This is a genomic window from Providencia sp. 6390 (assembly GCF_058148425.1).
Window position 1 is genome coordinate 400,339 of the sequence record NZ_JBYVYL010000002.1, and the last position, 57,671, is coordinate 458,009.

General features: G+C 41.9%; 49 protein-coding genes and 7 tRNA genes (2 of these 56 only partly in view). 45 read left to right on the forward strand and 11 right to left on the reverse strand.

The window, feature by feature from the left end; genetic code table 11:
- From kdpB to AC3Z9T_RS07085, 5 genes are all read left to right on the forward strand, one after another.
- Nucleotides 1-1,637 carry the 3' portion of a potassium-transporting ATPase subunit KdpB gene (gene kdpB, locus AC3Z9T_RS07065; protein WP_490125491.1) on the forward strand. 421 nt of this gene lie to the left of the window's left edge, so only the last 1,637 of its 2,058 coding nucleotides appear in the window; its start codon lies off the left edge, out of view; it ends in the stop codon at nucleotides 1,635-1,637.
- 10 nt (nucleotides 1,638-1,647) lie between these two features.
- Nucleotides 1,648-2,241, forward strand: coding sequence for a potassium-transporting ATPase subunit KdpC (gene kdpC, locus AC3Z9T_RS07070; protein WP_490125492.1), 594 nt, complete (start codon nucleotides 1,648-1,650; stop codon nucleotides 2,239-2,241).
- An 8-nt stretch (nucleotides 2,242-2,249) separates the two neighbouring features.
- Nucleotides 2,250-4,970 (forward strand): two-component system sensor histidine kinase KdpD, encoded by a 2,721-nt coding sequence (kdpD, locus tag AC3Z9T_RS07075; RefSeq protein WP_490125493.1) that lies wholly within the window; start codon nucleotides 2,250-2,252, stop codon nucleotides 4,968-4,970.
- Nucleotides 4,942-5,625, forward strand: coding sequence for a two-component system response regulator KdpE (kdpE, locus tag AC3Z9T_RS07080; RefSeq protein WP_490125494.1), 684 nt, complete (start codon nucleotides 4,942-4,944; stop codon nucleotides 5,623-5,625). The genes kdpD and kdpE overlap by 29 nt, the downstream gene beginning before the upstream one ends.
- A gap of 83 nt (nucleotides 5,626-5,708) precedes the next feature.
- Nucleotides 5,709-6,104: a DUF5329 family protein gene (locus AC3Z9T_RS07085; protein ID WP_490125495.1), complete on the forward strand. Its 396-nt coding sequence runs from the start codon at nucleotides 5,709-5,711 to the stop codon at nucleotides 6,102-6,104.
- Between the two features lie 187 nt (nucleotides 6,105-6,291).
- Here AC3Z9T_RS07085 and glnS read toward each other — a convergent pair whose 3' ends face one another.
- Nucleotides 6,292-7,959 (reverse strand): glutamine--tRNA ligase, encoded by a 1,668-nt coding sequence (gene glnS / locus AC3Z9T_RS07090; protein WP_490125496.1) that lies wholly within the window; start codon nucleotides 7,957-7,959, stop codon nucleotides 6,292-6,294.
- A gap of 287 nt (nucleotides 7,960-8,246) precedes the next feature.
- On the reverse strand, nucleotides 8,247-9,062 hold the full coding sequence (locus tag AC3Z9T_RS07095) for a sulfite exporter TauE/SafE family protein (protein WP_490125497.1): 816 nt from the start codon (nucleotides 9,060-9,062) through the stop codon (nucleotides 8,247-8,249).
- Between the two features lie 601 nt (nucleotides 9,063-9,663).
- On the opposite strand from AC3Z9T_RS07095, the gene AC3Z9T_RS07100 reads away from it, so the two are divergent.
- Nucleotides 9,664-10,833 carry an acetyltransferase domain-containing protein gene (locus AC3Z9T_RS07100; RefSeq protein WP_490125498.1) on the forward strand — a complete coding sequence of 390 codons (1,170 nt, stop codon included), beginning with the start codon at nucleotides 9,664-9,666 and terminating at the stop codon, nucleotides 10,831-10,833.
- Nucleotides 10,834-11,344: 511 nt separating this feature from the next.
- Nucleotides 11,345-12,469, forward strand: a complete 1,125-nt coding sequence (locus AC3Z9T_RS07105) for a porin (protein ID WP_490125499.1) — start codon at nucleotides 11,345-11,347, stop codon at nucleotides 12,467-12,469.
- A gap of 553 nt (nucleotides 12,470-13,022) precedes the next feature.
- Here the strand turns inward: AC3Z9T_RS07105 and nagE are convergent.
- Nucleotides 13,023-15,050, reverse strand: a complete 2,028-nt coding sequence (gene nagE / locus AC3Z9T_RS07110) for an N-acetylglucosamine-specific PTS transporter subunit IIBC (RefSeq protein ID WP_490125500.1) — start codon at nucleotides 15,048-15,050, stop codon at nucleotides 13,023-13,025.
- A gap of 452 nt (nucleotides 15,051-15,502) precedes the next feature.
- Here nagE and nagB point away from each other — a divergent pair, with 452 nt between their 5' ends.
- The 11 genes from nagB (at nucleotide 15,503) to AC3Z9T_RS07165 (ending at nucleotide 21,639) form a co-directional block, all read left to right on the forward strand.
- Nucleotides 15,503-16,309, forward strand: coding sequence for a glucosamine-6-phosphate deaminase (gene nagB / locus AC3Z9T_RS07115; RefSeq protein WP_490125501.1), 807 nt, complete (start codon nucleotides 15,503-15,505; stop codon nucleotides 16,307-16,309).
- 77 nt (nucleotides 16,310-16,386) lie between these two features.
- A complete protein-coding gene (gene nagA / locus AC3Z9T_RS07120) occupies nucleotides 16,387-17,550 on the forward strand; it encodes an N-acetylglucosamine-6-phosphate deacetylase (protein WP_490125502.1) in 1,164 nt (387 codons plus the stop codon).
- Between the two features lie 11 nt (nucleotides 17,551-17,561).
- Nucleotides 17,562-18,785 (forward strand): DNA-binding transcriptional regulator NagC, encoded by a 1,224-nt coding sequence (gene nagC, locus AC3Z9T_RS07125; protein WP_490125503.1) that lies wholly within the window; start codon nucleotides 17,562-17,564, stop codon nucleotides 18,783-18,785.
- A 271-nt stretch (nucleotides 18,786-19,056) separates the two neighbouring features.
- Nucleotides 19,057-19,133, forward strand: a tRNA-Met gene (locus AC3Z9T_RS07130).
- A gap of 5 nt (nucleotides 19,134-19,138) precedes the next feature.
- Nucleotides 19,139-19,223: transfer RNA gene (locus tag AC3Z9T_RS07135), tRNA-Leu, on the forward strand.
- A gap of 28 nt (nucleotides 19,224-19,251) precedes the next feature.
- Nucleotides 19,252-19,326, forward strand: a tRNA-Gln gene (locus AC3Z9T_RS07140).
- A gap of 34 nt (nucleotides 19,327-19,360) precedes the next feature.
- Nucleotides 19,361-19,435, forward strand: a tRNA-Gln gene (locus AC3Z9T_RS07145).
- Between the two features lie 69 nt (nucleotides 19,436-19,504).
- Nucleotides 19,505-19,581: transfer RNA gene (locus AC3Z9T_RS07150), tRNA-Met, on the forward strand.
- Between the two features lie 6 nt (nucleotides 19,582-19,587).
- A tRNA-Leu gene (locus tag AC3Z9T_RS07155) sits at nucleotides 19,588-19,672 on the forward strand.
- Nucleotides 19,673-19,703: 31 nt separating this feature from the next.
- Nucleotides 19,704-19,778 (forward strand) — tRNA-Gln (locus AC3Z9T_RS07160).
- 520 nt (nucleotides 19,779-20,298) lie between these two features.
- Nucleotides 20,299-21,639 (forward strand): dicarboxylate/amino acid:cation symporter, encoded by a 1,341-nt coding sequence (locus AC3Z9T_RS07165; RefSeq protein WP_490125558.1) that lies wholly within the window; start codon nucleotides 20,299-20,301, stop codon nucleotides 21,637-21,639.
- A gap of 99 nt (nucleotides 21,640-21,738) precedes the next feature.
- Here AC3Z9T_RS07165 and ubiF read toward each other — a convergent pair whose 3' ends face one another.
- Complete coding sequence (gene ubiF / locus AC3Z9T_RS07170) at nucleotides 21,739-22,926, reverse strand: 3-demethoxyubiquinol 3-hydroxylase (RefSeq protein WP_490125504.1); 1,188 nt, start codon at nucleotides 22,924-22,926, stop codon at nucleotides 21,739-21,741.
- Nucleotides 22,927-23,320: 394 nt separating this feature from the next.
- On the opposite strand from ubiF, the gene miaB reads away from it, so the two are divergent.
- The 5 genes from miaB (at nucleotide 23,321) to lnt (ending at nucleotide 28,881) form a co-directional block, all read left to right on the forward strand.
- On the forward strand, nucleotides 23,321-24,751 hold the full coding sequence (miaB, locus tag AC3Z9T_RS07175) for a tRNA (N6-isopentenyl adenosine(37)-C2)-methylthiotransferase MiaB (protein WP_490125505.1): 1,431 nt from the start codon (nucleotides 23,321-23,323) through the stop codon (nucleotides 24,749-24,751).
- Nucleotides 24,752-24,837: 86 nt separating this feature from the next.
- A complete protein-coding gene (locus tag AC3Z9T_RS07180) occupies nucleotides 24,838-25,836 on the forward strand; it encodes a PhoH family protein (RefSeq protein ID WP_490125559.1) in 999 nt (332 codons plus the stop codon).
- A complete protein-coding gene (gene ybeY / locus AC3Z9T_RS07185) occupies nucleotides 25,837-26,304 on the forward strand; it encodes an rRNA maturation RNase YbeY (RefSeq protein ID WP_490125506.1) in 468 nt (155 codons plus the stop codon).
- A gap of 157 nt (nucleotides 26,305-26,461) precedes the next feature.
- A complete protein-coding gene (gene corC / locus AC3Z9T_RS07190) occupies nucleotides 26,462-27,346 on the forward strand; it encodes a CNNM family magnesium/cobalt transport protein CorC (protein WP_490125507.1) in 885 nt (294 codons plus the stop codon).
- The gene (gene lnt / locus AC3Z9T_RS07195; RefSeq protein ID WP_490125508.1) at nucleotides 27,346-28,881 is read left to right on the forward strand and encodes an apolipoprotein N-acyltransferase; all 1,536 of its coding nucleotides are present in this window, start codon (nucleotides 27,346-27,348) and stop codon (nucleotides 28,879-28,881) included. Before corC ends, lnt begins: the two co-directional genes overlap by 1 nt.
- Nucleotides 28,882-29,209: 328 nt before the next feature.
- Here lnt and AC3Z9T_RS07200 read toward each other — a convergent pair whose 3' ends face one another.
- The 4 genes from AC3Z9T_RS07200 to AC3Z9T_RS07215 are packed head-to-tail and all read right to left on the reverse strand — an operon-like array spanning nucleotide 29,210 to nucleotide 32,940.
- Nucleotides 29,210-29,710 carry a protein disulfide oxidoreductase gene (locus AC3Z9T_RS07200; RefSeq protein ID WP_490125509.1) on the reverse strand — a complete coding sequence of 167 codons (501 nt, stop codon included), beginning with the start codon at nucleotides 29,708-29,710 and terminating at the stop codon, nucleotides 29,210-29,212.
- A gap of 7 nt (nucleotides 29,711-29,717) precedes the next feature.
- A complete protein-coding gene (locus AC3Z9T_RS07205; protein WP_490125510.1) occupies nucleotides 29,718-30,446 on the reverse strand; it encodes a DsbA family protein in 729 nt (242 codons plus the stop codon).
- A complete protein-coding gene (locus AC3Z9T_RS07210) occupies nucleotides 30,443-32,497 on the reverse strand; it encodes a protein-disulfide reductase DsbD family protein (RefSeq protein ID WP_490125511.1) in 2,055 nt (684 codons plus the stop codon). The genes AC3Z9T_RS07205 and AC3Z9T_RS07210 overlap by 4 nt, the downstream gene beginning before the upstream one ends.
- Nucleotides 32,498-32,544: 47 nt before the next feature.
- Nucleotides 32,545-32,940: a metal resistance protein gene (locus AC3Z9T_RS07215; protein WP_490125512.1), complete on the reverse strand. Its 396-nt coding sequence runs from the start codon at nucleotides 32,938-32,940 to the stop codon at nucleotides 32,545-32,547.
- A 610-nt stretch (nucleotides 32,941-33,550) separates the two neighbouring features.
- Between AC3Z9T_RS07215 and AC3Z9T_RS07220 the strand changes: the two genes are divergently transcribed.
- From AC3Z9T_RS07220 to nadD, 8 genes are all read left to right on the forward strand, one after another.
- Nucleotides 33,551-34,444, forward strand: coding sequence for an amino acid ABC transporter substrate-binding protein (locus tag AC3Z9T_RS07220; protein WP_490125513.1), 894 nt, complete (start codon nucleotides 33,551-33,553; stop codon nucleotides 34,442-34,444).
- A 117-nt stretch (nucleotides 34,445-34,561) separates the two neighbouring features.
- Nucleotides 34,562-35,302 (forward strand): amino acid ABC transporter permease, encoded by a 741-nt coding sequence (locus AC3Z9T_RS07225; protein ID WP_490125514.1) that lies wholly within the window; start codon nucleotides 34,562-34,564, stop codon nucleotides 35,300-35,302.
- Nucleotide 35,303: 1 nt separating this feature from the next.
- Nucleotides 35,304-35,984, forward strand: a complete 681-nt coding sequence (gene gltK / locus AC3Z9T_RS07230) for a glutamate/aspartate ABC transporter permease GltK (RefSeq protein WP_490125515.1) — start codon at nucleotides 35,304-35,306, stop codon at nucleotides 35,982-35,984.
- Entirely contained in the window at nucleotides 35,981-36,706 is a 726-nt protein-coding gene (locus AC3Z9T_RS07235; protein WP_490125516.1) for an amino acid ABC transporter ATP-binding protein, read from the forward strand. Before gltK ends, AC3Z9T_RS07235 begins: the two co-directional genes overlap by 4 nt.
- A gap of 343 nt (nucleotides 36,707-37,049) precedes the next feature.
- A complete protein-coding gene (gene leuS / locus AC3Z9T_RS07240; protein ID WP_490125517.1) occupies nucleotides 37,050-39,632 on the forward strand; it encodes a leucine--tRNA ligase in 2,583 nt (860 codons plus the stop codon).
- Between the two features lie 12 nt (nucleotides 39,633-39,644).
- Nucleotides 39,645-40,184, forward strand: coding sequence for an LPS assembly lipoprotein LptE (gene lptE / locus AC3Z9T_RS07245; RefSeq protein ID WP_490125518.1), 540 nt, complete (start codon nucleotides 39,645-39,647; stop codon nucleotides 40,182-40,184).
- The gene (gene holA, locus AC3Z9T_RS07250) at nucleotides 40,184-41,218 is read left to right on the forward strand and encodes a DNA polymerase III subunit delta (RefSeq protein ID WP_490125519.1); all 1,035 of its coding nucleotides are present in this window, start codon (nucleotides 40,184-40,186) and stop codon (nucleotides 41,216-41,218) included. Before lptE ends, holA begins: the two co-directional genes overlap by 1 nt.
- On the forward strand, nucleotides 41,208-41,864 hold the full coding sequence (gene nadD, locus AC3Z9T_RS07255) for a nicotinate-nucleotide adenylyltransferase (protein ID WP_490125520.1): 657 nt from the start codon (nucleotides 41,208-41,210) through the stop codon (nucleotides 41,862-41,864). Before holA ends, nadD begins: the two co-directional genes overlap by 11 nt.
- On the opposite strand, the gene AC3Z9T_RS07260 is transcribed toward nadD, so the two are convergent.
- A complete protein-coding gene (locus tag AC3Z9T_RS07260; protein ID WP_490125521.1) occupies nucleotides 41,855-42,577 on the reverse strand; it encodes a DUF1722 domain-containing protein in 723 nt (240 codons plus the stop codon). The two genes, nadD and AC3Z9T_RS07260, sit on opposite strands and share 10 nt — an antisense overlap.
- A gap of 397 nt (nucleotides 42,578-42,974) precedes the next feature.
- Between AC3Z9T_RS07260 and rsfS the strand changes: the two genes are divergently transcribed.
- From rsfS to lipA, 9 genes are all read left to right on the forward strand, one after another.
- On the forward strand, nucleotides 42,975-43,301 hold the full coding sequence (rsfS, locus tag AC3Z9T_RS07265) for a ribosome silencing factor (protein WP_490125522.1): 327 nt from the start codon (nucleotides 42,975-42,977) through the stop codon (nucleotides 43,299-43,301).
- Between the two features lie 2 nt (nucleotides 43,302-43,303).
- Nucleotides 43,304-43,774, forward strand: a complete 471-nt coding sequence (gene rlmH / locus AC3Z9T_RS07270; protein ID WP_490125523.1) for a 23S rRNA (pseudouridine(1915)-N(3))-methyltransferase RlmH — start codon at nucleotides 43,304-43,306, stop codon at nucleotides 43,772-43,774.
- Nucleotides 43,775-43,806: 32 nt separating this feature from the next.
- Nucleotides 43,807-45,696 carry a peptidoglycan DD-transpeptidase MrdA gene (mrdA, locus tag AC3Z9T_RS07275; RefSeq protein ID WP_490125524.1) on the forward strand — a complete coding sequence of 630 codons (1,890 nt, stop codon included), beginning with the start codon at nucleotides 43,807-43,809 and terminating at the stop codon, nucleotides 45,694-45,696.
- Between the two features lie 4 nt (nucleotides 45,697-45,700).
- Complete coding sequence (mrdB, locus tag AC3Z9T_RS07280) at nucleotides 45,701-46,813, forward strand: peptidoglycan glycosyltransferase MrdB (RefSeq protein ID WP_490125525.1); 1,113 nt, start codon at nucleotides 45,701-45,703, stop codon at nucleotides 46,811-46,813.
- 12 nt (nucleotides 46,814-46,825) lie between these two features.
- A complete protein-coding gene (gene rlpA, locus AC3Z9T_RS07285; RefSeq protein WP_490125526.1) occupies nucleotides 46,826-47,800 on the forward strand; it encodes an endolytic peptidoglycan transglycosylase RlpA in 975 nt (324 codons plus the stop codon).
- A gap of 171 nt (nucleotides 47,801-47,971) precedes the next feature.
- Nucleotides 47,972-49,183, forward strand: coding sequence for a D-alanyl-D-alanine carboxypeptidase DacA (dacA, locus tag AC3Z9T_RS07290; protein ID WP_490125527.1), 1,212 nt, complete (start codon nucleotides 47,972-47,974; stop codon nucleotides 49,181-49,183).
- A gap of 101 nt (nucleotides 49,184-49,284) precedes the next feature.
- Nucleotides 49,285-49,548 (forward strand): DUF493 family protein YbeD, encoded by a 264-nt coding sequence (ybeD, locus tag AC3Z9T_RS07295; protein WP_070925076.1) that lies wholly within the window; start codon nucleotides 49,285-49,287, stop codon nucleotides 49,546-49,548.
- Nucleotides 49,549-49,720: 172 nt separating this feature from the next.
- Nucleotides 49,721-50,350, forward strand: a complete 630-nt coding sequence (gene lipB / locus AC3Z9T_RS07300) for a lipoyl(octanoyl) transferase LipB (protein WP_490125528.1) — start codon at nucleotides 49,721-49,723, stop codon at nucleotides 50,348-50,350.
- A 114-nt stretch (nucleotides 50,351-50,464) separates the two neighbouring features.
- A complete protein-coding gene (gene lipA / locus AC3Z9T_RS07305; protein WP_490125529.1) occupies nucleotides 50,465-51,430 on the forward strand; it encodes a lipoyl synthase in 966 nt (321 codons plus the stop codon).
- A 164-nt stretch (nucleotides 51,431-51,594) separates the two neighbouring features.
- Here lipA and cspE read toward each other — a convergent pair whose 3' ends face one another.
- Nucleotides 51,595-51,804, reverse strand: a complete 210-nt coding sequence (gene cspE / locus AC3Z9T_RS07310; RefSeq protein WP_014657708.1) for a transcription antiterminator/RNA stability regulator CspE — start codon at nucleotides 51,802-51,804, stop codon at nucleotides 51,595-51,597.
- Between the two features lie 207 nt (nucleotides 51,805-52,011).
- A complete protein-coding gene (locus tag AC3Z9T_RS07315) occupies nucleotides 52,012-52,482 on the reverse strand; it encodes a methylated-DNA--[protein]-cysteine S-methyltransferase (RefSeq protein ID WP_490125530.1) in 471 nt (156 codons plus the stop codon).
- Between the two features lie 290 nt (nucleotides 52,483-52,772).
- On the opposite strand from AC3Z9T_RS07315, the gene nrdH reads away from it, so the two are divergent.
- From nrdH to proV, 5 genes are all read left to right on the forward strand, one after another.
- Complete coding sequence (gene nrdH, locus AC3Z9T_RS07320) at nucleotides 52,773-53,000, forward strand: glutaredoxin-like protein NrdH (RefSeq protein ID WP_490125531.1); 228 nt, start codon at nucleotides 52,773-52,775, stop codon at nucleotides 52,998-53,000.
- 9 nt (nucleotides 53,001-53,009) lie between these two features.
- Nucleotides 53,010-53,423, forward strand: a complete 414-nt coding sequence (gene nrdI / locus AC3Z9T_RS07325; RefSeq protein WP_490125532.1) for a class Ib ribonucleoside-diphosphate reductase assembly flavoprotein NrdI — start codon at nucleotides 53,010-53,012, stop codon at nucleotides 53,421-53,423.
- A 10-nt stretch (nucleotides 53,424-53,433) separates the two neighbouring features.
- Nucleotides 53,434-55,566 carry a class 1b ribonucleoside-diphosphate reductase subunit alpha gene (gene nrdE / locus AC3Z9T_RS07330; RefSeq protein ID WP_490125533.1) on the forward strand — a complete coding sequence of 711 codons (2,133 nt, stop codon included), beginning with the start codon at nucleotides 53,434-53,436 and terminating at the stop codon, nucleotides 55,564-55,566.
- A gap of 13 nt (nucleotides 55,567-55,579) precedes the next feature.
- The gene (gene nrdF, locus AC3Z9T_RS07335; RefSeq protein WP_490125534.1) at nucleotides 55,580-56,545 is read left to right on the forward strand and encodes a class 1b ribonucleoside-diphosphate reductase subunit beta; all 966 of its coding nucleotides are present in this window, start codon (nucleotides 55,580-55,582) and stop codon (nucleotides 56,543-56,545) included.
- A gap of 698 nt (nucleotides 56,546-57,243) precedes the next feature.
- A protein-coding gene (proV, locus tag AC3Z9T_RS07340) for a glycine betaine/L-proline ABC transporter ATP-binding protein ProV (protein ID WP_490125535.1) crosses the window boundary here: on the forward strand, nucleotides 57,244-57,671 show its 5' end (the start). It continues 775 nt past the right edge of the window; only the first 428 of its 1,203 coding nucleotides appear in the window; the start codon lies at nucleotides 57,244-57,246; its stop codon lies off the right edge, out of view.

Here is a 57,671-nt window from a genome sequence, read left to right on the forward strand (position 1 = left end):
ATGGTGAAGTCATCGAGGGCGGTGCTTCAGTTGATGAAAGTGCTATTACGGGTGAATCAGCTCCAGTGATCCGTGAGTCAGGTGGTGACTTTTCATCCGTTACTGGCGGTACGCGGGTACTTTCAGATTGGTTAATTGTCGAGTGCACTGTCAACCCCGGTGAAACATTCCTTGATCGTATGATTTCAATGGTTGAAGGTGCGCAACGTCGTAAAACCCCCAATGAAATTGCACTCACGATTTTATTAACCGCACTGACTATTATTTTCTTATTAGCTTGTGCAACATTGTACCCATTCACCCTGTTCTCTGCGGAATATGCAGGTGCAGGTAGTGCTGTTTCGATTTTAGTTTTAATTGCATTGCTGATTTGTTTAATTCCAACCACTATTGGTGGCCTGCTTTCCTCAATCGGTGTTGCAGGTATGAGCCGTATGTTAGGCGCTAATGTGATTGCCACTAGCGGTCGCGCAGTAGAGGCAGCGGGTGACGTTGATGTGTTATTACTGGATAAAACAGGCACCATTACCTTGGGTAACCGTCAAGCTTCTGCATTTTTACCACTTGCAGGGGTAACAGAACAACAACTTGCGGATGCAGCACAGCTTTCCTCTCTAGCTGATGAAACACCTGAAGGCCGTAGCATTGTTGTACTTGCTAAACAAAAATTTAATTTACGCGAAAGAGATATACATGCGCTGAATGCCACTTTTGTACCATTCTCAGCGATGACTCGTATGAGTGGCGTCAATGTTGGCGAACGTATGATCCGTAAGGGCTCAGCCGATGCAATACGTCGTTATGTTGAAGCGAACCACAGTAAATTCCCTCTCGAAGCTGACAAATTAGTAGAACAAGTCGCCCATCAAGGGGGCACACCATTAGTGGTAGTCGATAACCAAACTGTACTTGGTGTCGTCGCACTAAAAGACATTGTTAAAGGTGGAATTAAAGAACGTTTCGCACAAATGCGCAGTATGGGGATCAAAACGGTGATGATCACTGGTGATAACCACCTTACTGCTGCTGCGATTGCTGCTGAAGCGGGAGTTGATGATTTTTTAGCTGAAGCAACCCCAGAAGCGAAGTTAGCACTGATCCGCCAATACCAATCCGAAGGTCGTTTAGTCGCCATGACGGGGGATGGAACTAACGATGCTCCCGCTCTTGCACAAGCCGATGTTGCTGTTGCCATGAACTCAGGTACTCAAGCGGCAAAAGAAGCTGGCAACATGGTTGATTTAGATTCAAACCCAACCAAATTGATTGAAGTGGTTCACATTGGTAAACAGATGCTAATGACACGTGGCTCACTGACCACTTTTAGTATCGCTAATGATATTGCCAAATACTTTGCCATCATTCCTGCCGCATTTGCGGTGACTTGGCCACAATTGAATGCGCTTAACGTGATGCATCTACATTCACCGGCATCAGCTTTGTTATCCGCAGTGATCTTTAATGCACTGATCATCGTGTTCTTGATCCCTCTGGCCTTAAAAGGGGTCGATTATCGCCCAATGAGTTCACAGTCACTGCTACAAAGAAACTTAGGAATTTATGGTTTAGGCGGCCTGATCGTGCCATTTGTCGGTATCAAACTGATTGACATGGTTATCAGCCTATTTGGCCTATAAGGAATCAATTATGAATATGCTTCGTTCATCCATAGTGGTCTTAGTTTTACTCGCAATCATTACTGGGGTTGCTTATCCTTTACTTGTTACGGGGATCGCCAATGTGTTATTCCCTTGGCAAGCAAAAGGTTCTTTAGTCGAGCAAAATAACCGTGTGGTTGGCTCAGCGCTAATTGGTCAAAACTACCAATCGGAAAATTATTTTTTAGGTCGCCCTTCCGCAACAGCGGAGCATCCTTATAATGCTATGGCTTCTGGCGCTAGTAACCTAGCGGTAAGTAACCCTGCTTTAAATGAAGCGTTCGCCGTACGCAGCCAACAATTGAGAGCACAAAACCCTGATGCGTCACAGGCTATCCCTGTGGATTTATTAACTAGCTCAGCAAGTGGTTTAGACCCTGACATTTCAGTCGCAGCGGCATTCTACCAAGCGCCACGCATTGCGAAAAACAGACAGCTTCCACTAAAAGACGTAGAATCATTGATCACAACATACACCCAAAAACCTTTGCTTGGGTTTATGGGTGAGCCTATCGTCAATGTATTGCAGCTTAATATGGCTTTGGATGAGCTAAAACAACAGCTTAACCTACCGAATCACTGAGGCTAATTATGGATAATCAAGACCCGGTTCGCCCAAATCCAGACGAACTACTGGTAAAAGCGAATGAAAGTGGACGTGGCAAACTTAAAATATTTTTCGGCGCCTGTGCGGGCGTCGGGAAAACTTATTCAATGCTACAAGAAGCACAACGACTACGTTCACAAGGACTAGATGTACTCGTTGGGGTCGTAGAGACACATGAAAGGGAAGAAACTGCCGCGCTACTTGATGGATTACCTCTACTACCACCGCGTCGTTTAAATCATCGTGGGCGTCGTATGAACGCCTTTGACATTGACGCAGCAATTGCAAGACATCCAGCTATTATTTTGATGGATGAACTCGCTTTCAGTAATCCAACAGGGAGCCGCCACCCTAAGCGGTGGCAAGATGTTGAAGAACTACTCGATGCAGGTATCGATGTTCTCACCACCATTAATGTTCAACATATTGAAAGTCTGAATGATGTTGTAGGAAGCATCACAGGGATCCGTGTTCGTGAAACCGTTCCCGACCATATTTTCGATGCAGCCGATGAAATTGTCTTAGTCGATCTACCGCCTGATGATCTACGTCAGCGCTTAAAAGAAGGCAAAGTTTATATACCTGGGCAAGCAGAACGAGCCATTGAGCATTTTTTCCGCAAAGGTAATTTGATTGCGCTTCGAGAGCTCGCTTTACGACGAACTGCCGATCGTGTTGATGGGCAAATGCGTGAATTTCGTGATGGTAAAGGGCAGGCCCCTGTTTGGCATACCCGCGATGGCTTACTGCTCTGCATTGGTCACAACAGTGGTAATGAGAAGCTAGTTCGTGCAGCAGCAAGGCTGGCGGCCAAATTGGGATCGGTTTGGCATGCTGTTTATGTAGAAACGCCAACCTTACATCAACTCCCCGAAGGTCATCGCAGAGCCATTCTTAAAGCATTACGCTTAGCACAAGATCTCGGTGCTGAAACCGCAACCTTATCTGATCCGTCCGAAGAAAAAGCCATTTTACGTTATGCGCGCGAACACAACCTCGGCAAAATTTTAATTGGCCGACGTGTTAAACGCCGTAAATGGTTTGGTTTCACCACCCGTAATAGCTTTGCTGAGCGATTAGGCACATTAGGACCCGATATTGATTTAGTGATAGTCGCGCTCGAAGAAAAAAACGATTGGGTAAAAGATCCTGAGCGTAAGCCTTTTTCAGAAAAGTGGCGTACTGATGTTAACGGTTTTTTTATGGCGATTGCGATGTGTGCCGCAATTACCATCTTCTCTCGAACTTTTCTACTCGCTCTTGATAAAGCTAACTTAGTCACACTTTACTTACTTGGTGTCGTTTTAGTCGCACTATTTTATGGCCGCCGCCCGTCCGTTTTTGCGGCCCTAATTAACGTTATTAGCTTCGATTTATTTTTTGTCCAACCCCATTTTTCTCTTGCAATCATGGATATGCAGTATTTGGTGACATTTACTGTTATGTTAATTGTTGGTGTTGTAGTTGGTAATTTAACCGCAGGGATGCGCTATCAAGCACGGATCGCACGCTACCGAGAACAACGTACGCGTCATTTATATGAAATGACCAAGGAATTGAGCCAAGCCCTTACGGAGCAAGATATTGGTAAGACAGGTTACCATTTTATTAATAATGCTTTCCAAGCAAAAACCTGCCTATTATTGCCAGATGAAAACAATCACTTAGTACCTTTGTCTTGTGAAGGGCATAGCCCAATGCAAATCGACCAAGCAATTGCTAAGTGGAGCTTCGAGAAACGTCAACCTGCTGGTGCAGGTACCGATACACTGCCTAGCGTTCCGTATCAGTTGCAGCCGATTACCACTGCTGATCAGACACTTGCTGTGCTGGCAATTGAGCCAAATAATTTACGTCAATTGCTGATCCCAGAGCAACAGCGTATGTTACAAACCTTCACTGGGTTGATCGCAAACGCACTTGCGCGTTTGAAACTGGCGAAACAAGCTGAATTAGCCAAACTAGATATCGAGCGTGAACAACTACGCAACTCATTGTTAGCCGCACTTTCCCATGATTTAAAAACGCCACTCACCGTGTTGTTTGGTCAAGCAGAAATTTTGACGTTAAACCTTAGTGCTGAAAACTCACCTTATACTGAGCAAGTTAACCAAATGCGTCAGCAAGTGCTCAGTACCTCACGTTTAGTTAATAATTTATTGGATATGGCACGCCTTCAATCAGGTGGTATTCAACCTAATTTTGAATGGCAATCATTGCAAGAAATCACTGGTAGTGCAGTAAGAACCCTAGATTACACACTGCATAGCCACCCTTTATCTATTGATATCCCTGCGGATTTATTACTTTACTGCGACGCTAATCTAATCGAACGAGTATTGATTAATTTATTAGAGAATGCCATCAAATACAGTGACACGGATACTCCAATGGGTATTTGTGCTAAAATAGAAGATAATCAAGTACATATTGAAGTCTGGGATGCAAGCAACGCGATCCCTGATGGGCAAGAAAAAACTATCTTTGATAAATTTTCACGCGCACAAAAAGAATCAGCCATCCCTGGTGTTGGCCTTGGCCTAGCCATTTGTCGTGCCATCATTCAATTACATGATGGACATATTTGGGCAGAAAATAATAAAAAAGGTGGAGCCAGTTTCCACTTTGTTTTACCTTTTAAACCATTACCTGATATTGAAGAGATAACTGACTATTGTGAATCCCCATCAAATACTGATCATTGAAGATGAAAAAGAAATTCGTCGTTTTGTCCGATTAGCTTTGGAGGGAGAAGGCTGGAAAGTTTTTGAGGCTGAAAATTGCCATCGGGGCTTAATTGAAGCAGGAACTCGCCAGCCTGATTTGTTAATACTGGATCTTGGTTTGCCTGATGGTGACGGTTTAGATCTGATCCGCGATTTACGTCAATGGAGCAGCATCCCTATTATCGTGTTATCCGCTCGCGAAGAAGAATCACAAAAAGTTGCCGCATTAGATGCGGGAGCAGATGATTATCTCACCAAACCTTTTGGCATTAGTGAACTATTGGCTCGAGTCCGCGTAGCCTTACGCCGTTTTGGCAAAATAGCCCAAGAGAGCTCAGTATTTCAGTTTGGTGATGTTAGTATTGATTTTATCAACCGTATCGTTAGCAAACAAAATGAAGAGCTGCATCTAACCCCAATCGAGTTTCGCTTACTCAGTGAACTCGTCGCTAATAGTGGTAAAGTTCTCACTCAACGCCACCTACTGTTACAGGTTTGGGGGCCTAATTATGTTGAGCACAACCATTATCTGCGTATCTATATGGGGCATTTACGCCAAAAACTGGAAAATGACCCAGCACGTCCTATTCACCTACTCACCGAAACTGGCATTGGCTATCGCTTTATGCCCTAGTGATGTAATATCAGATTACTTCCACTATTTTTAGACATAGTAGGCTTTATACTTACTTAACTTCGATTTGAGGAGAGAAAGCCTTGCAAACCCGTTTATCTCAATTAGTTAAGCACATTACAGCTACTGTCATATTATTGTTAGGTTTATTTATTAGCGCTCAAACATTTGCTCTCAGCTCCGAAGAGCAAACCCGTACAGAAGCTTTACTCACTGAGCTCGGTAAACAGCAAAATCTCACGTTTATTCGTAACGGTTCTGAATACAGCGCTGCCGACGCAGAATCACATTTGCGCTTAAAACTGAGTAAAACACAAAAACGTTTAAAAACCGCTGAGCAGTTTATCGATAATGTCGCTTCAAAATCATCGATTACTGGTGAAGAGTATCAAGTCAGAGATGGGCAAGGCAAAGTCACTTCTGCCAACAATTATCTACATGATTTGTTAAACGAAAAGGTTGATCCACAAGCACCTTAATTTATGTGGCTACCATAAAAAAATCTTAGACTCAGTTAAGGGCCTAAGATTTTTTCGACAAGCTATTTTACTTATAACTCTACAATTAGGTAGTCACCGCCGAATTTCCTCTAAATAATTCGTGCTACATCTAGGCGGCTAGCTGAGCGCAGCCAACAACGATGTGGTGCGAAGTATGACGAGGAAATTACTGAGCTTCTATTTTAGCCCACGTATCGCGCAACCCTACGGTACGGTTAAACACCAACTTATCTGCGCTGCTTAAACGATTATCAGCACAGAAATAGCCTTCACGCTCAAACTGATATGGCTTATCCGTTGCAGCATCACGTAAACTTGGTTCCACAAAACCATGGCGAATAACAAGCGACTCAGGGTTGATCACTGAGACAAAATCATCCTCCGCGGCTGGATTTGCTACCGTAAACAGGCGATCGTATAAGCGGATTTCAGCAGGTAGTGCATGAGCTGCGCTTACCCAATGAATAACCCCTTTCACTTTGCGCCCATCAGCTGGGTCTTTATTCAATGTTTGCGGATCATAGGTGCAATAAATGGTCGTAATGTTACCTTCTGCATCTTTTTCCACACGCTCTGCTTTAATAATGTATGCATTACGCAGGCGAACTTCTTTACCTAATACCAAACGCTTATATTGACGGTTAGCTTCCTCACGGAAATCAGCACGATCAATGTATAACTCGTTGCTAAATGGGACTTTACGTGTGCCCATTTCTGGTTTGTTCGGATGATTAGGCGCGGTTAAGATCTCTTCACCCGCAGGCATGTTTTCAATCACTAGACGAACAGGATCAATAACGGCCATCGCACGAGGTGCATTTTCATTCAGATCATCACGAATACAAGACTCTAACGATGCCATTTCAACATTGTTATCTTGTTTAGTCACACCAATGCGCTGACAGAATTCACGAATGGATGCCGCGGTATAACCACGACGACGCAAGCCTGAAATAGTTGGCATACGTGGATCATCCCAACCTTCCACCAGTTTATCAGTCACCAGTTGGTTCAGCTTACGCTTTGACATCACAGTGTATTCAAGGTTTAAGCGTGAAAATTCGTACTGACGCGGATGGCAATCAATCGTAATGTTATCAAGTACCCAGTCATATAAGCGACGGTTATCTTGGAACTCTAATGTACATAATGAGTGTGTAATACCTTCTAGCGCATCGGAAATGCAATGCGTGAAGTCATACATTGGGTAAATACACCATTTATTGCCAGACTGGTGATGCTCTGCAAATTTAATACGATATAGAACCGGATCACGCATAACAATAAAAGGTGATGCCATATCAATTTTTGCACGTAGGCAAGCTTTACCTTCTTCAAAGCCTCCAGCACGCATTTTCTCAAACAGCGTTAAGTTTTCTTCAACACTGCGATCACGATATGGGCTGTTTTTACCCGGCTCTTTTAAGGTACCACGGTATTCACGGATCTGTTCTGCGCTCAGTTCATCAACATAAGCTAAACCTTTGTTGATCAGCTCAATGGCGTATTGATACAAAGTATCGAAATAGTCAGAAGAGTAATGAACTTTACCGCTCCATTGGAAACCGAGCCACTGCACGTCTTCTTGAATGGAATTTACATACTCAACGTCTTCTTTAACTGGGTTAGTGTCATCAAAACGTAAGTTACACTGACCTTGATAGTCCTGTGCGATCCCAAAGTTCAAGCAAATCGATTTCGCATGGCCAATATGTAAATAGCCATTCGGTTCAGGTGGGAAACGAGTTTGCACCGAAGTGTGTTTCCCACTCGCCAGATCTTCATCGATGATCTGACGGATAAAATTTGTTGGGCGAGTTTCTGCCTCATTCATTGTCATTATTCCTCAATGCCAAAAGCGCGTAATAGCAAGTTATATTCTACCATAATCTGTCAAGAAACAACCGTTTGATCGTATATACTCGTCATACTTCAAGTTGCAGTGTTGTTGACTTCGCTCACTCGCACTAGTCACATACCACATACTTGTGTATGCTCCCTAGCAACTCATTCGCTTATCGCCTAACTGCACCTTGAATTATTTAGAGTATATATTTGGTTATAAGCTAAAAGACGAAGTTTTACGATAATAGCATTTTACATTGAGATACAATCGCTATATTACACCGCTAACATGACACATAGCACCACTAACAGTAAGATTGGATAGCTTTGCGCATGGCGTTTATCACTTAAATAAGGCATTAATAAACCTGCAAAGCGGATCCCTAACCATGATGTCGCAATTAAGATTAATGCACCTTTAATATAGATCATGCCAATAAAGCCACTTCCTAGCTCAATATGCTTAGTTAGCGCAAAATAAAAGTACGTTAAAGTTCCCGTAATCGCCATTGGTAAGGTTAACGGATTGGCAAATGCCGCTGCTTGGATCATACTCGCACCACGTCTGCGCATTAAGGGAACCGTCATCACACTACCACCAACACCAAGAAATGCGGCGACGGCACCAATCACCACACCAATGGGAGTATCAGCAAATAAACCACCTCTCGAAGGTTGGATACCATTCGAATCAGTTTTCATAAAACCGGGACGAATAAAGCAATCCAAAATAGTGATAATAAGGTAAGTAATAAATACCCAGCGTATCCATCCACTGTCTACCGACAGTGCAACAAACGCACCGAGGATCCCGCCCAATGAAATTGGAATAATAAAAGGGCGAATAATTGACCAATTTAAGTTTCCTTTGAGGTAGTGCGCTCGGCTAGATACTGATGCTGAAAAAATCATCACACACGTTGATGTCGCCACGGCAATTTGCATTGCCACATCATTTGCTTCACTTTGTGGCCCCCATACCAAACTAATTAATGCATACAGCAAAGGAACCGTAATAAAGCCACCACCAAACCCAAATAGCGCCGTTGTGATCCCAGACATGAAGCCGAAAAGACACAGTAATAAAGTCATAGGTATATCTCCATTTGTTATTGTGATGTTATCTTACCGAGGAGAACAGCCACTGACTTACGCATTCCTGACAACCTACTTTGAGATTTCGCCAACTTTTTTATAGCTTCCCATCTTCAGTTAATTGAATCCTTTTTCCTTCGATCATGCGTAATCTAGGTAATTTCTCTTTGCCCTTTTACTCGCCACTCTTTTAATTCAAAATAATTAGTTTTATCTTTTTTATTAAATATTTTTAAAGTCATTTTTTAAATATCTTTCCACTAAAATTGTTATCTGCGGACGTAACAAGCATTTTGATAAAGGGATCTATTTATCTTTAAAAGTCAGATGCCAATATGAAATACTTCCGGCCACAAAAATATGTTCTAAAGGAAGCTGCTAATTTAATGCTTGAACATAATTACGCTTTTGGCATGAGTATCTCAACATAATCGTTCTATTTATAGGTAACTTATAATCTTCATCATGTCCATCTGCTCTCGCTTTTTCAATCATAATTGGTTCTTATTTAATTAGCTTTTACGCTGCTGGTTTAGCCGGTATTTAACATTCATCGTTTAGAAATAAAAAAAGACCACAACTTTGATGAGTAAAACGAATGAAGGTTATCCCTAACACTGAACAGAAAATAAACCAGAGACTCTATTCTATAGATGCAATGCGTGGGATCGTCATGATGATTATGCTGATCGATCACGTCAGAGAGACATTCTATTTACATCAACAGGTCCCCGATCCCATGGTGATTACCGAAACGCCGCCAGATCTTTTTTTCAGCCGCCTGCTGGCACACTTTTGCGCCCCTATCTTCGTATTTCTCACTGGGCTTTCCGCCTGGCTTTATGGTAATAAGCAGCAAAATAGCAGAATTGAGACAAGCAAGTTTCTACTAACCCGCGGGTTGTTTCTGATTTTGCTCGAGCTCACTGTGATTAACTTTGCTTGGACCTTTACCTTTCCACCAGAACGTCAATTTTTACAAGTGATCTGGGTTATCGGCTTATCAATGATCTTTTTATCGCTAGCGCTGTGGCTACCGCGCAAAGTCTTGTTTGCTCTTGGTGTCATACTGATTGCTGGGCACAACCTACTGGATAACCTACATTTGGCACCAGAGCACCCGTTTTATGCGCTGTGGACAATACTGCACGATCGTGGCTGGATTGAGATTAGTGAGACGCTGCGCGCTAGAGTCTCTTACCCGTTATTGCCATGGCTTGGTGTGATAGTCCTGGGATACTTGGCCGGCCACTGGTTTAGCCCACAGGTTTCACCAACTAAGCGTATCAACACATTGCAAACTTGGGGGCTGGGTATGCTTGCTGGGTTCATGGCACTACGCTTGCTCAACGTCTATGGCGATAAGCCATGGTCATCGCACGATACACCTCTACAGACACTAATGAGTTTTCTCAATATCACGAAATATCCGCCGTCTCTATTATTCATTCTGCTAACGCTAGGAGTTGGTCTACTACTACTGAACTTATTGGAAAAAAAGCAGCACAATCGCGCTATTCAGCCACTCGTCACCTTCGGTAGTGCGCCAATGTTTTATTACATCTTGCACCTGTATGTCTTGAAGCTACTCTATCTGATCGCCGTGCATATCTGGGGGCTTAACCAGGGTGACTACTACGGCTTTAACCATTTTTCTTCCGTTTGGGTAATGACACTGCTACTGCTGGTTTTACTCTATCCGATCGTTAAACGATTCAGCTCTTTCAAAGCCAGACGTAAAGATTTGCGCTGGCTGAAGTATTTTTAAGCAATGAGGCTACTATGCAAAATTATGTCCCGCATCTGTGCCAAAAGCTCTTAATCACTCTCTCCGTCACAGCGCAAAGTGACCGTTCTCTACTGACGAGCCAACGCCTGAATAAATCAAAATCAACCGTCAGCCAGTGGAACAAAGAGCTGGAAATCCAGCTCAGCTACAACTTATCCCATAATATTCCGAACAGATCAGTGCCGCGGAACAATCAAAGAAGTCGACGCGCGTTATCCAAAAATCAAAGCACTGATGGTTTCCCCACATAGAGACTGAAGAAATATTCTTTCTCACTTGTCCGGTTCTACGAGCCTGATACTCTGCGGTTGGCATTTAATGCACTGAATTCCACTAGCGCGATTGCCTCTATATTGCAGAAGTTCAAAACCGAATTTCCGAATACCGATCTATATAACGTAGAAGAGGTATTAAAAAGGTTTGTGACAAATAAAAAATCATAGGCTCAATAAGTTTTAAAAAGAAAATCTTTGGTATAAATGAGGTTTTAATGATGATACGCAATATTTTGACATTAATAATTTCTGCTTTATTCGCAGGAGGTACAGCCAATGCCACTGAAGTATATAATAGAGACGGTAATAAATTAGATATTTACGGTAAGGTTGATGTTCGTCACCACTTTGCACCTACTGATAAAGGCAAAAATAGTGAAGATGGTGATGATTCTCGCGTTCGTTTAGGTCTTAGAGGTGACACACAAATTACTGAGCAAGTGACTGGCTTTGGTCGTTTTGAATGGGAAACTAAGACAAATAAGTCTGAGAATTCTCCTGAAAATAAAAACCGTTTAGCATATGCGGGTTTGAAACTTGCTAATTTGGGGTCAATTGATTATGGCCGTAATTACGGCGTGCTCTATGATACTAACGCATGGACAGACGTATTCCCTCTATGGGGGGCAGACACCATGGCTCAAGCTGACAATTTCATGACTAGCCGTAATCGTAATTTACTAACTTACCGTAATAGCAACGCATTTGGTTATATTGATGGTTTGAAGTTTGCTCTACAATATCAAGGTAAAAATGGCGATAATAACAAATCTAGTGCAAGCATGGCTAAAGACAATGGTGACGGCTATGGTTTTTCTGCTGCTTATGATTTAGGTTGGGGTGTTACATTAGGTGGGGCTTATTCTAACTCTTCCCGTACCCCAAACCAAAAAGATTACTCTATTATACGTAATGGAGATGTGTACCGTAGTGCAACAGGTAAACGGGCCCAATCGTGGAACGTGGGTGGTAAATTTAATAATAATAACATTTATTTAGCTGTAATGTATGGCCAAACACTGAATACATCTCGCTACGGTGATCTAGGCTTGGTTGCTAACAAAACTGAAAACATTGAATTAGTTGCTCAGTACTTGTTTGACTTTGATCTGAAACCCTCTATCGGTTATAGCCAATCTAAAGGTAAAAACTTAGGTAACGGTTACAATAACCAAGATCTAGTTAAATATATTTCGGTAGGTTCCTTTTACTACTTTAATAAAAATATATCAGCGGTTGTTGACTATAAAATCAACTTACTAAAAAATAATGACTTTACTAAAAAATACGGCATTAATACCGACAATGTAATAGGCTTAGGTCTGATTTACCATTTCTAACTTAATTTAAAATGGGCAAAAAGGAGGGATAAATATCCCACTTTTTTACAGTTCTGTTTGCTTAATGATAGAAAAGAAGAACCAATGAGGTCATATAGTTATATATTAAACGGGCTTCTTGCAAAGAATAAATAATATTATTTTTCTTTCAATAATGACGGATGAAATATCTTCATCAATAACAATCACGTTGACGAATGGTAGATACTCGCCTGTGGCACCTGCCCCATGGGCGTTCGCCGTTATTGCTGCCTCTCATTCGATTGCCCCCATTTTCGTTTCTTATGCCAAAGCTGTATAGTGTTTGAGGCCTCACACTACTGAGTAATAACACCCTATTTTGCCTGATTGTAAATGGCAATCCCCCCCTCTCCATACCCTATCTTATCTACTCTGACCTTTTTCAACCATAATCGTCTCTTACTCAACTATATGCGGCTTGAGGTATAGGCTTAAATAAAGAAAACTACGCTTTTATCGTGCTTTATTAATAGTTAAAGGGAGGCACAATGGCCTCCCTCTGTTTTCTCAATAATTTAATCAGTTTGTTTGATTATTTCAGCACATTATAAATGACTGTTTCACCACCAATCACATTACCTTTCGCTAAAATTTCAACGCCTGCAAAATCATCAATATTGCTGATAATGACTGGACTGATCATAGATTTTGCATTAGCTTCTAAGAAAGCCAGATCCAGTTTCAGAATAGGTGTCCCCGCTTTCACTTCGCTACCTTCTTCCACTAAACGTGCGCAACCTTCACCTTTCAATGCAACAGTGTCGATGCCCATATGGACAATTAACTCAACGCCATTATCCGTTTCTAAGCAGAATGCATGGTTAGTTTCGAAAATTTTCACCACCGTACCTGATGCAGGTGCTAACACCTCATCACTGGTTGGTTTGATAGCAATACCATCGCCAACAATACGACTTGAGAATGCCTCATCAGGAACATCATCAAGAGAGAAAACTTCACCGCTCACTGGTGCCACTAAAGACAAAACAGTTTCACCTTTGGCTTTTGCGGGTTCACTCGCTTTTGCCGTTTCAGGTGCAGCCGTTGGTGCAGTGCCTGCAATTGGGCCTTTAGCAATAACATCTTTCATAGCCGATGCCACTAATTCAGCACGTGTACCGACAATAACTTGCACGCTTTGTTTATTCAGGCGGATAACCCCTGATGCACCAAGACGTTTAGCCATCGCATCGTTAACAATCGCTGCATCTTTAACGCTTAAACGTAGACGAGTGATACAAGCATCAATACCTGTAATATTATCGCTACCACCTACCGCAGAAACATATTGACGAGCTTCTTTTTGAATTTCACTATCAGTGCTATCTGCTGGGCTCAAGTTTTCATCGTAGCCATCGATAGTTTCATCACCTGCGCTCACTTCACGACCTGGGGTCAACAGATTGAATTTGCGGATCATGAAACGGAAAATTACATAGTAGATACAGAAGAACACCAGACCTTGAACAATCAGCATCCACCAATGTAACGCCAGTGGATTACGTGATTGCAGTAACATATCGACTAAACCAGCACTGAAGCCAAAACCTGAAATCCACTCCATTGACGCTGCAATAAATACTGAAATACCCGTTAACAACGCATGGATAACATACAGTACCGGTGCCACAAACATGAATGAGAATTCAAGCGGTTCAGTGATACCAGTAAAGAATGCAGCAAAAGCACCAGCAAGCATAATACCAGCAACTTTAGCTTTATTTTCAGGACGTGCACAATGGTAGATAGCTAACGCAGCACCCGGTAAACCAAACATCATGATAGGGAAGAAACCTGCTTGGTAACGACCAGTGATACCTGGAATTGCCAAGCCTTCTTCGATTGATTTGGCGCCGCCAAGGAAGTTAGGAATATCGTTAATACCTGCAACGTCAAACCAGAACACAGAGTTCAGAGCATGGTGTAGGCCAACAGGGATCAATAAACGGTTAAAGAAGGCGTAGATACCCGCTCCGACTGAACCTAAATCTTTGATACTTTCACCGAATGAAACTAATCCATTATAAACTAATGGCCACACATACATCAGAATGAATGCAAGGAAAATCATTAGGAAAGAGGTCAGGATCGGCACAAGGCGACGACCACTGAAGAAGGATAATGCTTTAGGTAATTCAACACCGCTATAACGGTTATATAGTTCAGCAGAGAGTACACCGACAAGGATACCCACAAACTGGTTATTGATTTTGTTAAATGCCGCAGGAACACTTTCAAGCGGAACATTCATAATCATCGAATAAGATGCTGGCGAACACAGTGTTGTCACAACAAGGAAACCAACAAAACCGGTTAATGCCGCAGCACCATCTTTATCTTTCGACATCCCATAGGCAACACCGATAGCAAACAGCACAGACATATTATCAATAATTGCTGCGCCTGATTTGATCAGTAAAGCCGCGATTGCACTATTGGCGCCCCAACCATCTGGGTCAATCCAATAACCAATCCCCATAAGGATTGCGGCGGCAGGCAATACTGCCACAGGCACCATCAGTGCCCTACCGATCCGCTGTAAGTAGCTAAGAATATTCACAAACTCCCCCTTTATAGCCCAGTTATTGCCCCATTTACGGGATCTTATAGTTCATACACCTAGATAATAGTTTAGGTGATTGAGCGTAGCAATTTCATAGTCTAGATTAATTTTTTCGCGATACAAAATAAATAGGTGTGATTTGTGATAAATGTCAATGATAACTTTAGTAGGGAGGCTAAATTAGTGGCTATTATTGAAAACTTATTTTATGATTAAAAATAACTTATCTACTGGATTTCAATGTACCACTAATAGAGAATCGGTACGCCCTAAAATAACCTATAGTTAATGAAAAAATATCAGGAAAAAAGAGGGTACCACTCTCCAAATAGTAAAGTCACAGGCTGAGATCGCTTGCTTACCATAACGCCATGTCACTTAAACTAGCTGAGTGGAGAGAGATTTTAAATTTCACAGAATTAACAGACTTTCACTAGAGGTAAAGTATCATGAGGCTTCTCCCGCTAAAAAATGCTCAAGACGTTGGGATTTGGTCTGCTCAATACATCGCAGACAAAATCAATGCGTTCAAACCTACAGCTGAACGCCCTTTCGTTTTAGGCTTACCAACGGGCGGTACCCCGCTTGCAACCTACAAAGCACTGATTGCATTGTATCAGGCTGGCAAAGTTAGCTTTAAACACGTGGTGACTTTCAATATGGATGAATATGTAGGCATCCCAGAAGATCATCCTCAAAGCTACCACACCTTTATGCATGACAATTTCTTCAATCATGTCGATATTCAAAAAGAAAATATCAACCTACTGAATGGTAATGCACCTGATGTGGATGCTGAATGTCAGCGTTACGAAGACAAAATCAAATCTTACGGTAAAATTAACCTGTTCATGGGTGGCGTTGGCAATGATGGCCATATCGCCTTTAACGAGCCAGGGTCATCACTTAGTTCCCGCACTCGCATTAAAACCTTAACACCAGAAACACGTATCGCTAACTCACGCTTCTTTAACAACGATGTTAACCAAGTGCCTAAATTTGCACTAACAGTTGGCGTTGCAACTTTAATGGACGCTGAAGAGTTAATGGTATTAGCAACAGGCGCAAATAAATCCAATGCAGTTCAAGCTGCTGTTGAAGGTTCTGTTAACCATTTATGGACAGTGAGCTGTGTGCAAATGCATCAAAAAGCTTTAATCGTCTGTGATGAACCTGCAACACTTGAGTTGAAAGTAAAAACACTTAAATATTTCAGCCAGTTAGAATCTGACATTATCGAAAAGTTTAACCAGTAATCATTCGATCACCCGACTTGTGAAAGCAAGTCGGTGACCCTATGTTTTATTTCTCCAGAAGTCAGGAGCCAAAGACTATGTACGCATTAACCAATTGTATTATTTATACAGGCCATGAAAGATTAGATAACCATGCGGTTATTATTGACGGCGAGCTAATTAAAGATATCTGCCCATTAGCAGACCTCCCTGCTAGTATCAAACAGCATGATTTACAAGGTGCTATTCTTTCTCCCGGCTTTATTGATCTGCAAGTCAATGGCTGTGGTGGTGTCCAATTCAATGACAATAAAGAAAATGTAACATTGGAACATCTGGAGATAATGCAAAAAGCCAACGAGCGTACTGGCTGCACGAGTTACCTTCCAACATTGATTACCTGCTCAGACGAATTAATGAAACATGGCGTTGAAGTAATGGGTGAGTATCTGAAAACTCACCGCAACCAAGCGCTTGGACTGCATTTAGAAGGCCCTTATATCAATATCATTAAGAAAGGGACTCATAACCCTGAATTTATCCGTAAGCCATCTGCTGAAATGATGGATTACTTAGCCGCACATGCCGATGCGATCACTAAAGTGACATTAGCCCCTGAAATGGTCGATGAATCCTATATCCATCAATTGACTAATGCAGGTATTGTGGTTTCTGCAGGCCACTCAAATTCCACTTATGAAGAAGCACGCCTTGGCTTTAAAGCAGGTATTCGCTTTTCTACGCATTTATTTAATGCGATGCCTTATATCTCAGGTAGAGGGCCGGGGTTAGTCGGTGCTATTTACGATACTCCAGAAGTGTATGCAGGTATCATTGCAGATGGACTTCATGTCCAATGGGCAAATATTCGTAACAGCAAACACTTGAAAGGTGATAAATTAGTTTTAGTTACGGACGCTACAGCACCGGCTGGAATTGATCCTCAAACTGGTGAAATGGATCATTTTATCTTTGCAGGCAAAACCATATACTACCGTGATGGATTGTGTGTTGATGAGAACGGAACACTCAGCGGATCATCACTAACAATGATTGAAGCAGTTAAAAATACAGTAGAGCATGTCGGTATTGCTCTAGATGAAACATTAAGAATGGCGACGTTGTATCCGGCAAGAGCAATCGGCGTTGAATCTCAATTGGGTTCAATCGCACCGGGTAAAGTTGCAAACTTGACTGCGTTTAACCACGACTTCCAGATCCTCTCAACTTATGTCAACGGGGAGGAAGTCTACAAAAAATGAGTATATAGCTGATGAACCATAGTCACTCGCTAAAACAAATTGGTAATATTGATCTGGTGAAACAACTCAACGGTGCAGTGGTATATAGCCTAATCGATCAACAAGGCCCAATATCACGCATTCAGATAGCGGAACAAAGCCAACTTGCCCCCGCAAGTGTGACTAAAATTACTCGTCAGCTACTCGAACGCGGCTTAATCAAAGAAGTTGACCAACAGGCCTCCACTGGGGGCCGACGTGCGATATCGATAGTTTCAGAATACAAAAACTTTCACACTATAGGCGTTCGTTTAGGTCGTTATGATGCCACTGTTGCGCTTTATGATCTCAGTGGCAAACAGCTCATTGACGCCCATTACCCTATCTCAGAACCGTCTCAGCAAGCGGTTGAGAAAAAGCTGATCGAAGCCATCGAAGACTTCATAGCCCTAAATCAGCGACGGATAAAAGAACTGATTGCCATTTCAGTGATCTTACCGGGTCTCGTAAACCCACATAATGGTATCGTTCACTATATGCCACATATCAAAGTGGATAATTGGCACCTGATCGATAACTTACAAGCCCATTTTAAAATTACCTGTTATGTAGGCCATGATATTCGCAGCTTAGCCCTCGCCGAAAACTACTTTGGCGCGACAAGAGATTGTGAAGATTCGCTATTAGTGCGCATTCATCGAGGTGCAGGAGCTGGTTTAGTGATCAATAATGAAATCCTATTAAATCACCGAGGCAACCTTGGTGAAATTGGTCATATTCAAGTCGATCCACTCGGCGATTTGTGCCATTGCGGTAACTTCGGTTGCTTAGAAACTATCGCCTCAAATCAAGCCATTGAAAACCGTGTTAAACAACGCTTAGAACAAGGATTTAGTAGCTCACTAACTCCTGAACAGTGTTCTATCCAACATATTTGCCAAGCAGCCAATAAAAATGACCCACTCGCCACCGAAGTGATCCAACATGTTGGCCGCCAAATTGGTAAAGCTATCGCGATTTCTATCAACTTATTTAACCCTGAAAAAGTGGTGATTGCAGGTGATATCACAGAAGCAGAACAAATACTCCTACCGGCCATTCAAAGCTGCATTGATACTCAGGCCTTAAAAGGTTTTCGTGAGAACCTCCCCGTTGTCACATCACAACTGGTGCATAATTCAGCTATTGGTGCTTTTGCGCTAACAAAACGCGCCATGCTCAACGGTGAACTATTACAAAAATTGCTTGATAATTGATCTCGTTTTTACTCAAAAAAACCGAGTTGATTAGCTCGGTTTTTTGCTTTTATTTCCCAACCCTAAATAGTAATAAAAACAATCAATGTACTGTGATAGCTCACAGTTTTTTGGATTAGCGACTTGTTTTTTGCTGACTTTATCGACAAAATGATTATTCATCAAACAAACGGACGCATTTTCACAAAAATAGTGAAAAAAGCTGTTGACTGTCTCAGCTGTAATTAGCATAATGCGCCCCGCAACGCCGATGAAGGTAATGCAAAAAGATGGCTATGTAGCTCAGCTGGTTAGAGCACAACACTCATAATGTTGGGGTCACAGGTTCGAATCCCGTCATAGCCACCATGTTTGCGGGAGTGGCGAAATTGGTAGACGCACCAGATTTAGGTTCTGGCGCCGCAAGGTGTGCAAGTTCAAGTCTTGTCTCCCGCACCATTTTCCTTCTCGGTAAAAAATTTAAGATTGGGGTATCGCCAAGCGGTAAGGCACCAGGTTTTGATCCTGGCATCCCCAGGTTCGAATCCTGGTACCCCAGCCATCTTAAATTTAACAAATTTAGAGACACCCTCGGATGGGGTATCGCCAAGCGGTAAGGCACCAGGTTTTGATCCTGGCATTCCCAGGTTCGAATCCTGGTACCCCAGCCATTTCTCCTCTCTAGGGTTGTCAAAAAATCCCATACAGTGATTTTCAAATAAGCAGTTTTACTGTATAAAGGCTATGTAGCTCAGCTGGTTAGAGCACAACACTCATAATGTTGGGGTCACAGGTTCGAATCCCGTCATAGCCACCATTATTTGCGGGAGTGGCGAAATTGGTAGACGCACCAGATTTAGGTTCTGGCGCCGCAAGGTGTGCAAGTTCAAGTCTTGTCTCCCGCACCATTTATCCTTTTGGATAGAAAAATTTTTAAATTGGGGTATCGCCAAGCGGTAAGGCACCAGGTTTTGATCCTGGCATCCCCAGGTTCGAATCCTGGTACCCCAGCCATATTTTTATATAGTTGTTTCAATAACAGCTATAAATCAAAAGCCATCCTTTAATGAAGGGTGGTTTTTTTGCTTATGAATCAATGAAAAATAAGTAAAAACAGTACTTTTCTTTATTTCACTTCAATAATTAAGTTCTATTGAGATTTTTCTCAATTAACTCGCAAATAACCCCTAATTCACTATCGCTTTTCCCTATCATTGTAATAGCCTAAAGAGCGATTAATCAGGCTTTAAATGATATTTGAGTATTAAAAACCAACAAGTCGCACAATATTTTTACTTTTAATTATTTTCTATATCAATTATGTGACTTTAATCATTTTTTAATAACGACTAATAGTGATAATCTGCGCCTAGATTTTGGTTATATCCGATAATGGCATTCAGGAACTATCTGCCTTCCGCCATGAGTCAAACATAATCCAACCCATCATCTCTAATAAAAAAGTTCTCAAAACCTAATAATTATAAATTGCAGTGATGCAATGTTTTTACAGAGAAAACTTATGCGAAACATGATTAAACAACCACTTTATAAAATCCTCTATGTACAAGTTATCGTCGCTATCGTGCTAGGTATTGCACTTGGCCACTTTTTTCCTGACATAGGTGAATCATTAAAACCACTAGGTGATGCATTCATCAAAATCGTTAAAATGATCATTGCCCCTGTTATTTTCTTAACAGTTGTAACGGGTATCTCTGGTATGAGTAATATGAAGGCTGTAGGTAGCGTCGCAGGAAAGGCGATGCTCTACTTTATTACCTTCTCAACTGTTGCTCTAATTATTGGCCTTATCGTCGCCAATGTCATACGCCCAGGTGATGGTTTAAACATTGATCCTGCAACCTTAGATAGCGCTAAAGTCGCTGGGTATGTCGCAAAAGCTCACGAATCGTCGATCGTTGGCTTCCTAATGAACATTATCCCTGACACAGTTATTAGCCCGCTCGTTAACGGTAATATCCTTCAGGTGTTATTTATTGCCGTCATTTTCGGTTTGGCATTAGCAGCAACAGGTAAACATGGTGAACCCATTGTTAAACTGCTGCAAAACTTCTCAGAACCCGTTTTCAAAATGGTTGCCATGCTGATGAAACTTGCGCCTATCGGTGCGTTCGGGGCTATGGCATTTACTATTGGTAAATATGGTATCTCATCAATCGGTAACTTGATGATGCTTATACTGACGTTCTATATCACTGCCCTGCTTTTCGTGTTACTCGTACTAGGCGCTGTTGCAAAATATAATGGTTTCTCAATTATTCAGCTGATCAAATACATTAAAGATGAACTGTGGTTAGTACTAGGAACCTCATCCTCTGAAGCTGCACTGCCTAGCTTAATGAGAAAAATGGAGCATGCAGGATGTGAAAAATCTGTCGTTGGGTTGGTTATTCCAACAGGTTACTCATTTAACCTAGATGGCACCAATATCTACATGACAATGGCTGCGCTGTTTATTGCGCAAGCGACCAATATCGAATTGACTATTTGGGAACAAATATCACTGTTATTAGTTGCTATGATCAGTTCTAAAGGAGCTGCGGGCGTCACTGGAGCAGGCTTTATCACCCTAGCAGCAACCTTGATGGTCGTTCCGAGTATCCCAGTTGCAGGTATGGCATTGATTTTAGGTATTGACCGCTTCATGTCCGAATGCCGAGCCTTAACAAACTTAGTTGGTAACGCATGTGCTTGTATCGTTGTTGCGCGTTGGGAAAAAGAATTAGATACCGAGAAACTTGCAGCAGCATTCGCAGCAAAAGGTGAAAGTATCGATTCGATTATCACAGAAGAGAACTTTGATGTTCCTGCTCATCATGCAGAAGCAGTTGATGTAGCAAAAGATAAATAATTGAAATTATAGTGAGTAAAAAGGCCGCAATTATCATCAGCGGCCTTTTTATTATTTTGAATTCACTCGCAAAAATATCGCATTTAGAGCGAGTCAACATTAAAGCCCCAAAGCATACTTCAATGCAAGTTTCTTTGCTTCACCAGCACGTTGAGCAGCTATTAACCCTAGATTTCTTAACATCTTCAACCCTGGCAATTGTTCGCTAAACGCCATATAAAACACATCCATCCCCGCCTGCATCACTAAATTATCAGGCAAACGTCGGCGCTGATAACGTTTAAGTACCTCTAACGAATGCCAAGGCTCTAGATACTCTTTTGCATGGGTAATCACTTTTAACAAGCTGTCGACATCGCGATAGCCTAAATTAACTCCCTGCCCAGCTAGAGGGTTAATGGTGTGAGCGGCATCTCCGACTAACGCTAAACCATCAATTACATAGCGATTAGCATGATGCCGTGTCAGAGGGAAAGCGCCACAAGCGATCGCTTTAACTGCACCTAACCGCTCAGGAAAGGCCTCTGTAATCGCCCCTGTCAATTGTTCCATCGACATTGATTGTAACCGACGAATTTTCGCTGGGCTGTCATACCACACCAATGAGGCCCAATTATCATAAAGAGGTAAGAACGCTCTCGGCCCAGATGGGAAAAATTGCTGCCATGTTTTATCTTGTTGTGGCTCGGACGTTTGGATCGTGATTAACATGCAAGATTGGCGATACTGCCAACCACGGCTACCAATACCTACCAACTTACGTACTTGAGAATTTGCCCCATCAGCCCCTATCACCAATTTAGTTTGTAGCTCACGCCCATCATCCAATGAAACTCGCCACTCTTTTTGACCACTCGGCAGATAAAGATGAGCCAATTGCGCTGGATAAATGCGTTCTAAATTTGGATATTTCTGGCACTCTTGCCATAACGCCAATTGTAAAACACGATTTTCGACCATATAACCCAGTTCTGGTAAGCCTAAATCATGGGCATCAAACAAGACATTACTCCCCTGCTCTTCCCATGTTTCAAGCTGTCGATAAGGCACGCAACGCATAGCTTCAACATGTTGCCAGGCACCTAGTTGTTTAAGCAGCTCAACAGATGAACGACTAATGGCTGAAATACGAACATCGGGAGCACTATTAGCATCAAAAGCTACCGGTTCTGCTTTTTCAAGTAATGCAACACGCATTCCTTCTTGAGCAAACCCTAGTGCCGCTGCCGCGCCAGTCATTCCTGCACCAACCACGACAACATCATAATTTTCTGTTAGTTTATTCATTACATTAGCTACTATTAACTGTTTGATTTACGTAGTGTACCGAAAAATTGTTACACTAGCAGGGAATATCTCAGCCTGAGACACTGGTCACTGATGCTTCAATTGAATACAATACGGGGTAATCTTTAAAATAATGGGCGATAGCCTGTCTTTGAGGCCGCGTACCACATAGCCTACTCATCTATAATTTAGGTTATTTTGACATTTTTCATCTCATAGTGTGCTGCTTGTGATCAAAAATGCGTGCGCCTTCCCAAAACAAGATAGGACTTTGGATTTATACACAACATAATTCGAGCCGCTACGCACAACACAACGGTTTGGATTACAACGAGTATACAATGTGTTTTGAAGTCCATTATACTAAGCCACTTCGAAAACACCGGATATAGACATGTCGACGAATAAAAAGTTATACATTAAAACTTGGGGCTGCCAGATGAATGAGTATGACTCATCTAAAATGGCATCATTGTTAGAAAGCACCCATGGTTATCAGATCACTGAAATCCCAGAAGAAGCTGATGTGCTACTCCTGAATACTTGTTCAATCCGCGAAAAAGCTCAAGAAAAAGTTTTCCATCAATTAGGCCGTTGGAAGTTTTTCAAGGATAGCAATCCCGATATCATTATCGGTGTTGGTGGCTGTGTGGCATCTCAAGAAGGTGATTTTATCCGCCAGCGTGCACCAAGTGTTGACATTGTCTTCGGTCCACAAACATTACATCGCCTACCTGAAATGATTAATCAGGTAAAAGGCACACGCAGCCCTGTTATTGACATTAGCTTCCCTGAAATTGAAAAGTTTGACCGTTTGCCTGAGCCAAGAGCAGAAGGTCCAACGGCTTTCGTTTCCATTATGGAAGGCTGTAACAAATACTGCACATTCTGCGTCGTTCCCTACACCCGCGGTGAAGAAGTCAGCCGACCATGCGATGATATCCTATTTGAAATCGCTCAATTAGCCGCCCAAGGGGTACGTGAAGTCAACCTGCTGGGTCAAAACGTGAATGCATACCGCGGCGCAACCTTTGATGGTGAAATCTGTTCATTTGCAGAATTGTTACGTCTGGTTGCGGCCATTGATGGCATTGATCGTGTTCGCTTCACTACCAGCCATCCAATTGAATTTACCGATGATATTATTGAAGTTTATGAGGATACACCTGAGTTAGTCAGCTACTTACACTTGCCAGTACAGAGTGGTTCCGACCGCATTTTAACCCTTATGAAACGTGCTCATACCGCACTTGAGTACAAAGCGATTATTCGTAAATTACGTAAAGCTCGCCCAGGTATTCTTATTAGCTCTGATTTCATTGTTGGCTTCCCCGGTGAAACCAATGAAGACTTCGAAAACACCATGAAGCTTATCGCTGATGTTGATTTTGATATGAGCTTTAGTTTTGTCTATTCAGCTCGCCCGGGCACACCAGCCGCTGATTTACCTGATGATGTTAGCGAAGATGAGAAAAAGCAGCGTCTTTACCTGCTACAACAGCGCATTAACCAGCAAGCAATGAGCTTTAGTCGTGCTATGTTGGGAACGGTACAACGTATTTTAGTGGAAGGCCCTTCACGTAAAAACGTTATGGAGCTTTCTGGTCGTACCGAAAATAACCGTGTTGTGAACTTTGAAGGTTCACCTGACATGATTGGTAAGTTTGTTGATGTTGAGGTGGTTGATGTTTATGCCAACTCTCTACGCGGTAAAGTGATCCGCACAGAAGACCAAATGGGCTTACGTGTTCACGAATCGCCAGCTTCCGTCATTGCACGTACACGTAAAGAAGATGAGCTTGGCGTTGGTCGTTACCAACCCTAACGATAGGATACTCAGTGACCGATAAAAAACCGTTGCAAATCGCAACACAAGAGATCTTTCTAGAGCCCGCAGATAACCAACGCTTAATGAGCCTTTGCGGGCCATTCGATGACAATATCAAACAACTTGAGCGCCGCCTTGCGATTGAAATTAATCGTCGTGACAACCGCTTCAAGCTATCCGGTAAGCCTCTTAATATTCAAGCTGCCAGTAAAATTTTACGTCAGTTGTATGTTGAAACGGCACCGATACGAGGTGTAATCCCTGATATTGATCCTGAGCACATTCATTTAGCGATATCCGAAAGCCGCGTGTTAGAACAAGCTGCAGATAGCATTCCTGATTACGGCAAAGCCGTTAATATCAAAACTAAACGTGGTGTCATCAAGCCTCGCACACCGAATCAAGCACAATATATTGCCAATATATTGGATCATGATATTACGTTTGGTATTGGGCCTGCAGGTACAGGGAAAACTTACCTTGCGGTTGCCGCTGCTGTTGATGCACTAGAACGCCAAGAAGTACGCCGAATTCTACTAACACGTCCTGCGGTTGAAGCAGGTGAAAAACTTGGTTTTCTACCCGGTGATCTCAGCCAGAAGGTTGATCCTTACCTGCGCCCATTATATGACGCTCTGTTTGAAATGCTTGGCTTTGAAAAAGTCGAAAAGCTGATCGAACGTAATGTTATTGAGGTCGCACCATTAGCTTATATGCGCGGTCGTACGCTCAATGATGCTTTTATCATCTTAGATGAAAGCCAAAATACCACCATAGAACAGATGAAAATGTTCCTAACCCGCATTGGCTTTAACTCAAAAGCCGTTGTTACAGGGGACATTACACAGGTCGATTTACCTCGTGGTAATAAGTCAGGTTTACGTCATGCAATTGAAGTACTTTCCGATGTTGACGACCTCAGTTTTAATTTCTTCCACAGTGAAGACGTCGTACGTCACCCTGTTGTGGCTAAAGTGGTTATCGCCTATGAAAAATGGGAAGAACAAGACAACAAACGCCGTCAGCAACTCAGAGAAGAGCGTGAGCAACAAAAAGAGTTAGAAAAGCAGGAACATAATTAAATGAGTGAAGTGATCCTCGATTTACAAATTGCGAGTGAAGAAACCTCTGGGCTACCTAGTGAAGCACTGTTTCAGCGCTGGCTAGAAGCCGTGCTGCCTAAATTTCAGCCACAAAGCGAAGTAACTATCCGTATTGTTGATGAAGCAGAAAGTCACCATTTAAACCTGACTTATCGAGGGAAAGATAAACCAACAAATGTGTTATCTTTTCCCTTTGAAGCACCACCAGAAGTTGAATTGCCGCTACTGGGTGACTTAATTATTTGTCGTCAGGTGGTTGAGCAAGAAGCTCTTGAACAGCAAAAAACCGCTGAAGAGCACTGGGCACACATGGTTGTCCATGGGTGTTTACATCTTCTTGGTTATGATCATATTGAAGATGATGAAGCTGAAGAAATGGAAGGGTTAGAAACAGAAATTTTAGCCGAATTAGGCTATGCTGATCCTTACCTTGCAGAAAAAGAATGACCCACAGTCTATTTTTATGCTAAATATTATCTGAGTAATAAAAAGGTTGTGTGTTTTTGCAATACAAGTGGTGATGAGCGCTAATATTGGCAACCCACTACACGATAACAGCAACCTTAACTAACCTATTAATTTGAGGAATTTTTAATAAAACGCCATGAGCGACGATAACTCTTCGAGTAGTGACAACCCTGGCCCTAAGAAAGGGTTCTTTGCACTCTTAAACCAGCTCTTTCACGGTGAACCTAAAAACCGTGATGATTTGGTCGAACTGATCCGTGATTCGCAGCAAAACGACCTTATCGATCCTGACACCCGAGATATGCTTGAAGGGGTTATGGATATTGCTGATCAGCGGGTACGTGACATTATGATCCCGCGTTCTCAGATCGTGACCCTAAAACGCAACCAAACCTTAGATGAGTGCCTTGATGTCATCATAGACTCAGCTCATTCACGTTTCCCTGTTATCAGCGAAGACAAAGATCATATTGAAGGCTTACTGATGGCAAAAGATTTATTGCCATTTATGCGGACTGATGCGGAGCCATTCAGTATTGATAAAGTGTTGCGTCAAGCGGTTGTGGTACCTGAAAGTAAACGTGTTGACCGCCTCTTAAAAGAGTTCCGTTCACTGCGTTATCATATGGCAATTGTCATTGATGAATTTGGTGGTGTTTCAGGGCTAGTTACCATTGAAGATATTTTAGAGCTTATTGTTGGTGAAATTGAAGATGAATACGATGATGAAGACGATGTTGATATTCGTCAACTTAGTCAACATTCATACTCAGTGAGGGCATTGACTCAAATTGAAGACTTCAATGACACATTTGGCACTAGTTTCAGCGATGAAGAAGTTGATACCGTTGGTGGTCTTGTGATGCAAGCCTTTGGCCACTTACCTTCACGGGGTGAAGTCATCACGATTGATGGCTACCAATTCAAAGTCGCTATGGCTGATAGCCGTCGGATCATCTTACTACACGTAAAAATCCCTGATGACGCTCCAGTACCAACCTTAAACGAAGAAAAAAGTTAATGAACTTAACGTCATCTTATCAAAGTCAGTGGCTCAGGCTGCTACTGGCTTTAATTTTCGGAGCCAGTGGAACGCTGGCTTTTTCGCCTTTTGATTTCTGGCCAGCAGCGCTTCTTTCCATTCTATTTATCCAACTACTCACGTTACAACGCACACCAAAGCAATCTTTTGCGATTGCTTTTGCATGGGGTTTTGGCCTATTTGGCAGCGGCGTCAACTGGGTCTATGTCAGTATTGCTGATTTCGGTGGCATGCCTGAAGTCGTCAATGTTTTATTAGTCATATTACTAGCCGCCTACCTTTCTCTCTATACAGGTTTATTTGGCTATCTACTCAGTAAATTATTTCCTAATGCCACCGTATGGCGTTTAGTATTTGCAGCACCTGCAATTTGGCAACTCACAGAATTTTTACGTGGCTGGGTTCTGACAGGGTTTCCATGGTTGCAATTCGGCTACAGCCAAATTGATGGTCCATTAAAAAGTGTAGCGCCGATCTTTGGCGTTGAAATGATGACACTAATCTTATTCAGTATTAGTGGGCTGATTGTTTTAGCACTCGTGCGCCGTAACTTTATCCCGTTTATTGTTGCTGCAGTTCTCTTGTTTGCACCTTTAGCGCTCAAGGGTCTTCAGTGGTACACTCCTCTCGAATCTAAAACAACAGAAGTTGCTTTGGTTCAAGGAAATATCCCTCAGTCAATGAAGTGGGAGTCTAGCTATTTACAGCAGATTAAAGATACCTATATTAAATTATCTAGCCCTTATATCGGTAAAGCTTCTTTAATTATTTGGCCTGAATCCGCCGTGCCTTCTGTTGAATTAGATAACCAAGCTTGGCTGAAATCATTAGATACGGTATTAGCTGAGTCAAAGACCAAACTGATCACAGGTATTGTAGATGCGAGGCCTATTGATGGTGATTATGAGTTTTATAATACAATCATTGTATTAGGCGATGATAAACCTTATCTATACCCATCAAAGAATCGTTATAACAAGCACCATTTGGTTCCCTTTGGTGAGTTTGTTCCATTAGAAGATATCTTACGCCCTATCGCACCATTCTTTAATTTGCCGATGTCAGGCTTTAGTCGTGGTGATTATCAACAAGCCCAATTGGCGGTTGGCAATCTTCATTTAACTGCTGCGATTTGCTATGAAATTATTCTAGGAACTCAAGTTCGTGATAATTTTAAACCAGATAGCGATTATTTGTTAACCATCTCTAATGATGCTTGGTTTGGTAAATCAATTGGCCCATGGCAGCATTTCCAAATGGCAAGAATGAGAGCATTAGAACTTGGCCGTCCACTGCTCCGTGCAACTAATAATGGCGTTACGGCTATCATACGTGCAGATGGAACAGTTCAAGCTGAATTACCTCAATTCACTGCGGCAACCTTATCTGCATCAATCACCCCGACAACAGGTTTAACACCGTATGCACGTTGGAGTAATTGGCCTATGTGGGGAACTGTTGTGGTATTTGGGCTATTAGCGTTGTTTTTTGGTCGTCGTAAACAAATTAACTAGTCATAAGCTCCCTATTAAATTAGGGGGCTATTTATCTAACTAATAAGTTGTCCTTGTGTTTTTGCAATCTCTATAGAAACAATGTAGACAGTATTAAAACGAATATAATCATCCTTAACCCCATCAAAAAATCATTTCGTCGCAATTTAAAGTAAGACGCTCTGTTGATTGATACCGAAGAAAAACGAGAAGAAACAAGCAGGCCTACGAATTTGTATCGGCTGAAGCCTTAATCTGCTGGCTATCTATTTATCCGTAATTTAAAGTTTTAATCAGATAAAAACAAAGCCCTCTTTAAGCATCTACTCAAAGAGGGCTATTGGTTAGCTTAAAAAGAAGCCATCCACATACGTGCTTTAATTCCCCAATAACTGGTGTAACCACTGGTAAAACTTACCATTTCACCATTATCGATAATCATAAATGATGGTGTTGCACTGATACCAACAGCATTAGCCAATACACCATTCATATCATTAATGACAGGGAAATTAAGCTCTTTTTTTGCCATTCCTGTTAGTAAGCGTTGGCTATCGCCAGAGCGGATAGCCACAGAAACTACAGGAACCCCTGATTGAGCTAGATCAGCTACCGTTGGTGAGGTGATTTTACATACACCGCACCATGTTGCCCAAAAATAGACTAAAACAGGTTGCTCTTTACTGAGCTCTGCTAACGAAACAGGTTGTCCCGTTGCCAGCAACTGAGGCTCAAGTAAAACAGGGGCTAGGCTTTCAGGTTTGCGCCAAAAATCCATTACGGTAAAGACAATGAAAATAATCACGACCAAACCAATAATTTCTTTTGACCATTTTTTCAGTCTAGCCATATTTCCCTTATTTTACTTTTGCTAGCTGATCTTTCACGATCGCTTCCAATTGCTGTGCATCCACAGCACCAGGGATGATTTCATCACCAACTAGTGTTGCTGGAGTACCGTTAACCCCTAATTTCTCTGCCAACATCATATTAGTACGCAGAGTCTCTGCACTCTTCTCATTAGCAACTAATTTTTCATTGCCAGTTGCTTTCAGTGCCTGCTTGATGTTTTCATCCGTTAACATGCCTTGCTTCTGCATAAATTTCTGATGCAGTGCTTGGAATGCTTTTGGATCTTTCTCCCACAAAGTCAGCACTAATTGTGATGATTCTAAAGAAGTTTGGCCTTTGAATGGTAAAGGTTTAATCACCACAGCAACATCTGGGTATTTTTTGACAATTTCTTCCAGTTGCGGATCGAAACGCTTACAGAACGGACAGTTATAGTCAGTAAAGTTAACTAAAACCAGTTTGGCATCTTTCGCACCAAGACGAGGGCTTGCTGGGTCATTAAACAGTTTGTCATGCTCTGCTTTAATCGCAGATTTCACTTGTGCCTGCTGTTTCTCACCTTGCTTAGCCTGTAATGCAACAATCGCTTCTTCTAAAATTTCAGGGTTCTCAACTAAAGTATCACGTACTAATTTGCGTACTTGCGCTTCTTGGTCTGCCGTTAACGGAGCCGCATGTGCAGTTGCACCTAACATTAGTGATGAAAATAGAACGGCTAAAATTGTTTTTTTCATTTTTCGGCTCCTTTGGCCTCATTCATAATTGATAATAAAACTTCACGATCAAGTATTGTTGACAGTATTTCACCCTCTGCCAACTTAGGGCCATAAACTTGGTTAAATGGCACAGCGACTTGCCCGCGCTTTTGCAAAAATGCGGTGATATCGGGTGAAGGCTTAGTCCAATCGCCTCTAAGTGCCACAACATCAGGTTCATTTAATGCCTGCTGGATATCATCTCTCAGCAATACATTATATTTATTCGCTTTACAGGTCACACACCAATCAGCAGTAACATCAATAAAGACCCGCTTATTTTCTGACAAAGCCTGTGCAATAGCACCTTCACTTAACGGCTGCCAGTTAACATTATCTTTAACAATATGACGACTACCGGTGGTTTCATCCATCGTCGCCCAAGTAAAGCCGGCAGCAATCAACGCAAATAATACCAACGAATATGTTCCTGCACGTAAGCTATATTTTTTACCGATAAATATCACTAGCAATAATAAAAAGATAATTGATATTGCTAGTGTATAAATTTCACCAAAGTGTGGGATCAACAGACTAATCAGCCATAAACATGATAATAGCATCATCAAACCTAACACTATTCTCAGTTTATTCATCCATGCACCTGGTTTAGGTAACAAACGAGAAACCGCAGGGAAAGCGGCAATCAGTAGCCATGGCAAACTCATTCCTAGCCCTAAAGCGGTGAAAACTAGCCATAACTCGTCAAGAGGTGCTGCGAGAGCAAATGCCACCGCCGTGCCCAAAAAAGGTGCAGAGCAAGGTGTCGCAAGCAATGTTGCAAAAACGCCTTGCCAAAAATGACCACTATTACCGTGCCCACCAGTTGTCGCTAAGCGAGTACTTGCTTTACTGCCTAGATGGATTTCAAACAAACCAAATAAGTTAGCGGTGAAAACCGCAGTGATAAGAACCATAAACCCAATAAACCATGGGTTTTGGAATTGGATCCCCCAACCCACAGCCTGCTGCCCCGCACGCAATAGTGTCATGAGTAAAGCAAGTAGCCAGAAGGATACGAGTATCCCAGAGGAAGATAATAGAAATTGCCGACGAATGGTTTTTTGTTCCCCTTGTGGCACCATCAAAATTGAGCCCAATTTCATAGCAAGTACAGGAAGTACACAAGGCATCAGGTTTAGAATTAAACCACCCAGTAATGCAAATGAAAGAATTTGCCACAGAGGAATGGCATTCGCCCCACTTTGAACGATGGTTCCAGTGAACGGTGCAACTTGAGCAGTAATTTGTTGTGATAAATCACCATCGGTCACTACAAAAGAGAAGTTTTGTCCTGTTAAATCAGGCGCTTTATCTCCCCAATCATCACTGACTTTAATTGTTGCTGTCAGGGTATCACCAGAAGAATAGAGCTCTGGAACCCCAAGGGTTGTACCATCTGGGGTATCAGTAAATATAGCGGCTTTTTTGCTCCATGGCTCACCCGCCACTTTTTGGAGCTCAACCACTAAAGTATCGCCTGTAAACCCGACTTTCTGGCTCTGTGCTAATCCAGTTGTGGGTGGAACTCTACCCATCGCTTGATTAAACGCCCATTCAAAATCGCTTGGCTCAGGCTCAGTTAAATCAAGTTCAAAAGGATAATCCGTTAAAATACATACATTGCTGCACGTTGATAACGTTAAAGTCCCTGTAAGTTTATCCAATTTTTCCGTCGCATCGACAACAATTGGAAAAACCACATCGCCCATGTAACCTTGGGTTGATATACCCGCTACATCAAAGCGACCCGGTGCAGGCCAAAGCCATTGCATATCCTTAACCGGTGATTTCCAATCGATTTCAGGCGCTATTCCGCCTTCTCCTGGAGAACGCCAGTAGGTTTTCCACCCATCTTGCAATTGAACATCTAATAATAAAGCAACTTTCCCCTCTTTTTGGGAAGCACTTAATAAACGCACTTGAGCGTGATCATTATGTTGATCAATTAACCAGCCTGTATCCGCAGCCAATGTGCTACCCGAAAACAGAACAATTAACATAATGAACGAATTAATTAAAAAACGCATGTTTCCTCCAGAATAATATACACCAATAAACTAAACGCTCTGGTGTTCTAATCCCGAAGATTACAAAACTGTAAATGAAGCCTAACTCTTGGCGGAGGATGTTTATCTTCACGATTTGCTCGACGTGAGAACAGTTGACCACAAAAAACACTCAATGCTGCAATTGAAAGGAATAAAAAGAAAAAGGGCTCAATAACCGCAGGACTTAATGTCAATAATGATTTCGCACTCAACTCACAAGTAGAAAGATGAGAGCCTTTCTCAACAGACTGTTCCGTTTGAAAAATAATCGATGGGGAATAAGTTTGCATTTGCATCACAGTCGGTTGAGACAAAAAATGGGCGAAAAGGCGCTCTCCGACGGCTCTTTGATTCATACAAAGTAACACCATCAGACAGGCGAATAACACTAATCCTTTGCCTAATTTAAGTTGCCTGTTCATGCTTGTCTCTATTTATACTCGCCATACTTCTCGTTGCAGCGCCTTTGGTTAAGGCATCAGTGATTACGTTCACTCGCACCAGTCACATACTTATGTATGCCCCTAGCAGCTTATTCACTTGTCGACTAGCTGCACTTCGAATTATTTAAAGTATATTCATCCTGAATATATACGACTAAAGTGATGACCAATTTGCTAAAGGTTACATCTTACACAGCAAATAATGTGGTACAAGTAGCATCATCTAACTTTACAAAACCTCATCATATTTATTTTATCTTTTTCTGAAAAATTTGGTACGTAATATGCATTATCCCTTCTAGATATCAGAAATTAGAATTGTTTTCACTATTAAGGTGCATGAATATCCGTTTTCAGGCGTGTTTTCCCCGTATTAGTGCAACAAATTAGGAACTGCCCAAATAATATGCGAGACAGCTCCCGATTTTGAAACAATTCATTTTCATTATGTAACATTTTTCTTTAGTTTTTAACAATAATAAAACATACAGCGAATGATCGCGTACTCAATCGAATCGTCGAGACATCCGCCAGCACACGAACACAACAAAAACGAGACAGAACCCGATCTCAAAAAGGAGTTGTAATTATGCGTATGAGCAAGATTGTACTATCTATGATGGTGTTAGGTGCTACCTGTGCTGTTCAAGCTGAAGAACTAACAGGCACGCTGAAAAAAATTAATGACAACGGCGTGATCGTTGTCGGGCATCGTGAGTCATCTGTTCCATTTTCTTATTACGACAATAACCAAAAAGTGGTTGGCTACTCTCAAGATTACTCCAACGAAATCGTTGATGCTGTTAAAAAGAAACTGAATAAACCGAATCTTGAAGTTAAATTAATTCCTATCACATCGCAAAACCGTATCCCTTTACTGCAAAACGGTACCTATGACTTTGAGTGCGGTTCAACCACCAATAACTTAGAAAGACAAAAACAAGCCGCTTTCTCCAATACCATTTTCGTTGTAGGTACTCGCCTTCTGACTAAAAATGACTCTGGTGTTAAAGACTTTGCCGATTTAGCGGGTAAAAACGTGGTTGTTACATCAGGTACGACTTCAGAAGTTCTCTTGAATAAACTGAATGATGAAAAGAACATGAAAATGCGCATTATCAGTGCAAAAGATCATGGCGATTCATTCCGTACTCTTGAATCAGGTCGTGCGGTTGCCTTTATGATGGATGATGCATTATTAGCGGGCGAACGTGCTAAAGCGAAGAAACCTGATATTTGGGAAATCGTTGGTAAGCCACAAACTGAAGAAGCATACGGCTGTATGCTACGTAAAGATGATCCTGAATTCAAAGCATTGGTTGATGACACTATCGCTAAAGCACAAACATCAGGAACCGCAGAGAAATCCTTTGATCGCTGGTTTAACCAACCTATTCCACCAAAAAATCTTAACTTAAAATTTACCTTGTCAGATGAAATGAAAACACTATTTAAATCACCAAATGACAAAGCGCTTAACTAATTAAATAAAAAGACAAACAGGGTGTTACTGAAGTGAGAACTGCAAGGCGGTCGTTCCCCGCTTTGCATCTTCTTACCAGTAGTAGGGTCAATTTAATTGCCCACAGGAAGTAGAATTATGTCAATTGATTGGAATTGGGGGATTTTCCTACAGGAAGCCCCGTTTGGGAATACCACCTATTTAGGGTGGCTAATATCTGGCTTAGAAGTTACCGTCGCACTTTCCATCTGCGCTTGGATCATTGCTTTTCTCGTTGGCTCATTTTTCGGCATCCTACGAACAGTTCCCAATCGCTTTCTGGCGATGATAGGAACGGTATATGTTGAATTATTCCGTAACGTACCTTTGATCGTGCAGTTTTTTACATGGTATTTAGTGATCCCCGAACTGTTACCGCAACCAATCGGCGACTGGTTTAAAATGGATTTGGATCCTAATTATCAATTCTTTATTTCTTCAACACTGTGCCTCGGTTTATTTACCGCTGCTCGAATGACGGAGCAAGTGAGAGCCGCGATTCAATCCCTGCCTAGAGGGCAAAAAAGTGCAGGCTTAGCCATGGGGCTAACGCTGCCACAAACCTATCGTTATGTACTGCTGCCCAATGCTTACAGGGTCATTTTGCCACCAATGACATCTGAAATGCTCAATTTAGTCAAAAACTCAGCCATTGCATCAACCATTGGGTTGGTTGATATGGCGGCACAAGCAGGAAAATTACTCGATTATTCAGCGCATGCTTGGGAATCATTCACAGCCATTACAGTCGCCTACGTCGGTATTAATCTGGTGATTATGTTATTAATGAGCTTACTTGAACGTAAAGTTCGCTTACCCGGCACATTAGGAGGGCGATAATATGTTCTATGATTTCGATTGGAGCTCGATTGCCCCAAGTTGGCCATTCTTACTCGATGGGTTAGTGGTTACCGCTAAAATTACCATTACGGCTATCGTAGTTGGGATCCTGTGGGGAACGGTCCTCGCAGTAATGCGCTTATCAACATTTAAACCAATCAGCTGGTTTGCTGCCCTGTACGTCAATACTTTCCGCTCTATTCCATTAGTCATGGTGTTGTTGTGGTTCTATCTGATTGTGCCTAACTTAGTCCAAAATGTTCTAGGCTTATCACCAAAAAGTGATATCCGTTTAATTTCAGCAATGATAGCCTTCTCGCTTTTTGAAGCGGCGTATTACTCTGAAATTATTCGAGCGGGTATTCAAAGTATCTCTCGAGGCCAAGCCTCTGCGGCACTGGCTCTCGGTATGACGCAAATGCAAACAATGAGACTAGTTGTTTTACCTCAAGCCTTTAAGGCCATGGTTCCCCTGTTATTAACACAAGGCATTGTGCTATTTCAGGATTCATCATTAGTCTATGTACTAAGCCTGACCGACTTCTTCCGCACCGCAACCAACATCGGTGAACGTGACGGTACACAAGTAGAGATGATATTGTTTGCTGGTTTCGTGTATTTTATTATCAGTTTCGGCGCTTCCATGCTGGTGAATTATCTTAAGAAAAGGACTGTTTCATGATTACCCTGAAAAATATATCCAAATGGTATGGCCAGTTTCAGGTACTCACTGACTGCACAACTGAAGTCAAAAAAGGCGAAGTCGTCGTTGTCTGTGGGCCATCGGGCTCTGGTAAATCCACACTAATAAAAACAGTGAATGGCCTTGAACCCGTTCAACAGGGTGAAATTTTTGTAAACGGTATCCAAGTCAACGATAAAAAAACCGATTTGGCAAAACTTCGTTCTAAAGTTGGTATGGTGTTTCAACACTTTGAGTTGTTCCCTCATCTATCGATTATTGAGAATTTAACCCTTGCACAAATCAAGGTATTAAATCGCAACAAAAAAGAAGCGGAAACAAAAGGGTTAAAATTACTCGAGCGTGTTGGGCTATCCAGTCATGCCAATAAGTTTCCATCTCAACTCTCTGGGGGCCAACAGCAGCGTGTTGCTATCGCTCGTGCTTTGTGTATGGATCCTGTTGCGATGTTGTTTGATGAGCCAACATCCGCACTTGACCCTGAAATGATCAATGAAGTTCTGGATGTTATGGTGGAGTTAGCCAATGAAGGCATGACGATGATGGTTGTGACGCATGAGATGGGCTTCGCTAAAAAAGTCGCCAATCGCGTGATCTTTATGGATGAAGGCAAAATTGTCGAAGACAGTAAAAAAGAAGATTTCTTCGCTAACCCACAATCAGATAGAGCAAAAGATTTCCTTGCTAAGATCCTGCATTAATACTGAGCTTAATTATCACTAAATAGTGCTATAAGGCGACCTCAATTTTTGTTTAATTGAAGTCGCCTCAACAAACATTCATTGTTAACGCCTCTATTCCACTAATATCTTCATTTTTTTCAGTAAAATGCTATCAATCCTCACGTTTTTTGGTTAAGTTGTGGGGTTATCAGACTAAAGATTCTGACTCCGTTCCCTGAAACGATACCCAGCTTCCCCCACCGGTTCAGCTAATCAACTATTGTTGTTTTAGGGCAGGATCCGCTATGCTATGCGGATCTAAATTCGAGAAAGTCATTAACGCTACTGAGTAGCATTTATTCACCATAGGATTATCGGTGCCATGCAAGAACAATATCGTCCAGAAGATATAGAGCCTAAAGTACAGCGTCACTGGGATGACAAATCCACATTCAAAGTGATAGAAGACAACAGCAAAGAGAAATACTACTGCCTGTCCATGCTACCTTACCCTTCTGGTCGACTACACATGGGTCACGTGCGTAACTACACTATGGGTGATGTGATCTCCCGTTATCAGCGTTTATTAGGCAAAAACGTCCTACAGCCGATTGGTTGGGATGCTTTTGGTTTACCTGCTGAAGGGGCTGCGGTTAAGAACAATACCGCTCCCGCGCCGTGGACTTATGCCAATATTGAATACATGAAAGGCCAACTGAGAATGTTAGGCTTTGGTTATGATTGGGATCGTGAAGTCACCACTTGTACTCCTGAGTACTATCGTTGGGAACAATGGTTCTTCACAAAACTGTATGAAAAAGGCTTAGTTTACAAAAAAACCTCTGCGGTAAACTGGTGCCCACACGATCTAACCGTATTGGCTAACGAACAAGTTATCGATGGTTGCTGCTGGCGTTGTGATACACCAGTAGAGCGCAAAGAAATCCCTCAGTGGTTTATTAAAATCACCGATTACGCAGAAGAATTACTTAACGACCTCGACACCTTGGATGATTGGCCTGAGCAGGTCAAAACCATGCAGCGTAACTGGATTGGTCGTTCTGAAGGGGTTGAAATCACCTTTGATGTTGCTGATCGTAGTGACCAATTAACCGTATACACAACACGCCCAGACACCTTTATGGGAGCAACTTATGTTGCCGTTGCTGCGGGTCATCCACTGGCGCAAGAAGCTGCCGAGAAAAACGCTGCATTAGCTGATTTTATTGAAGAGTGCCGTAGCACTAAAACAGCAGAAGCTGATATGGCAACGATGGATAAAAAAGGCATGGCAACTGGCTTTTACGTTATCCATCCACTAACTCAAGAAAAATTACCTATTTGGGTCGCTAACTTTGTTTTGATGGAATACGGCACCGGCGCAGTTATGGCTGTTCCTGCTCACGACCAACGTGACTGGGAATTTGCCCACAAATATAACTTGCCATTAAAAGCGGTTATTGCAGATGCTGAAGGTAATACGCCGGATATTTCTCAAGAAGCAATGACTGAGAAATTTGCACTGATTAACTCAGGTGAATTCAGCGGATTAGACAATGCAGCAGGCTTTAATGCGATTGCTGATAAATTGGTTGCTATCGGTGCCGGTAAACGCAAAGTCAATTACCGTTTACGTGACTGGGGTGTGTCTCGTCAGCGTTATTGGGGTGCACCAATTCCAATGGCAACATTGGAAGATGGTACTGTTGTACCGGTTCCTGAAGATCAACTGCCAGTAATTCTACCTGAAGATGTTGTTATGGATGGTATTACTAGCCCAATTAAAGCCGATCCTGAGTGGGCGAAAACCACTATCAACGGTCAGCCAGCACTGCGTGAAACAGATACCTTTGACACCTTTATGGAGTCTTCTTGGTATTATGCACGCTACACTTGCCCACAATATGATGAAGGCATGTTAGATCCAGCTGCGGCAAACTATTGGCTGCCAGTTGACCAATACATTGGTGGTATTGAGCACGCTATCATGCACTTAATGTATTTCCGTTTCTTCCATAAATTAATGCGTGATGCAGGTTTAGTGAATTCAGATGAACCCGCTAAACGTTTACTGTGCCAAGGCATGGTACTGGCTGATGCCTTCTACTACACTGGCAGTGACGGTCAGCGTGTTTGGGTTTCACCAGCAGATGCTATCGTTGAGCGTGATGAGAAGAGCCGTATAATCAAAGCCGTTGATAACGAAGGACATGAGCTGGTGTATACCGGTATGAGCAAAATGTCTAAGTCCAAAAACAACGGTATTGACCCACAATTGATGGTGGAAAAATACGGTGCTGATACTGTGCGCCTGTTTATGATGTTCGCTGCTCCGCCAGAACTGACTCTTGAATGGCAAGAGTCCAGCGTTGAAGGTGCAAACCGCTTTGTTCGCCGTGTATGGCGTACCGTGCATGAGCATACCCAAAAAGGCGCGACCCAGCCACTGGATATCAGTGCACTAACGGCTGAACAAAAAGATTTACGTCGTGATCTGCATAAAACTATTGCTAAAGTCACTGATGACTTTGCTCGTCGTTATGCATTTAACACTGCTATCGCTGCCATCATGGAGTTCATGAACAAGTTAGTGCGTGCGCCACAAGAGACTGAGCAAGATCGTGCGTTAGTACAAGAGTCGCTTGAAGCAATCACATTGATGCTGTCACCAATCATCCCACACGCTTGTTTTGAAATGTGGAAAGCATTAGGCCACACTGATGATATCGATTTTGCTAGCTGGCCGGTTGCTGATGAAAAAGCCATGATTGACGACACCAAATTAGTGGTCATCCAAGTCAACGGTAAAGTCCGTGGTCGTATCACAGTACCTGCTGACGCTGTTCAAGATTATGTTCTAGATATGGCATCACAAGAAGGTAGTGTTTCAAAATACCTTGAGGACGTCACTATTCGTAAAGTGATTTATGTACCAGGTAAGTTACTGAACTTAGTTGTTGGCTGATAAGGAGGCCAGGTGCGCTATCTGATAACATTATTACTGAGCTTGTCGGTGCTAGTCACCGCAGGCTGCGGTTTTCGCCTTCAAGGAACGACGCAAATTCCTGATGAACTGAAAACATTACAGTTAAGTTCTAATGCACCTTATAGCGCTCTCACCAGAGCCGTTAGGGAGCAACTCAGGCTAAATAACGTCACAATACTCGAAAACGGTAAACCTGATATCCCAATTTTAAAAATTACGGGTTCATCAGAAACGACAGAAACTGTGTCGATTTACCAAGATGGTAAGGCGGCAGAGAAGCAATTAACATTTGTGCTCAATGCACAGGTATTAATGCCTAATGGTTCTATTTACCCACTACAAAGCCAAGTAGAGCGCACTTTCTTCGATAACCCATTAGAAGCACTTGCAAAAGATGCTGAAAATGAACTGGTTAAACAAGAAATGCGTGAACAAGCGGCACGTATATTAGTGCGTAAATTACTGATTGTTCACACCGCTGAGCTTGAAAAAGCGAATGCGGCGGCAGCTGCCCCTACTGTTGAGCAATAATGACCCGTATCTATCCCGAACAGCTGGCCTCTCAGTTACAAGAGTCTCTGAAAGGCCGCTATCTAATATGGGGCAATGAGCCCCTATTAATCCAAGAAAGCCAAGACGCCATTCGAAAAATAGCGCAAACCCACGGGTTTGAAGAGCACTATACTTTTTCACTTGAATCAAATACCGATTGGGATGAAATTTTTAGTCTCTGTCAGGCGTTAAGCCTTTTTGCAAGCCGCCAATCACTGACTTTGATTTTGCCAGATAATGGGCCAAATGCGGCAATGGCAGAAAAGCTCACTCAATTATCTGGCTTACTACACCCTGATATTTTATTACTGCTACGTGGGCACAAGCTTACTAAAGCACAAGAAAACAGTGCTTGGTTTAAAGCAATCAGCGCTGAAAGCGTGTATATCAGTTGTTTAACACCTGAATACCAGCGTCTACCTCAATGGGTTGCTAAACGCGCCCGTAGCATGAACTTAACTTTAGAGACTGAAGCCAATCAGTTACTTTGTTACTGCTATGAAGGAAACTTACTTGGCTTAGCACAAGCACTTGAGCGGTTATCGCTACTCTACCCTGATGGTAAACTCACTCATCCAAGGGTTGAGTCAGCGGTTAATGATGCAGCCCATTTTACCCCTTATCATTGGGTAGATGCTATGTTGGCAGGGAAATCTCGCCGTGCATGGCATATCTTAGAACAGTTGCAACATGAAGATACTGAAGCGGTTATTTTACTACGTTCAATTCAACGTGAATTAATGTTACTGCTAACGTTAAAACGCCAATCCGTCACCACACCATTAAAATCTCTGTTTGATCAACACAAAGTTTGGCAAAATCGTCGACCGCTGCTGACCGAAGCATTACAGCGCCTCAGCCTGCATCAATTACAGTCAGCACTTTTGTTACTGACTCAAGCAGAATTGCATGCTAAACAAGATTTTAGCCATTCAGTATGGCCAGATCTGCAATCTCTATCTATGTTAATATGTACCAAATCCTTACCTGAGAGTTTTATTCATGACCTTTAAGCCCAAAGGACTTCAAGCGTTATTTGGTGGGACATTTGACCCAATACACTATGGCCATCTACGCCCTGTAGAAGCACTGGCAAAACAAGTTGGTTTAGAAAAAGTTATTCTCTTACCCAACCATGTACCGCCTCACAGGCCTCAGCCTGAAGCCAGTCCAGCTCAGCGCTTGGAAATGGTGCGTTTGGCGATCCAAGACAACCCGTTATTTACTATCGATACGCGAGAGCTTGAGCGTAACAGCCCTTCTTATACTATCGAAACATTAACAGCATTGCGTAAAGAAATGGGCTCTGATCAGCCTTTAGCCTTTATTATTGGTCAAGACTCTTTGCTTTCGATTAATACGTGGAATGGATGGGAGCAGCTATTAGATAACTGCCATTTGTTAGTCTGTTCACGCCCAGGCTACGCAACTAATTTCACCGATCCGCAGATGCAAGCATGGCTAGCTAAACACAAAACGGACGATCCCAGCCAGCTCAGCCAAGCACCTAACGGTTATATCTTTCTTGGCGATACACCGTTGGTCGATATTTCCGCCACTGAAATCCGTAAAAGCCTCAACTCAGGCAGTTTAAGTGATGATCTTATTCCACCTTCAGTGATGGCGTATATTAAGCAGCAACATCTCTATCATAGCTGAAGTAATGCCCTAACTTTTTGGCATTCAGGATAAGGCGATAAATAAAATTGCTCACTAATATAATTATCAGGATATTCAGTGAGCAATTGCAATATCATCGATAACGGATTATTGATGGATAAATAACCCAGCAAGTAATCATTAATCAACCAGCCCAAACGCGTTTTTTCATCTTTAGTGGCTTTATGTTTGAAGTAACCTTGAATGTGCTGGATAGCATTAACGTGTAATTTACGCGTCGGTGTTTGGCTTAAAATAGCCAATACTTTTTCCTGATATTTTTTATAAAAATCACGCAAATCATAGCTTTGATTAACACTCGCCACCATTTTCCCCGTTGCTTGGTAGACTAGAGGCGAATAGGCCATTAATAAATATTTGAGCTTACTGTGAAACTGAATAATGCGATGATGGGTTAAATCATTAGCTAATATATCAAACCGGTACTTGGTATATAACTGAATAAAGAAACGGTCTAAATGCTCAATATCTTGCCACTCACTCGACGTTAAAATGGCTGTTTTAACATCGAGTTTTTCTATTAATTGAGCTCTTAAGCTGTCCTCACAAATCACACCATCGCACTCAAAGACCAAGCCTGTTATTTCTGGTTGTAAGATGAAATGAGCATGTTGTGAGGTGGCTTGTACAATGTCATCTATGGGATATTTAACATCACCAATGATAGCAATATTGAATTGTGTCCGTTCCATATTTTGCGCCTTAAATTTATTGCTGATTAATAACTGTTAATCAGTTTCTATCACTTTGTAAAGTTTGTACAAGTTTCTTGCCCTGAGCGTCAGTTATTCATATAAATCATTCACCTTGAGGAATATAAAATAATTTAGCCGATTTTTCTAAAAATCTAGGGTAAAATGGCCTAGCCTTAATCGGTATATACTCTAAATAATTCGAGGTGCAGCTAGGCGACAAGTGAACGAATCGCTAGGAGCATAGAAAACTATGTGACTAGTGTGAGTGAGTGCAGTCAACAACGCTGCAACTTGAAGTATGACGAGTATATTATCAATAGTGTTTAACGACGTTACATCCACCAAGCCTCAAGATATATTCATTTTTAATTGGCTGGGTATAATTAGAATAAAGGTGAACCTTTTGCAAGGAACTGAACTCCAACAATTTATTGTCAATCAGCTTGATGATGCAAAAGCTGAAGACATCATTTCGATAGATGTTCATGGGAAATCAAGTATTACTGACCAAATGATCATCTGTACAGGGACATCAAGCCGCCACTTAATGTCAGTTGCGGATCGCTTGATTGAAGCTTGCCGTAAAAATGGGCTACACCCACTCGGTGTTGAAGGCCAAGGGGTTTCCGATTGGATTGTTGTCGATCTTGGTGAAGCCATCGTTCATATCATGCAGGATGAAAGTCGTCGCATGTATGAACTCGAAAAACTCTGGAGCTGAGTTTGAAATTACAACTCATCGCCGTAGGAACAAAAATGCCGGACTGGGTTCAGACCGGCTTTATGGATTACCTTCACCGCTTCCCAAAAGATATGCCATTTGAACTGATTGAAGTTCCAGCTGGGAAACGTGGAAAAAATGCAGATATAAAACGCATTCTCGAAAAAGAAGGTGAGCTGATGCTAGCAGCTGTTGGCAAAGGCAACCGGATCGTTACATTGGATATACCCGGTGAGCGTTGGGATACCCCAAAACTTGCCAACCAACTTGAAAGCTGGAAACAAGATGGTCGCAACGTCAGCCTACTGATTGGAGGCCCTGAAGGGCTCGCTCCTGCTTGTAAAGATGCAGCCATGCAGAGTTGGTCACTATCTCCACTGACACTGCCCCACCCTCTAGTCAGAGTGCTGGTTGCAGAGAGTCTTTATCGGGCGTGGAGTATTACGACTAACCACCCTTATCATAGGGAATAGTCAGTTTTTAATATGTTCATTATGGCAGTGGGATGAAAAATCAACGCACCCCTTTTCGCGACCATACAGCTGAATCAATGTTATTTATACGCCGAGCCCTTATTGCGTTTGGCGTTATCGTATTGCTATCAGCCCTTCTTGTAACGAACCTTTATCACTTACAAGTTGTTCGCCATGAAGATTATCAAACAAGATCGAATGATAATCGAATCAAACTCGTGCCCATTGCCCCAAGTCGGGGAATTATCTATGATCGTAATGGTACTCAACTGGCGTTAAATAGTACGTTTTACCAACTGGAAATCGTGCCTGAAAAAGTTGAAAACCTGCAAGATACCCTCGATAAATTACGCGATGTCATTGGTTTAACCGATGAAGACATTGCCAATTTTGAAAAAGAGCGTAAACGTTCGCGCCGATTTACCTCTATCGCCCTAAAAACCCAGCTAGACGAAGTGCAGGTCGCTCGCTTTGCGGTAAACCAATACCGCTTCCCTGGACTCGAAGTCAAAAGCTATCAACGCCGCTCATACCCTTATGGCTCTGCATTGACTCATGTTATTGGCTACGTTGCTAAAATTAACGATAAAGATGTTGAACGCCTCGACAAAGAAGGGTTACTACCTAACTACGCCGCAAGCCATGATATTGGTAAGTTAGGTATCGAACGCTACTATGAAGATGTTTTACATGGCAAAACTGGCTATGAAGAGGTTGAAGTCAACAGCCGTGGTCGAGTGATTCGCCAATTACATGAGCAGCCGCCACAAGCAGGTCGTGATATCTACCTGACTATCGATCTTGAGCTACAAACCTATATTGAAAAGTTATTGACCACCAGCCGAGCGGCTGTCGTGGTGACGGACCCTCGCAACGGTGAAATTTTAGCTCTGGTATCGAATCCAAGTTATGACTCAAACTTATTTGTTAACGGTATCTCGAACAAAGATTATCAGGCGTTATTGAATAACCCTGATCGACCGTTAATCAACCGAACAACTCAGGGCCTCTACCCGCCGGCTTCAACCGTAAAACCATTTATTTCAGTTGCAGCGCTAAGTGAAAAAGTCATCACACCAGCAACGACAATTTTTGACCCAGGCTGGTGGCAATTACCCGGCTCTGAAAAACGTTATCGTGACTGGAAACGTTGGGGGCACGGTAAGTTAAATGTGCTTAAATCTATCATCGAGTCTGCGGATACCTTCTTCTATCAAGTCGCCTATGACATGGGTATCGATAGACTATCCGATTGGATGACAAAATTTGGTTTTGGTGACTACACTGGTATTGATCTTGCTGAAGAACGTTCTGGGATCATGCCAACCCGTGAATGGAAACAGAAACGTTATAAAAAACCTTGGTATCAAGGGGATACCATCCCTGTTGGCATCGGGCAAGGCTATTGGACTGCAACCCCAATTCAGATGTCAAAAGCCTTAATGACATTAATCAATGATGGCCAAGTAAAAACACCACACCTGTTATATGGTACCAAATTGGGCAATGCAATGGTGCCTTATGAAGATAAAGGAACCACCCAAATTGGCGATATTCATTCTGGCTACTGGGAGATTGCCAAACAAGGTATGTATGGTGTAGCTAATGCGCCAAATGGTACGGGACGACGTAGTTTTATTGGTACGCCTTATAAAGCGGCGGCAAAATCGGGAACAGCTCAGGTATTTAGTTATGAAACCTATAATGCAAGCAAACTGGCCGAGCACTTACGTGATCATAAGTTAATGATTGCTTATGCACCTTATGATAAACCTACCGTTGCCGTGGCGATTATTTTAGAGAATGGCGGCGCAGGCCCCGCCGTAGGTGATCTTGTTAGGCAAATATTTGACCATGTCCTGTTAGGTGATAATAAAACCCAAGTGAATAGCACAGCGGTAAGTTCTGAGGAAGATCGATAACATTATGACAGACGATAAGAAAAAATTATCACTCTCAATGCGTCTGCACATTGATGTGCCTATGCTGCTCATCATATTAGCGTTATTGGCTTACAGCGCATTCATTATGTGGAGTGCCAGTGGTCAAGATCCTGAGATGATGGAACGAAAATTAGGGCAAATCGCTACAGGTTTTATTGCCATGATCATCATGGCGCAGATCCCTCCTCGCCTTTATGAAAACCTTGCGCCTCATTTATATATTTTTTGCGTTATTTTGCTGATCTTTGTTGATGTCTTTGGGCAAATCAGTAAAGGCGCACAGCGCTGGCTTGATCTGGGTATTATTCGTTTTCAGCCTTCTGAAATCGCTAAAATAGCGGTCCCGCTCATGGTAGCACGTTTCATGAACCGTGATTTGTGCCCTCCATCATTGAAAAACACAGCTATTGCACTGATCCTCATTTTCCTACCAACCCTGTTGGTTGCTGCACAACCTGACTTAGGCACTTCCATTTTAGTCGCTGCATCGGGTATTTTTGTACTATTTTTAGCCGGTATGAGCTGGCGATTAATTACCATCGCCGCCACTGCCCTCGCCGCGTTTATCCCCCTGTTGTGGTTTTTCTTAATGCATGATTATCAGCGCACTCGAGTCATGATGTTACTCGACCCTGAAACGGATCCACTCGGTGCCGGCTATCATATCATTCAGTCGAAAATTGCGATTGGGTCCGGCGGTTTAATGGGGAAAGGTTGGCTGCATGGCACACAGTCACAGCTTGAGTTCCTCCCTGAACGCCATACTGACTTTATTTTTGCTGTTTTATCTGAAGAGCTAGGCCTAATTGGTGTGTTAGTGTTACTTGGCCTGTACTTATTACTGATCATGCGAGGCCTGTATATCGCCGCTAGTGCACAAAATACCTTTGGTCGCGTCATGGCTGGCGGCTTGATGCTGATCCTTTTTGTTTATGTATTTGTTAATATTGGTATGGTGAGTGGTATATTGCCAGTTGTTGGCGTACCGCTCCCTCTCGTCAGTTATGGCGGTTCTGCGCTGATTGTGTTAATGGCAGGATTCGGTATTATCATGTCTATCCATACACACAGAAAATTTCTTTCCAAGAGTTTATAAAAGAGGCTTAGTATGCGTTTTCAATGGATTATGCTTGGTATCACTGCCGCGTTGCTCAGTGGCTGCGTCACTGAAGAGAACATAAAGCAGCCTACTAATGTACCGGCTGTGCCTGCGCAAGATGTGCTTGGAGCAGAGCCTCATTATGAGCCTTTACATCCAACGGCTAACAGTGACTACCAACGCAATGGTCAACAGTATCAAATCATTCGTGACCCATCACAATTTTCACAGGTTGGCTACGCCTCTATTTTTGGTTCTGAATCTGCTGGCAACATGACAGCAATTGGAGAACGAGTTAACCCTATCGAGTTAACTGCGGCACACCCTACATTACCAATCCCAAGTTATGTACGTGTCACTAACATGATGAATGGCCGCATGATGGTAGTTCGAATTAATGATCGTGGCCCATATACTCAAGGGAAAAGCATTGCTGTTTCACGTGCCGTTGCTGATCGCTTAAATTTGATGCCTACGACTAAGATCAAAATTGATGCGATTCAAGTTGCTCAAGATGGTTCATTATCAGGCCCTGGTACTGTTGGTTCGAATTTTGTTAAACAAAGCTATGCACTTCCAGGTCGACCTCAGCTAGGTGCAGGCCCAATGGGTACACCAGTCATGCAAAGTGCACCTGCACCTGAAAACTCATTACCTGTTCAACAGCCTAGCGCCCCAATGGAACCCGTTGTGCCTGAAAGTAGTTTAAAAGCACCTCAACCAGAAGCTCCACAAGCGGTCCCTGCGGCGGCGGTACCTGAAAGAGGCTATTTAGTACAAGTTGGTGCAATTGGTAATCAAAACAATGCCAAAACAATGCTGGATAACTTAAAAAACAAGTTTGGGGTTCCAGGCCGTTTGCAGCCATACAATAATGTTTATCGTGTTCAATTAGGGCCATTTGCTGATAGACAGCAGGCCGTTGATTTACAAGGGCGCATTCAGTCTGAGTTAAATCAATCGTCGATGGTTGTTGCGCCTTAATAAATGATGCGGCAAGTTATAAACGTTAAAAGTATTTGTAACCTGCTGCTATTTGCTGTGCAGAAAGTATAAAATATTGTAAAAAATTGGCGCATGCATTAATCAATCAGTCGATTTTTGCTACACTGCGCCTTCTTGTGTTAACCGAATTCCGGATGTAACAATAAAAACATGAAAAATTTTGCCCCATCACGTGTTGTTCGCAATACCTTACTGGGTACTGCACTGCTTTTTACCATCAGTCATTTTGCACAAGCAAGTGAGCCATTCCCTAACAGCCCAATTCCTGCGGTACCAGACATTGACGCTGAAGCTTATATTCTAATCGACTATAACTCAGGTAAAGTGCTTGCAGAGAAAAATGCTGATCAACGCCGTGATCCTGCGAGTTTGACAAAAATGATGACCAGCTATGTCATCGGTCAGGCAATTAAGTCAGGTAAAATCGGCGCAAATGATATGGTGACGGTTAACGAAGATGCATGGGCAACAGGTAACCCTGTATTTAAAGGCTCATCGCTGATGTTCCTAAAACCGGGCGACCGAGTTAGCGTATCTCAGTTAACACGCGGTATTAACTTACAATCAGGTAACGATGCTTGTGTCGCCATGGCTGATCATGTTGCTGGTGATCAAACCAATTTTGTTCAGTTAATGAATGGCTATGTAAGCAAACTGGGGTTACAAAATACCCATTTCCAAACGGTTCATGGCTTGGATGCAGATGGTCAGTATAGTTCAGCACGCGACATGGCATTAATTGGTCAAGCCTTGATCCGTGATGTTCCTGAAGAATATGCTATCTATAAAGAAAAAGAATTCACCTTCAATAATATTCGTCAAACTAACCGTAACGGGTTATTGTGGGATAAAAGCTTATCTGTAGATGGTATTAAAACAGGCCATACCAATGGTGCTGGCTATAACCTCGTTGCGTCTGCAACTGAAGGCGATATGCGTCTGATCTCAGTTGTTATGGGCGGAAAAAGCATGAAAGGTCGTGATGCAGAAAGCAAAAAGCTGCTGACCTATGGCTTCCGTTTTTATGAAACAGTCAAACCACTACAAGCTGGAGTTGAATTTGCATCGGAGCCAGTTTGGTTTGGTGATGAAAACAAGGTTAAATTAGGGGTCACTGAAGATCTCTTTTTAACTATCCCTCGTGGTCGTTTAAAAGATTTAAAAGCCAGTTATGACGTGACCAATAAAGAGCTTGAAGCCCCACTGAAAAAAGGACAAGCGGTTGGTACAATTAACTTCCAACTTGATGGGAAAACCATCGAACAGCGTCCATTAGTGGTGCTTAAAGATGTTGAAGAAGGTGGTTTCTTTAGCCGTTTAATCGACTATATTAAATTACTGTTCCATCGTTGGTTTGGTTAACCCTTGAATCAGATATACACTGTCCCCATATAGTGTATATCTGAATGTTTAAGAGATTGTGATATATCTCTTAACACTATTTTTGTTATTAGGAGCGCCCCATGAAAACGAAATTAAATGAACTACTTGAGTTCCCATGCTCATTCACTTACAAAGTGATGGGAATTGCGGAACCAGAGCTGGTTGATGAAGTCGTTGAAGTGGTTCAACGTCATGCGCCGGGCGACTATTCTCCAGATGTGAAGCCAAGCAGCAAAGGCAATTACCACTCAGTTTCGATTACCATCAATGCAACACACATTGAACAAGTCGAAACCTTATATGAAGAACTTGGTGCTTTAGAACGCGTTAGAATGGTTCTATAATCCACCTTGTTATAAATGTAAAATGACCGTACTCTGTTATAGGGTGCGGTTTTTTATTACTTATAATATTAAAAATCCTACCAATATAACATTTCGGTAACATAACAGAACTAGCGATAACCCCCCTACAGCGTTATACTAGCTGCACATTTTTAATGTGGATGTTAAAACATTGTCAGCACGAACCATTATTGTACGTCAATTAGGGCTAGCACCTTATCAAACCGTTTCTGATGCCATGCACCAGTTCACTGAAAACCGTGATAAAGATACCTCCGATGAGTTATGGCTGGTTGAGCACCCACCTATATTCACGCAAGGGCAAGCAGGTAAAGCAGAACATGTTCTTGCGCCAGGTGATATCCCTGTGATCCAAAGTGATAGAGGCGGCCAAGTGACCTATCACGGCCCCGGTCAGCAAGTGATGTATGTGATGCTTGATCTTAAACGCAATAAGTTAGGTGTGCGTGAGCTTGTCAGCGCGCTCGAAGACACTGTTGTTAAAACATTGGCATATTATCAAATTGAAGCATATCCGCGCCCTGATGCACCGGGTGTGTATATTGATGGCAATAAAGTGTGTTCATTAGGGCTACGGATCCGTAAAGGTTGCTCATTTCATGGGCTTGCATTAAATATTAATATGGATCTTGAACCGTTTAATCGTATTAACCCTTGCGGCTATGCACAGTTGAAAATGACGCAAGTTCGTGATTTCATCCCTAAAGTCACCATTGAGGATATTCAGCCTGTGCTAATTGAACAGTTCTGTGACACACTTGGATTTCATATTGTTCAATAATAATGCTATAATTTTTTAACATTTTTCAAAAAAATTTTAATGGATTAGTCACCGCTCCGTTGCGCCAAATACAGCAATCAACTAATCCGATCAACAACTGGAACCGGTATAACTATGAGTAAACCAATTCAGATAGAACGCGGAATAAAATATCGTGACGCCGACAAAATGGCGCTGATCCCTGTTAAAAACGTCGTCACTGAACGTGAAGAAATTCTACGTAAACCTGACTGGATGAAAATTAGGTTGCCAGCAGATTCAACCCGTATTCAAGGGATCAAAGCAGCGATGCGTAAAAATGGTCTGCACTCTGTTTGTGAAGAGGCATCTTGCCCTAACTTGTCCGAGTGTTTTAACCATGGTACGGCGACCTTTATGATCCTCGGTGCGATCTGTACGCGCCGCTGCCCTTTCTGTGACGTTGCTCATGGCCGCCCTAATGCACCTGACGCTAACGAGCCGGTAAAGTTGGCACAAACCATTAAAGATATGGCGCTACGTTATGTCGTTATTACCTCAGTTGACCGTGATGACTTGCGTGATGGTGGTGCTCAGCACTTTGCCGATTGTATTAGTGCGATCCGCGAAAAAAATCAGACCATCAAAATTGAAACACTGGTTCCCGATTTTAGAGGAAGGATGGATCGTGCATTAGATATTTTGACTGCCACGCCACCTGATGTGTTTAACCATAATCTAGAAAACGTGCCACGTATCTATCGTCAAGTTCGCCCAGGTGCGAATTACGAATGGTCTTTAAAATTACTAGAAAGATTTAAAGAAGCACATCCTGACATCCCAACTAAATCAGGCTTAATGGTTGGCTTGGGTGAGACAAATGCAGAGATTGTTGAAGTAATGCGTGATTTACGCCGCCATGGTGTCACTATGCTCACATTAGGTCAGTACCTACAGCCTAGCCGCCACCATCTACCCGTTAAACGCTATGTTAGTCCTGCTGAATTTGACGAAATGAAAGAAGAAGCGATGGCAATGGGCTTTACCCATGCGGCTTGCGGCCCGTTTGTTCGTTCTTCTTACCATGCTGATCTGCAAGCAAAAGGTGAAGAAGTTAAATAAGCCACTATCTCAGTTCAGCAAAGCCCCTTAATTGGGGCTTTTTGCTACTCAGACGCAATTTAAGCATCCTTACTAGAGAAATCAACTTATTATGACCTTTAAAATAAAACTCGCTCCAGATGACTGGAGCGAGTTTAGAGGCTGTTCGTTTCTATTTGTTTAAATTACAGAGAGACAACGTTTACAGCAGATGGGCCTTTAGCACCTTCAGTGATTTCAAATTCAACTTTCTGACCTTCCGCTAGGGTTTTGAAACCTTCGCTCGCAATAGCAGAAAAGTGAACAAACACATCTTTGCTGCCATCTTCTGGAGTGATAAAACCGAAACCTTTAGACTCGTTGAACCACTTAACGTTACCTTTAACTTTAGACATCAAATTATTACCTTTAGAATAAAAATAGACACACCATCAGTGTCGAGCTCAGTACATCAGATATATAAGTTACTTGTCTACAACCTAGATCACGAAAATTGATAAAAAGTATAAAAAAATATTATTTATTGGGATAAATTTCTTATCGAGCATGAATTATTCTTTGTTATAGCAATTAATCCAAACAATAATACTAACATTAAGCAATTATTTGGACGATTGCTTTTCATGTGCAAGCAACCAGTCTTTTATATCTAATCCACCGGTGTAACCAACAAGTTTACCATCATGACCTAAAACTCGGTGACAAGGTACAATCAAAGAGATTGGATTACGTGAATTTGCCATCCCAACAGCGCGGCAATAATTCACTGAACCTAATTTTAAAGCGAGATCTTTGTAGCTCCAGCGCTCACCAAAAGGAATACTACACAGATGTGCCCAAACTTTTTTTTGGAACTCCGTGCCATGAGGGTTTAATTTTACGGTAAACACCTCGCGTTTGTGCTTGAAATATTCTTCTAGTTCTTTAGCACATAACTCAGAATGCGTATTCTTATGCTCTGGATGACTTTTTTGTTCAACAAAATAGATACTCGTCACCCCTTCATCATCAGCCGTGATCTCAACCCACGGCTTTGGAAATTTCTCCGGTGAAGCCAAATATTGATGATACATAATATCCCCTTAAGAGCGTGCAATTATCTGATCGTTTATACAGTTATAAACTGTATTATTTCTACTTGGCAATGATATTTTTTCTTAGACTTGATAACAGAACCATTCACATCCTCAAAATTTAATTTCCCAACATAAATAACCACCTAGCCAATAATTAGAATAATTATCATTCAATATTTCAAAACCACTAGATATTGTGTGGTTGAAAAAAATCAGATCTATATATAGTCTTTAGATACTAATCATCACACTACTGATAGTATTCAGTACATGTATAGGTACTCAATATGGCCGTTATCACAATTTACAGCAAACCTAACTGCGTTCAATGTAATGCAACCTACCAAGCCTTAGAGCGCAAAAACATTCCTTATCAAGTCATTGACCTCACACAAGATGATGACGCATTACAATTTGTCCGCCAGCTGGGCTACCAACAAGTTCCCGTTGTTGTCGCTGATCAAGAACATTGGTCTGGCTTTCGTCCTGATATGATTAGCCGCCTTTTGGTTTAGGGGATCACCATGCAAACGGAACTACTAGTCTATTTTTCAAGTCGTTCTGGCAATTGCCATCGCTTTGTTGAAAAAGTCGGGCTACCTGCGACACGTTTACCGATAGGTGAACAACAAAATAGCATTATTGCCACTAAGCCTTTCGTTTTACTACTACCAACTTATGGTGGGGGTGGATCCAACGGTGCAGTGCCAAAAGAAGTGATCCGTTTTCTTAATATCAAGTCGAACCGACAACTTATACGGGGTGTTATCGCTGCGGGTAACACCAATTTTGGTGATGCTTTCGCCATTGCAGGGGATATCATCGCCAATAAATGCCAAGTTCCCTATTTATACCGTTTTGAATTATTGGGTACGGAGCGCGATGTTCAACGTGTCCGTGACGGACTAAACGCTTTTTGGCAACAAAAACATCATTAGAGCGAGTTCAATGGAAAAGACAAAAAATACCCCGCATGTTGACTACCATGCGCTAAATGCCATGCTGAACTTATATAACAGTGCAGGCGAAATCCAATTCGAAAAAGATAAAGAAGCGGCTCATCACTATTTTCGCCAACATGTAAATCAAAACACCGTTTTTTTTCACGACTTGAAAGAAAAACTCGATTTTTTAGTCAACGAAAACTACTACGAAGCTCAGGTTCTCGAACAATATGATTTTGCATTCATCAAAAAGTTATTTAAACAGGCCTATGCACACAAATTTCGCTTTCAAACTTTTCTAGGTGCGTTTAAATATTACACAAGTTATACGTTAAAAACGTTTGATGGCAAACGCTATCTAGAGCGTTACGAAGATCGCGTGTGTATGGTGGCGTTAACCCTTGCGCAGGGTAATCAATCACTTGCTAGCCATTTGGTTGAAGAAATGATCAGCGGTCGCTTTCAACCGGCAACACCAACTTTCTTGAATTGTGGTAAAAAACAGCGTGGTGAATTGGTTTCATGTTTTCTTCTGCGCATTGAAGACAACATGGAATCGATTGGCCGTTCAGTTAACTCAGCATTGCAACTCTCTAAGCGTGGCGGCGGAGTTGCATTCCTGATGACCAACTTGCGTGAACAAGGTGCCCCAATAAAATTTATTGAGAACCAATCTTCTGGTGTGGTTCCTGTTATGAAAATGCTCGAAGATGCTTTTTCCTACGCTAACCAACTTGGCGCACGGCAAGGTGCGGGGGCTGTATACCTACACGCTCATCACCCCGATATTATGCGTTTTCTTGATACTAAGCGTGAAAATGCAGATGAAAAAATCCGTATCAAAACGCTCTCACTGGGTGTAGTGATCCCTGATATCACTTTCCAGCTGGCTAAAGAAAACAAAGAGATGTACCTGTTTTCACCTTATGATATTGAACGTGAGTATGGCATGCCAATGTCAGAAATCAGCGTGACTGAAAAATATCATGAAATGGTCAACAACAAGGCTATCAAAAAATACAAGATCAACGCGAGGGAGTTCTTCCAAACCCTAGCTGAAATTCAATTTGAATCAGGCTATCCCTATATTTTATTCGAAGATACCGCCAATCGAGCTAACCCGATTGCAGGGCGTATTAACATGAGTAACTTGTGTTCTGAGATCTTACAAGTTAACCAACCTAGCCTCTATGAAGACGATTTAAGCTACCGTGAGATCGGCAAAGACATCAGTTGTAATTTAGGTTCCATGAATATCGCCAAAACCATGGATTCGCCTGATTTTGCTCAGTCAATTGCCATTGCGGTTAGAGCGCTCACTGCGGTTTCCGATATGAGCCACATACGCTCAGTGCCTTCGATTGAGCAAGGCAATCATCAGTCCCATGCCATTGGCCTTGGGCAGATGAACTTGCATGGCTACCTAGCGAGAGAAAAGATCTACTACGGCTCAGAAGAAGCTCTCGATTTTACTAACCTCTACTTTTACACCGTCGCTTACCATGCACTAAAAACCTCTAACCAATTAGCCATCGAACGTAAAGCAGCATTTAAAGGCTTTGAGCACTCACAATACGCTAATGGCCACTATTTTGATAAATATATCAACGAAACTTGGTTACCAAAAACCCAAACCGTTCAGGAATTATTCCGACGTTCGGGTATCGAAATTCCCACGCAAACAGATTGGCAATCGCTGAAGCAATCGGTGATGGAGCATGGTATTTACAATCAAAACTTGCAAGCCATTCCACCGACAGGGTCAATTTCTTATATTAATAATTCAACCTCAAGCATTCACCCAATTGTTTCTCGCATTGAGATCCGCAAAGAAGGTAAAATTGGTCGTGTTTACTACCCCGCCCCCTTTATGACCAATGATAACCTTGAATATTATCAAGATGCCTATCAAATCGGGCCTGAAAAAATTATCGATACCTATGCTATTGCTACTCAACATGTTGATCAGGGGTTGTCACTTACCCTATTTTTTAAAGACGATGCAACAACGCGAGATATCAACCGAGCACAGATTTACGCATGGCGTAAAGGTATAAAAACCCTGTATTACATTCGACTTCGCCAAACTGCACTTGAAGGCACTGAAGTTGAAGGATGTGTTTCATGTACGCTTTAAAAGGACAATCAGTATGACAAATCCAACAACCCCCATTAAAGCGATCAATTGGAATCGTATAGAAGATGACAAAGATCTTGAAGTGTGGAACCGCCTAACCACTAACTTTTGGTTACCTGAAAAGATCCCACTATCGAATGATACGCCATCGTGGGGCACACTGACCAAAGCGGAACAACAGTTGACCATTCGTGTTTTTACTGGCTTGACGCTACTTGATACCATTCAAAACACCGTTGGCGCACCTTGTTTAATGGAAGATGCGCTCACTCCGCATGAAGAAGCGGTCTTATCGAATGTCAGTTTTATGGAAGCGGTACATGCGCGCTCCTATAGTTCTATTTTTTCAACGCTTTGCTCTACTGCTGATGTTGATGATGCTTATCGTTGGAGTGAAGAAAATAAGGCATTACAGAATAAAGCAAAAATCATTCTGTCTTATTATTGTGATACACACCCATTAAAGAAAAAAATAGCCAGTGTCTTTTTGGAGTCATTTTTATTCTACTCAGGCTTCTATTTGCCTATGTACTGGTCCAGTCGAGGGAAATTAACCAATACAGCTGACTTGATACGACTCATTATTCGTGATGAAGCAATCCATGGCTATTATATTGGATATAAATTTCAAAAGTCATTATTAGCCTATGATACCAATACACAGGCAGAAATTAAGGACTTTGCCTTCGCTCTGCTTTTTGATTTATATGAAAACGAAGTTAAATATACCCAAGAATTATATGACTCCGTAGGCTGGACAGAAGATGTCAAAAAGTTCCTTCATTATAATGCAAATAAAGCATTAATGAATTTAGGTTATGAGGCATTATTCCCTGATGTGGTGACTGACGTCAGCCCTGCAATATTATCGGCACTTTCGCCTGATGCAAACGAAAATCATGATTTCTTCTCTGGTTCAGGTTCCTCTTATATTATAGGCAAAGCTGTAAGCACAGAAGATGATGATTGGGATTTCTAATCAATTTAATTAACTGATAATCAGTAAACCCACTATATGGGGTCACTTCACATTCAGTGGGTTTACTGATAGATAAATCACATTCAATACCCATACTTGCTTACAAATTTTACTGTTCAATCCTTTATTTTTAACATATTCATTAGGCAAGCAAGCTACAAACCTTCTATTTTACCATATAAATAAATAAATTTTATTTATGCTTGTGGCTTTTTTTTGAATTTTATTGCAAGTTTATCCTAAAATTTAGCTAACTGTTATAATTCACACTCTTCTATTTTCATTAACAATGATAATTCGATGCTCATTTTCTGGATAAATTCAATCTCAACATAACGTTAGTTAATCAAATAATAATATTTCATTATCAATATTGAAGAAGCTAAAAATACAATTCTTTTAAAGAATTCATCAATATTCATTCCATTTTTTTGATTAATAGTCCTTAACCAAGGGTTGTCAGCTCGATTTATTATGCTAGGTTATATTGCTTGTTTGTTTTTCTAATAATTTTAAATGGAGTTATTCAATTTCAATCATAATTAATTAAATTCACCGTGAAAATAATAGGAATATCTACCCTGAATACTTTCAACCAATTACAGAAGTAAGCATTCGAACATGAGTGGGCCTATCATTAGGCCACGCAAATAAACAACCTGAATGATTTGCTAATTGAAATAATGGGTAATTATTATATGCCAATAAAATTAGAAGTTAAAAATTTATATAAAATTTTTGGGGAACATCCTGATCAAGCATTTAAACTTTTAGAGTCAGGAATGAATAAGGATGATATCTTTGAAAAAACTGGCTTAACCGTCGGTGTTCAAGATGCCAATCTGGCCATTGAAGAAGGCGAAATCTTTGTTGTTATGGGACTATCTGGTTCTGGAAAATCGACCTTAGTGCGCCTTCTCAATCGCCTGATAGAGCCTACCAGCGGCCAAGTCCTCATTGACGGAGAAGATATCTCCAATATTTCTGATAAGGCATTACGCCAAGTCAGGCGTACTAAAATCAGTATGGTGTTTCAATCCTTTGCACTGATGCCACATATGAATGTGCTCGATAATACCGCCTTTGGTATGGAGCTCTCTGGCATGTCCAAAGAGCAGCGTCACGA

Bases quoted from the DNA above. Each gene is read 5' to 3' on its own strand.
- AC3Z9T_RS07260 (WP_490125521.1), bottom strand. From the start codon at position 42,577: ATGGAACGGACACAATTCAATATTGCTATCATTGGTGATGTTAAATAT.
- miaB (WP_490125505.1), top strand. From the start codon at position 23,321: ATGTCGACGAATAAAAAGTTATACATTAAAACTTGGGGCTGCCAGATG.
- nrdE (WP_490125533.1), top strand. From the start codon at position 53,434: ATGGAAAAGACAAAAAATACCCCGCATGTTGACTACCATGCGCTAAAT.
- AC3Z9T_RS07315 (WP_490125530.1), bottom strand. From the start codon at position 52,482: ATGTATCATCAATATTTGGCTTCACCGGAGAAATTTCCAAAGCCGTGG.
- glnS (WP_490125496.1), bottom strand. From the start codon at position 7,959: ATGAATGAGGCAGAAACTCGCCCAACAAATTTTATCCGTCAGATCATC.
- AC3Z9T_RS07200 (WP_490125509.1), bottom strand. From the start codon at position 29,710: ATGGCTAGACTGAAAAAATGGTCAAAAGAAATTATTGGTTTGGTCGTG.
- AC3Z9T_RS07225 (WP_490125514.1), top strand. From the start codon at position 34,562: ATGTCAATTGATTGGAATTGGGGGATTTTCCTACAGGAAGCCCCGTTT.
- dacA (WP_490125527.1), top strand. From the start codon at position 47,972: ATGAAAAATTTTGCCCCATCACGTGTTGTTCGCAATACCTTACTGGGT.
- mrdB (WP_490125525.1), top strand. From the start codon at position 45,701: ATGACAGACGATAAGAAAAAATTATCACTCTCAATGCGTCTGCACATT.
- nagC (WP_490125503.1), top strand. From the start codon at position 17,562: ATGAACCATAGTCACTCGCTAAAACAAATTGGTAATATTGATCTGGTG.
- corC (WP_490125507.1), top strand. From the start codon at position 26,462: ATGAGCGACGATAACTCTTCGAGTAGTGACAACCCTGGCCCTAAGAAA.
- ubiF (WP_490125504.1), bottom strand. From the start codon at position 22,926: ATGAATAAACTAACAGAAAATTATGATGTTGTCGTGGTTGGTGCAGGA.
- nrdI (WP_490125532.1), top strand. From the start codon at position 53,010: ATGCAAACGGAACTACTAGTCTATTTTTCAAGTCGTTCTGGCAATTGC.
- AC3Z9T_RS07105 (WP_490125499.1), top strand. From the start codon at position 11,345: ATGATGATACGCAATATTTTGACATTAATAATTTCTGCTTTATTCGCA.
- AC3Z9T_RS07180 (WP_490125559.1), top strand. From the start codon at position 24,838: ATGAGCCTTTGCGGGCCATTCGATGACAATATCAAACAACTTGAGCGC.
- nrdF (WP_490125534.1), top strand. From the start codon at position 55,580: ATGACAAATCCAACAACCCCCATTAAAGCGATCAATTGGAATCGTATA.
- AC3Z9T_RS07235 (WP_490125516.1), top strand. From the start codon at position 35,981: ATGATTACCCTGAAAAATATATCCAAATGGTATGGCCAGTTTCAGGTA.
- kdpC (WP_490125492.1), top strand. From the start codon at position 1,648: ATGAATATGCTTCGTTCATCCATAGTGGTCTTAGTTTTACTCGCAATC.
- nadD (WP_490125520.1), top strand. From the start codon at position 41,208: ATGACCTTTAAGCCCAAAGGACTTCAAGCGTTATTTGGTGGGACATTT.
- nagB (WP_490125501.1), top strand. From the start codon at position 15,503: ATGAGGCTTCTCCCGCTAAAAAATGCTCAAGACGTTGGGATTTGGTCT.
- cspE (WP_014657708.1), bottom strand. From the start codon at position 51,804: ATGTCTAAAGTTAAAGGTAACGTTAAGTGGTTCAACGAGTCTAAAGGT.
- ybeD (WP_070925076.1), top strand. From the start codon at position 49,285: ATGAAAACGAAATTAAATGAACTACTTGAGTTCCCATGCTCATTCACT.
- AC3Z9T_RS07210 (WP_490125511.1), bottom strand. From the start codon at position 32,497: ATGCGTTTTTTAATTAATTCGTTCATTATGTTAATTGTTCTGTTTTCG.
- lipA (WP_490125529.1), top strand. From the start codon at position 50,465: ATGAGTAAACCAATTCAGATAGAACGCGGAATAAAATATCGTGACGCC.
- AC3Z9T_RS07215 (WP_490125512.1), bottom strand. From the start codon at position 32,940: ATGAACAGGCAACTTAAATTAGGCAAAGGATTAGTGTTATTCGCCTGT.
- leuS (WP_490125517.1), top strand. From the start codon at position 37,050: ATGCAAGAACAATATCGTCCAGAAGATATAGAGCCTAAAGTACAGCGT.
- rlpA (WP_490125526.1), top strand. From the start codon at position 46,826: ATGCGTTTTCAATGGATTATGCTTGGTATCACTGCCGCGTTGCTCAGT.
- AC3Z9T_RS07100 (WP_490125498.1), top strand. From the start codon at position 9,664: ATGAAGGTTATCCCTAACACTGAACAGAAAATAAACCAGAGACTCTAT.
- mrdA (WP_490125524.1), top strand. From the start codon at position 43,807: ATGAAAAATCAACGCACCCCTTTTCGCGACCATACAGCTGAATCAATG.
- nagA (WP_490125502.1), top strand. From the start codon at position 16,387: ATGTACGCATTAACCAATTGTATTATTTATACAGGCCATGAAAGATTA.
- ybeY (WP_490125506.1), top strand. From the start codon at position 25,837: ATGAGTGAAGTGATCCTCGATTTACAAATTGCGAGTGAAGAAACCTCT.
- gltK (WP_490125515.1), top strand. From the start codon at position 35,304: ATGTTCTATGATTTCGATTGGAGCTCGATTGCCCCAAGTTGGCCATTC.
- holA (WP_490125519.1), top strand. From the start codon at position 40,184: ATGACCCGTATCTATCCCGAACAGCTGGCCTCTCAGTTACAAGAGTCT.
- nrdH (WP_490125531.1), top strand. From the start codon at position 52,773: ATGGCCGTTATCACAATTTACAGCAAACCTAACTGCGTTCAATGTAAT.
- AC3Z9T_RS07205 (WP_490125510.1), bottom strand. From the start codon at position 30,446: ATGAAAAAAACAATTTTAGCCGTTCTATTTTCATCACTAATGTTAGGT.
- AC3Z9T_RS07220 (WP_490125513.1), top strand. From the start codon at position 33,551: ATGCGTATGAGCAAGATTGTACTATCTATGATGGTGTTAGGTGCTACC.
- AC3Z9T_RS07095 (WP_490125497.1), bottom strand. From the start codon at position 9,062: ATGACTTTATTACTGTGTCTTTTCGGCTTCATGTCTGGGATCACAACG.
- lnt (WP_490125508.1), top strand. From the start codon at position 27,346: ATGAACTTAACGTCATCTTATCAAAGTCAGTGGCTCAGGCTGCTACTG.
- kdpD (WP_490125493.1), top strand. From the start codon at position 2,250: ATGGATAATCAAGACCCGGTTCGCCCAAATCCAGACGAACTACTGGTA.